Source organism: Loktanella fryxellensis (assembly GCF_900110065.1).
GTDB lineage: Bacteria > Pseudomonadota > Alphaproteobacteria > Rhodobacterales > Rhodobacteraceae > Loktanella > Loktanella fryxellensis.
The window spans coordinates 56,327-111,121 of record NZ_FOCI01000008.1; the positions used below are offsets into that span (position 1 = coordinate 56,327).

Consider the following 54,795-nt stretch of genomic DNA (forward strand, 5'->3'; position numbering starts at 1 on the left):
AAGGCAAGATCAAGGAATTCACCGGCATTTCGGACCCCTACGATGTGCCGGAAAACCCCGAAATGCGGATCGAGACGGAAAACTCCGACGTGGATCACTGCGCCCATCAGGTCATCCTGAAACTCGAATCCCTCGGCCTGATCACCGCCTGAGGTTCCGCGACACGACACAGCCAAAAGGCCGGGCAAGTGCCCGGCCTTCTGCATTAGGTCATCGACCGTCGCGGGAACACCATTGCGTTAACACATTTTCACCAAATTTCAGGACCACATCGGTCTGGTGCGCCGCGTTGCGGCTGTGGCCTGAGAAGGGGAGTGCTGCCATGCGAATCCTTGCCGTCGACGACGATCCGATCATCCTCGACCTGCTGCAATCGCCCATGTGGCTGGGTACGGCGCACGAACTGACATGCGCCGATTCTGCCGCAGCGGCGCTGGCCGCCATCGCCGCATCCCCCGCCCCCTTCGACGTGTTCCTGCTGGATATCGTGATGCCGGACACCGACGGCATCGCCCTGTGCGCCGCGATCCGCGCGCTGCCGGCCCATGCGGCGACGCCGATCATCATGATCACCGCCAGCCATGCGGCCGACGCCATGGAACTGGCCTTTCAGGCCGGTGCGACGGATTTCGTGCGCAAACCGCTGGAAGGGCTGGAACTGGGTGCACGCATCCACATGGCGTCCATGCTGAATGCCAGCATCGCCCGCGAACGCAGCGCCCGTGCCACAGCCGACAACCTGCGGCGGCGGCGCGTGCTGGGTTACGACGAACTCGCACACGCCCCCGACGACAAGGGACCGATGCCGCTCGTCGTGCTCAAGAACCAGATCCTCGGTCTGCCCGCCGGATGCCATGCCATGTCGCTGTTCGCGATCCGTGTGCAGCCCTTCGCGCTGCCCACCGCCGACCTTTATGACGACGAAACGCTGCTGGGCCTCAGCATGATCGGCAACGCGGTCGTGGGGGCGCTGCAGCATGACGGCAGCCGTCTCGCCTATGGTGCGCGCGGTCATTTCGTCGGCATCACGCTCGGGCGTCGCCGCGAAGCGCTCGACATGGTGACGGTCAAGGCCCGCTCGGGCCTGTCGACGGCGTGGAAGGAGGCAGGGTTCGACGGCCAGCCCCCCACCCTCAAGGGAACGCCTGTCACATCGCTGGGTGTCTGGACCGGGCGGGCGGCGGTGGAGGCGTTGGACAAGGCGATCACCCGTCAACCGGATCACCGGTTCGCCGACCCGGAATCGTTGTTGCAGCGTTTCGCCGGCGTCTGACGCCGGCGGACGTCGTCAGTGCAGCGTTACCAGCTGCATGTGGTGTTCCGCCGCCAGATGACTGGCGATCCCCTCGCTGGCGACCAGGGCGACCTGTTCGCCCATCGTGTTGTGGACCGCAAACAGCGTCGTCAGATCACCGGCCTGCGCCCGCACGTCGTCAGGCAGATCGGCGGTCGCGACGGGCTTGAGATAGACGATGTTGGTCCCGAGGACCGAGAGATCGTTTTTCGTGAACATGGCTTATCCTTTCCGGATCTGGATCGTCTGTATAACGCGGTCGGGCACGTGTCGGTTCAGGTCGATATGCAACAAACCGTTCTCCATCGACGCGGCGCCGACGGTCACACCCTCGGCCAGCACGAAGGACCGCTGGAACTGGCGCGCCGCGATGCCGCGATGCAGATAGACGCGAGGTTCCGCATCCTCGCCCTGACGGCCCCGCACGACGAGCGTGGAGTCTTCGATCGTGATCGACAGGTCCGCATCGGCGAACCCGGCGACGGCCAGCGTGATGCGATAGGACGCATCGCTGGTCTGTTCGATGTTGTAGGGCGGATAGCCGTCGTTGCCGGTCTTGGCGGTGCGTTCCACCAACCGCTCCAGCTGCTCGAACCCCAGCAGGAACGGATGGGTCCCCAAAGCCAGCTTCGTCATGCGTTCCGTCCTTCTTGCGTAAGCGACATCGGCAACGCGGCCCCGTCATGGCTGCCGCTCTCCTCAATATGGGCAGGCCTGACGCATCCTGCAAGGCGTCCCGCGGTGAGCCGGAAAAGGCCTAGGCGACGGCCCCGACAGGCACTAGGGTCGGTCCGGGAACGGTGTGCCGCGTGGCGCGCCCCGGATCGGATGCCTGCATGACCTCCTCGAACCGCATGAACGAAACCGAGGTGCTGACCGTCGAACTCGCCGTGCTGCGCGGGGAACACCGGGATCTGGACCTTGCCATTTCCGTCCTGCAGGAACGTCATCCGGGCGACGTGCTGACGCTGCGCCGCCTGAAAAAGAAGAAGCTGGCGTTGAAGGACCAGGTCGCACGGATCGAGGATCGCCTGAATCCCGACATCATCGCCTGACATCCGCGGCCAGCGGTGCTTGCCGCCCCATCGCGGCCCGATATAAGGCAATGGCAACGCGGTTGACGCAAGCGTGACCGATACAGCAGCAGGGGATGCGCCATGGCGGACGTGCAGATCGGCATCATCATGGGCAGCCAGTCCGACTGGCCCACGATGAAGGAAGCCGCCGACATCCTCGACGCGCTTGCCCTGCCTTACGAATCGCGCATCGTCTCGGCGCACCGGACGCCCGACCGGCTGTGGGACTATGGCAAGGGGGCCGTGGATCGCGGCCTGCAGGTCATCATCGCAGGCGCTGGCGGTGCGGCGCACCTGCCCGGCATGATGGCGTCCAAAACCCGCCTGCCGGTGATCGGCGTGCCGATCCGCACGCAGGCCCTGTCCGGCGTCGACAGCCTCTATTCCATCGTGCAGATGCCGCGCGGCTATCCGGTCGCCACCATGGCGATCGGGGCCGCAGGCGCCGCCAACGCCGCCCTGATGGCCGCAGCGATCCTTGCGTTGCACGACCCCGCACTGGCACAGCGTCTGGACCAGTGGCGCGCCGACCTGTCCGCCTCGATCCCGCAGGAGCCTGTGAATGACTGACGCAACGCCCCTTGCCCCCGGATCGACCATCGGCATCCTCGGCGGCGGCCAGTTGGGCCGGATGCTGTCGGTCGCGGCCGCCCGCCTCGGCTTCAAGACCTGCATCTTTGAACCCAGCGGCGACTGCCCGGCGTCGCACGTGGCGAACTTCCACCTGCAGGCGGGCTATGACGACACCGCCGCGTTGGAACGGTTCGCCCGGTCCTGCGACGTGCTGACGTTCGAGTTCGAGAACATCCCCACCACAGCCCTCGACACGCTGCAGGCGATCAGGCCGATTCACCCGGGCCGCATGGCCCTTGCGACAGCACAGGACCGTCTGGCGGAAAAGACCTTCCTTCAGGGCCTCGGCCTGACCACGGCCCCGTTTGCCGACGTGACCGACGCAGGCACCCTAGACGCGGCGATTGCGACCATCGGCACCCCCGCGATCCTGAAAACGCGGCGCATGGGCTATGACGGCAAGGGGCAGATCCGCATCACCGACCCCGCACAGGCCGCAGCCGCATGGGATGCGATGGCAGGTCAACCCGCGATCCTCGAAGGCTTCGTCGATTTCACGCACGAGGTGTCGGTCATTGCCGCGCGCGGACTGGACGGCGCAGTCGCCTGCTTCGATCCCGGCCAGAACGTGCACCGCGACGGCATCCTGCACACCACGACCGTGCCTGCCACGCTGACCCCGACGCAGCGCACGGACGCCATCCTCATCGCCGCGCGCATCCTCAACGCCCTCGACTACGTCGGCGTGCTGGGGGTCGAGCTGTTCGTCACCCCGAACGCGCTGATCGTGAACGAGATCGCGCCCCGCGTGCACAACTCGGGCCACTGGACGCAAGCGGGTTGCGCCATCGACCAGTTCGAACAGCATATCCGCGCCATCGCGGGCTGGCCCTTGGGCGACGGCAGCCGCCACAGCAACGTGACGATGGAAAACCTGATCGGCGCCGACATGGACCGCGTGCCGCAGATCGCCGCCACCAACGCCAGCCTCCACCTCTATGGCAAGCCAGAGGCGCGCCCCGGTCGCAAGACGGGCCACGTCAACCGCGTGACCGGCCCTGCCGCCTGACGCGCGGTCGCCTGTCCATCTGGCCGGATAAACTCCCGCGCGGCGCGCTCCGGTGTCCTCTTCGGACACCGGACCCCTCACTCCCTGCCGAACATCACGCCGGTCAGGCTCAGCCCCCGGTCGAACCGGCCGTTCTGTAAGAACGCCAGCACCTGCGCCATGACCAGCGGATTGTTCATCATGAACGTATGCGTCACGGGCAGGACGATGTGATCCTCCATGCCCTCCAGACGGGTGCTGGCGACGCTGACCTTGCCGTCGTCGACGCCGTCGATGACCGTGGAATAGACCGGATTGAAACTGCGCGACCCGGCGATGATCCCCAGCTCATAGCCTTCGGCCCCCGGCAACGTGTTCGGAAAACTGCCCGGTGCTGTGCCCAACTGCATCCCGGCGGGACCGTTGATCCACTGGAACGGCTCCCACCCGCCGAAGACATCGACCAGATCGGATCCTTCGTTCGGCGGGGCCAGCATCACGACCCGGCCCAGATTGTCGGGATCGTGCTGCGCCAGGTAGGCGCGGATCAGGATACCGCCCATGGAATGCGTCACGACGTTCACCCGCCGCCCGGCGCAGGCCGCGATATCCTGTCCCACATGGTCGGCCACCAGTGTCTGGATCGAATCCTGCGTCGAGGGATAGCCGCGGTTGATGACCACATAATCCCTGCTTTCAAGGAAACGTTGCAGGGGCGACAGACTGATCTCTCCGCGGGCCAGCCCGTGCAGCAGCACCACGCATTCCGCGGACGGGGCCGGCGCAGGACCGGTCCGCGCACAGGCAGGCAGCAAAAGCAGCAACAGGATCAACGCACGCGACATACCGACCGGACCTAGCGCCCCCCGCACGGATCGCCAAGCGCGACGCTGCATCACTTGCGCCGTCCCCCGGCCCGGGGCAGGTTGCGCGCATGTCACGCCCGCCCCGCCTTGCCGTCCGCGCCGTCATCGTCCACGACGACCGCCTGCTGCTGGTCAACGCCTATGCGGGCCGCACGGATTTGTGGTGCGCCCCCGGCGGCGGGGTCGAGGCGCATGCCAGCCTGACCGACAACCTGCGGCGCGAGATGTACGAAGAGACGGGCCTGCAGGTCCGCATCGGTCCCGTCTGTCTGGTGAACGAGTTTCACGACCCGGACCGCGACATGCATCAGGTCGATATCTATTTCCGCTGCACGGTGGACGATCCGGCCATCGCCGGCGGTTGGGCCGATCCCGAAGGCATCGTGTCGCACCATTGCTGGGTCACCCGGGCGGACCTGTCGGGCATGGTGGTGAAACCCGACAGCCTCGCCGGCGTGGCGTGGGACGACGGTGGGGCGATGACCTACGACCCGCTGGAACCCATCCTGCGATAGCGCACGGGCACGACCGCCACCGCGATCCCGCCCAGCACCAGCGCCATCGCCGCGGCCATGCGCGGCGTCAGCGGCTCGCCCAACAGCGCGACACCGGCGATCACCGCGATCACCGGCACCGCCAGTTGCGCGACCGCTGCGGTCGTGACCGCCAGTTCGGGCAGGACGCGGTACCACAGGGCATAGCCCAGCCCCGACGTGACCGCCCCCGCCACTAGCGCCAAAGCCAGCCCGCCGGGCGGCAACGGCCCCACGCCGCCGGACAACGGCAACGCCAGCAGCATGATCGGCACGCACAGCGCGAACTGCGCCGCCGTCGCCGCCGTGGCATCGGCGGCCCCGCGTCCGAGTAGCGTGTAGACGGCCCAGCCCAGTCCCGCGGCCATCATCGCAAGCGCACCCGCGGGATCGACGGCGACACCGCCCACCGGCACCAGCAGCACCGCAAGACCCGCCAGCGCCACCGCCATCCCAACCCATTGCAGCGCGCCGACGCCCTGTCCCCGCCCCACCGCGACGGCGAACATCGCCAGTTGCACCGTGCCGAACAGGATCAGCGCCCCCAGCCCTGCCCCAAGGCTCAGGTAGGCTATGGAAAACCCCGCCATGTAGATCGCCAGTGCCACGGCCCCGGCACCGTATGCCCACCGCCAGCCAAGGATCCGGCCGCGCAGCAGCACCAGCAGCGCCACCGCACCCGCCGCGACCCGCAAGGCGGCAAAGGTCATGGGCTGCATCCCGTAGCCCGCCACGCCGATCCGGGTCAGCACGGAATTGGCCGCGAACGCGATCAGCACCACGACGACAAGCAGCAGCAACCGCATCAGCCGAACGCCGCCGGATAGCGCAGTGCTACCTGCGGCACCGCACCGCCCACGCCCACCAGCAGCGTCTGCGCCACCGGATAGGGAGACGTCAGCCGCGCCGCGGCTGCACTCGAAAATCCTGCCTTGCCATAGAACGCAGGCGCGCCCAGCACCACGACCGGGGTCGCCGTCTGGTCCGCCCACGCGGCCAGCTGCGCCACCATCCGCCGCCCGTGCCCCCGCCCCTGCCAGTCGGGTGCCACGGCCACGGGCGCCAGGCACAGCCATCCCACCGGGGCCACCATCGCCGACAGGGCATAGGTGCCGATGATGCCATCCCCCAGCGGGATCACCTGTTCGCCGCGCATTGCACCCGCCTTGCGCAGGGCATGGATCAGCGCCACTTCGGCCCCGCCGCCGAACGCATCGCGCAGCAGCGCGTCGATCGCGGGCAGGTCTGCGGCGCTGGCGGGGCGGATGAAACCGGGAAACTGCATGGGGCGGTGATGGGCCCATCGGTCGGCGGGCGCAAAGGAAAAATGTCGCATCCCGGCCCCGCTGCAATGCAGCCCCGCATTCATATCTAGGGGCCACGCACCAAAGCAGAGCAAGAGGACACCATGAGACACGATCAGGACTTCATCGCCAGCACGGCATCGGTTGCCGCGCAGACCACGCAGGCCGGGGTCGCAACGCCTGAGAGCCACGACGACGATGCCTTGACCGTGCACCACACCCCGCGCGACAAGCGCGACCGGATCGCGTTGCGTGTGGTCAAATTCATGCGCGTCTTCGCGGACCGCTTCTTCAGCAACCGCTACGGCCACCGCGCCGTGGTGCTCGAAACCGTCGCCGCCGTGCCGGGCATGGTCGGCGGTCTGTTGCAGCACTTGCGCGCGCTGCGCCACATCCGCGACGATCAGGGCTGGATCAGGGAACTGATCGAAGAGGCCGACAACGAGCGCATGCACCTGATGACCTTCATCGAGATCGCCCAGCCGTCGCGGTTCGAGCGGTTCCTGATCGCGACCACGCAACTGGTGTTCTACAACGCGTACTTCTTCCTGTACCTGCTGGCCCCGCGCATCGCGCACCGCGTCGTGGGCTATCTGGAGGAGGAGGCCGTCATCAGCTATACCCAGTATCTGGCCCAGATCGACGCGGGCAAGGTCGAGAACGTGCCCGCCCCCCAGATCGCCAAGGATTACTGGAATCTGCCCGACGACGCCCGCCTGCGCGAGGTCGTGATCGTGATCCGCGCAGACGAGGCGCGCCACCGCGACGTCAACCACGACTTCGCCAACAAGATCGTGACGCGCCAGCACGTCTGACGCGGCACACGGGGCCGGTCGCACCGGCCCCCTCGCGCCGGCCTTCCTCTCGCACCGCCCCCCCTTGCGCCGGCCCGCCCCCTTTCGCCGGGCCCCTTAGCACCGGCGCTTCACGCCACATCGAACCCTAGCTGTCGGGGAACCCCAGCATGGGTTCGATCCGTTCCCATGTGCGGTTCATCGGCCAGGCCTCGCTCAGCCACGGGATGCCGATGTGGCCATAGCGGATCGACAGCTGCCACTCCGCCGCTTCCTCCTCCGCAGATCGCGGCGGCAAGGCCGGTGCGGTCGGCCCCGGCCCGGCAGTGGATCAGCAGCGGCTTCGGCGCATCCCGCATCACGGCGGTCAGGCGCGCGACCTCATCGTCGGTCAGATCGCGCGCCTCCGACAGCTCGAAATCGATATGCTGGATGCTCAGCCGGTCGGTCAGCGCCAGTTCCGTCTCGTACCAGTCGGCCCCCGGTCTGGCGCCGCGCAGGTTCAACACGCTGGCTATCCCCACCTCGCGCCGCCATCGCGCCAGATCCTGACCATCCATCTGACCGGACCGATAGACGACGCCCGGACTGACCGCGTGGAAATTTCCGCTCACCTGCAGCCACGTCAGAAAGCAGGTCAGGCCCAGCACGGCCACACCACCAGTCGACAGACCGAACTTTGCCCAGCGCCACAGCCGCCGCATCATGTCATCCCCTGCCAGCGCCCGTGTGAGGACCTGTCACAGGCAAATCACGACTGCATTTCGCCACCCCGATCCCGCCAAGATGACGCACCATGCGAAAGGGCGGCCCCGGATGGGACCGCCCTCGTGTCTTCTTGAACGGATCAGCCCCGACGGGCCGGACCGGGAACATCGGCGCGACTTTGGGATGCAGTGGGGGCGCTTGGTATTTGCAAGCAAACCCCTGCCACCCCCACAAGGATCGTTTGGCCCTGACGGGCCAAGCCGATCCTTACATCATGCCGCCCATGCCGCCCATGCCGCCCATATCGCCCATGCCGCCGCCGTTGCCGCTGTCCTTGGCGGGACGATCGGCAACCATGGCTTCGGTGGTGATCAGCAGACCGGCAACGGATGCCGCGTCCTGCAGCGCGGTGCGCACGACTTTCGCGGGGTCGATCACGCCGAACTTGAACATGTCGCCATATTCTTCGGTTTGCGCGTTGAAGCCGAAGGTCGGATCGGTCGATTCGCGGACCTTGCCGGCCACGACGGACCCGTCGACGCCAGAGTTCTCTGCGATCTGACGCAGCGGTGCTTCCAGCGCCTTGCGGATGATCGAGATGCCCACGTCCTGATCAGAGTTCGCACCCTTCAGGCCGTCGAGCGACTTTGCCGCCTGCACAAGTGCGACGCCACCACCGACGACGACACCCTCCTGCACGGCTGCACGGGTTGCGTTCAGGGCGTCATCGACGCGGTCCTTGCGCTCTTTCACTTCGACTTCGGACATGCCGCCGACACGGATCACGGCCACACCGCCAGCCAGCTTGGCCACGCGTTCCTGCAGCTTTTCCTTGTCGTAGTCAGAGGTCGTCTCTTCGATCTGGCCGCGGATCTGGTTGACCCGTGCCTCGATCTCGGCCTTTTCGCCAGCACCGTCGATGATGGTGGTAGTGTCCTTCGTGATCGTGACGCGCTTGGCGGAACCCAGCATGTCGATGGTCACGTTCTCCAGCTTCATGCCGAGGTCTTCCGAGATCACCTGACCGCCGGTCAGGATCGCGATGTCCTGCAGCATGGCCTTGCGACGGTCACCGAAACCCGGTGCCTTCACGGCAGCGATCTTCAGGCCGCCACGCAGCTTGTTGACCACAAGGGTCGCCAGCGCCTCGCCTTCGACGTCTTCCGAGATGATCAGCAGCGGCTTCTGGCTCTGGATCACGGACTCCAGCAGCGGCACCATCGGCTGCAGCGACGACAGCTTCTTCTCGTGCAGCAGGATGATGACGTCGTCGAGCTCGGCGGTCATCTTCTCGGTGTTGGTGGTGAAGTAGGGCGACAGGTAGCCACGGTCGAACTGCATGCCTTCGACCACATCGGTCTCGGTCTCGAGGCCCTTGTTCTCTTCGACGGTGATGACACCTTCGTTGCCGACCTTCTGCATCGCGTCGGCGATCTGACGACCGATTTCCGCTTCGCCGTTGGCCGAGATGGTGCCGACCTGGGCGACTTCGTCGCTGTCGTTCACGGGACGCGATGCGGCCTTGATCGCTTCGACGACCTTGGCGGTGGCCAGATCGATGCCGCGCTTCAGGTCCATCGGGTTCATGCCGGCGGCGACGGACTTCATGCCTTCCTTGACGATGGCCTGCGCCAGAACCGTCGCGGTGGTCGTGCCGTCACCGGCTTCGTCGTTGGTGCGAGAAGCGACTTCCTTCACCATCTGCGCGCCCATGTTCTCGAACTTGTCTTCCAGTTCGATTTCCTTGGCGACGCTGACACCGTCCTTCGTGATGCGCGGCGCGCCGAAGGACTTGTCGAGGACAACGTTACGACCCTTGGGGCCCAGCGTCACTTTCACGGCGTCTGCAAGGATGTTGACACCCTTCAGCATGCGGTTGCGGGCGTCGGTGCCGAATTTGACGTCTTTAGATGCCATTTTCATGTGCTCCTATGGAATTTCAGGTGGAATGGAGAAGCGGTGGACCTGACGGCCCCCTGCGGTGTCACATGACGCCGAGGATGTCGCTTTCCTTCATGATCAGCAGGTCTTCGCCATCGAGCTTGACCTCGGTGCCGGACCACTTGCCGAACAGGATGCGGTCGCCGGCCTTCACGGCCATCTCGATCAGCTCGCCGTTGTCCTTGCGGGCGCCGGTGCCGACGCTGACGATCTCGCCTTCGGCGGGCTTTTCCTTGGCGGAATCAGGAATGATCAGACCGCCCTTGGTCTTGTCTTCGCCTTCGATGCGACGGACCAGCACGCGGTCGTGCAGAGGTTTGAATGCCATCTTGTGAACCTTCCTTGAAGCGTTTCATATGCCGTTAGCACTCACCTTGGTCGAGTGCCAGCAGCGGCTAGTTAGGCAATCCGGTGGCGTGTGTCAACGGCCTCGCACGGCCCGCCGCCGCCGCACGGCGACGGATCGCCGGGGCATCCGGCGGGCGCGGACGCTTGGCATGGCGGCCCGCCGCCGCCTGCGCTAGGCTGGCTCTCGCCCTGCCCGACCTTGCCCCGCCCCGCCCCCCCGCCCCGCCCCGCCCGAAAGGTTCCCCGATGCGCGCCCTGCTGACCACCCTTCTGATGCTGCTCGCCCTGCCCGCCCATGCGCTGTGCGGCGGCCCCGGCATCATGGACCGGCTGGACGCCACCGACCGCGCCGCCGTGGCGCAGGCCGTCGCGGATACCCCCTATCCCAGCGGCACCCTGTTCAGCGCCACCCGCGACGGACGAGAGATCACGCTGGTCGGCACCCTGCACATTCACGACCCCCGCCTGTTGCCGCTGGCGAACCGCGTGGCTTCGCGCGTCGCGGCAGCCGACCTGCTGCTGGTCGAGGCGGGGCCGGAGGAGGAAGCGGCCCTGACCCGCGCCATGGCGACCGACCCCACGCTGCTGTTCCTGTCCGATGGCTCCACCCTGCCAGAACAACTGGACGAACCCACGTGGCAGGCGCTGATCGCCGCCGCCTCCTCACGCGGCGTGCCCGCCATGCTGGCCGCCAAGATGCAGCCCTGGTATCTGTCGCTGTTGCTGTCGATCCCGCCCTGCGCCATGGGCGATCTGAACGCGGGCGCCACCGGCCTCGATGCGATGATCGTGGCACAGGCCGAAACCGGCGGTGTTCCCGTGCAGGCGCTGGAACCGTGGCAGACCCTGTTCGACGTGATGCGCGCACCGCCCCTGTCGGAACAGGTGGACCAGCTGCGCTTTGCCCTCGTGCCCGCCGACCTGCATGACGCCATGTTCGCCTCCATGCTCGACAGCTACTTCGCCGGCGACATCGCAGAGCTGTGGGAGGTGAGCCGCGCCGCCATGCGCCTTGTGCCGGGCATCGACCCCGCCACCGCCGCCGACCTGTTCGACGCCGCCGAACAGGACCTGCTGACAAACCGCAACCGCGACTGGATGCCCCGCATTGCAACGGCGGCGGCCACCCACGACCGGATCGTGATCGCCGTGGGCGCAGCCCACCTGCCGGGCACGGACGGCGTGCTGAACCTGCTGGCCGCAGACGGCTGGACCATCACGCGTCTGGACTGACACCCGCCGCCGCACCGCCGTCGTCGTCGTTCGAATCCGCGTCGTTCCAGTCCGCCAGCCCCTGCCGCCCCGCGGGCGTCAGGTCATAGACACCGCGGCTGACGCGCTTGAACCAGCCATAGTGGTTGTCGGCCATGATCGTCGTGGCGTTCGGCACCTCGGCCCAGGCCTTGATCCGCGCGCCGGTGGACGCCCCGTGCACCGCGATGAACCGCGCACAGGCCAGCGCGTCCTGCCGGTATCCCGTCACCAGACCGTGCCGCGTGGCCCCGCCCGCGTTGGGATCGCCCCGCAGCCGGGCAAAGGCCGCCTTCATGCGCGCGGCCTTCACCTTCGACTTGCGCGGGGTGAACGGGCCGGGATCGGCCAGCACCTCCACCAGCCCGTCGCGGGGTCGGACGGTCATCACGCCCAACCCCAGCCTGCGCGCCAGACCGACGTTCGCCAGCAGCGCCTTGCGCGCGCCCCCGGCGGGCACCGCCAGATAGACTGCGTCGGTGATCGCCTGCCGCGCGATCCCCTGATGGAACAGCGTCAGCGAAAACGCCGTCTTCATCTCGACCACCAGCACCGCATCGCCCTTGACCGCCACCACGTCGGCGGCCCCCACCTCGCCCTTCACCGCATACCCCAGCGCCACAAGATGCGCCTTGATCGCCGGGTACAGGTCAGCCTCCCGCAACCGCTCCACCCTTTTTACCACCGCTCCCGCCCCCGCGTGACACCACCGGGCCCAGCCCCTATAAGGCGGCCAACATCCACCAGCATGGACACCCTGACAATGACCACACTGATCTTCGGCCACAAATCCCCCGACACCGATTCCACTGGATCGCCCCTCATCTGGGAATGGTTCCTCAAGGATGCGGGCCTCGACGCCCGCGCCGTCCTGCTGGGCCAGCCCAACACCGAAGCGGCCTTCGTGCTGAAACGCTGGGGATTCGAGCAGCCCGAGATCATGCGCGACGTGACCGACGGTCAGGCCTGCGTCATCGTCGACACCAACAACCCCGCCGAGTTGCCAGAGAACATCCACAACGCCGCCGTGCAGGCGATCATCGACCACCACATGCTGGTCGGCGGGATCAGCACTAGGACGCCGATCGACGTGACGATCCGTCCGCTGGCCTGCACCGCCACCATCATGCACCAGCTGATGGGCGACACCGCCGCCACCATGCCCGACGGCATTAAGGGCCTGATGCTGTCCTGCATCCTGTCCGACACCCTCGCCTTCCGCTCGCCCACCACCACCCCGGTGGACCGCGCACTGGCCTCCTCCCTTGCCGCCGATCTGGGCGTCGACATCGATGCGCTGGCGGACGAGATGTTCGCCGCCAAATCCGACGTCGGCGCCTTCACCGATGCGGAACTGCTGCGCATGGACAGCAAGGAGTTCGAGATCGACGGCACCACCTTCCGCGTCTCGGTGCTGGAAACGACCTCGCCCAGCGTCGTGCTCGCGCGCAAGGACGCCCTCGTGGCCGCCATGCCCGCCGTCGCCGCAGAGGATGGCGTGGATCAGGTCCTGCTCTTCGTCGTGGACATCATCCGCGAAGAGGCCACGATGCTGCTGCCAAACGACCTGACCAAGCAGATCGCGGCGGCCTCGTTCGGCGCAGACACCAGCGGCGATACCGTCGTTCTGCCCGGCGTGATGAGCCGCAAGAAGCAGATCATCCCCGTGCTCAAGAAATAAGCCTTGCGCAGAAGGCCCCCTTCCCCTCGCTTTTCGCCAAATACTCCCGCCGGAGGCTCCGACGACAGCCTCCGGCACCGCCGCCACCCTTCATCTGACCCGACACACTCCCGCCGGAGGCATCCACACCGGCACACTCCCAAAGGATCGCCCATGACCCGCATCATTCACAGCTTCCTCGACGCCGCAGGCGACTACGACGCGGCCTTCGTCGATCTGTGGGGCTGCATGCACAACGGCGTCACGGCGTTCCCTGATGCGGTGCAGGCCATGCAGGACTACCGCCGCGCCGGGGGCCGCGTGATCCTCGTGACCAACGCGCCGCGCCCGTGGCCGTCCGTGCAGACCCAGATCCGCCGCATGGGCATTCCCGACGACACCTACGACGCCATCGCCACCTCCGGCGACAGTGCGCGCGCCGCGATGTTCGAAGGGGCCGTCGGCCCCGACGTCTGGTTCATGGGCGAGGATCACGACCAGAGCTTCTTCGCCCCGATGGAATTGCTCGACGACCCCGTGACCATCCGTCAGGTGCCGCTCGATCAGGCCACCGGCATCGTCTGCTGCGGCCCCGCCGACCCCCACGCCGATCCGTCCGTCTATCGCCCGCAATTCCTCACCGCGATACAGCGCGGGCTGAAACTGCTCTGCGCCAATCCCGACATCGTCGTGGATCGCGGCCATTCCCGCGAATGGTGCGCCGGTGCGCTGGCGCAACTCTACACAGAGATGGGCGGCGAGAGCCTCTATTTCGGCAAACCGCATCCGCCGATCTACGACCTCGCCCGCCGCCGTCTGGCGGCGCTGGACGACGGCGCGGACCTGACCCGCATCATCTGCATCGGCGACGGCATCCACACCGACATCCTCGGCGCGGCGCAACAGGATCTCGACAGCCTGTTCATCACCGGCGGCCTCGCGGCTGCGGAAACCGCGACTCTGGACCAGCACCCCGCCGAGGCGGACCTGACCACCTATCTGGGCCAGATGCAGATCAGCCCCACCTATGCCATCGGGTTCCTGCGCTGACGCCACGGCCCTTGACTCGCAGCCTTTGCGGCGCAATTAAGTTACAATAAAACCGCCTTGAGCGATGGATTGTAGCGTGAGGGACCCTGACATGCTGGACAACGCGCCGCGCGGCACGATCGTGGTCGAGGATCTGGCGATCGGCATGACCCGGTCCCTGCGCAAGGTCGTGACGGATGCGGACATCGAGATGTTTGCGCAGGTCAGCACCGACCGCAATCCGGTGCATCTGGACGACGATTACGCCCGCGACACGATCTTCGAAGGCCGCATCGCCCACGGCATGCTGACGGCGGGGTTGATCTCTGCGGTGATCGGCGAACAGCTGCCCGGCCACGGCACGGTCTATCTGGGGCAATCGCTGCGCTTCCTCGCCCCCGTGCGCCCCGGCGACATGGTGCTGGCCGAGGTCGAGGTGACAGCCATCGACTATGCCAAGCGCAAGGTCACGATGGACACCCGCTGTCTTGTGGACGGCAAGAAGGTCCTGACCGGCGAGGCGGTGGTCCTCGCGCCCTCGGTCAAGTTCGACTGACACGCCAAGCCGGTCCGCACCCGCCCCGCTTGGGCCTGCGGCGGGACCGCCGCTTGCGCCCATCCCCGGCCCGCGTTACGCAATCCCATGCGCATCATCCGTGACACCCTGTATCTCGATCCCGCCGACCGGGGCGCCGCCGCCGCCATCGGCAACTTCGACGGCGTGCATCTGGGTCACCGCGCGGTGATCGACGCCGCCCGTGTCGCCGCCAGCGCCACAGGCGCGCCGCTCGGTATCATGACGTTCGAACCGCACCCGCGGCAGATGTTCGCCCCCGCCGCCGCCCCCTTCCGCCTGATGAACGCCGAAGGCCGTGCCAACGAACTGGCCCGCCTCGGGGTCGAGAAACTGTACGAGGTGCCGTTCAACCCCGCCCTCGTGGCGCTGACCCCGGAACAGTTCGCGCAGGTCATCATCCACGACCGCCTCGGGCTCGCGCACGTCGTCGTCGGCACCGACTTCTGCTTCGGCAAGGATCGCGCGGGCCATGCCGCCGACCTGATCCGCTTCGGGCAAGCGATGGGGTTCGGCGTCACCGTGGTGCCGATGGTGCAGCACACCGCGGGCCGCGTCAGTTCAACCGCGATCCGCACCGCCCTGACCGACGGTCGCCCCCGCGACGCGAGCGCCATGCTGGGCCACCCCCACCGCATCGTGGGCGAGGTGATCCGTGGCGACCAGCGGGGTCGCGATCTGGGCTATCCCACCGCGAACATGTCCATCGACGGCCTGCACCCGCCCCGCTTCGGCGTCTATGCCGTCAACATCGACATCGCGGACGGCCCCCATGCCGGGCGCTATCAGGGTGCCGCCAGCATCGGCGTGCGCCCGATGTTCGGCGTGAACGTTCCGAATTGCGAAACCTTCATCTTCGACTTCAAGGGCGATCTGTATGGCCAGCACATCAGCGTCTCGCTGGTCGACTACCTGCGGCCCGAGATGACCTTCGACGGCGTGCCCGCGCTGATCGTCCAGATGGACGCCGACTGTGCCCGTGCGCGGGATATCCTGACCGATGCCTGATCCCATCGACCGCAGCGGCCTGCGCCCCCGGTTCTGGCAGACGGTCCCCATGGGCCGCCTGTCCAAGCCCGAGTGGGAGGCGCTGTGCGACGGCTGCGGCAAATGCTGCCTGAACAAGCTGGAGGACGAGGACACAAGCGAGGTCGCCCTGACCCGCGTCGCCTGCCGCCTGCTCGACAACGAGACGTGCCTGTGCGCCCAATACCCGGTGCGCCACCGCTTCGTGCCCGAATGCATCGTGCTGACGCCCAAGACGATCAAGGACAACATGTACTGGCTGCCGCAGACCTGCGCCTATCGCCTCGTGGCCGAGGGGCGCGACCTGTATCCGTGGCACCCCCTGCTGACCGGCGATGCGAACAGCCCGCACGACGCGGGCGTCACGATGCGCGGCCAGACCCTGTCCGAGGTGTCGGTCGGCGACGACGAATGGGAAGACCACATCATCGAGGAGCCGACCTGATGTTCTTTGCCTCCGACAATGCAGGCCCGGCCCACCCATCGGTGATGCAGGCGCTGATGGACGCCAACACGGGCTATGCCAGCGGTTACGGCGCGGACCCACAGATGACCCGCGTGCGCGATATGATCCGCAACGCGTTCGAGGCGCCAGAGGCCGCGGTGCATCTGGTCGCCACCGGCACGGCGGCCAACGCGCTGGTGCTGGCCACGCTGTCGAACCCGTGGGAGACCATCTTCTGCAGCCCCATGGCCCACATCCACGAGGATGAATGCAATGCGCCGGAGTTCTTTACCGGCGGAGCAAAGCTCACGCTGGTGGACGCGATGGATGCCCTGATGACGCCGCAGGGCCTGCAGGATGCAATCCTCGCCGAAGAGACGCGCGGCGTCCACGGCCCGCAGCGCGGCCCGGTGTCGATTACGCAGGCGACGGAAAAAGGCACGGTCTACAACACCGCCGACCTGATCGCGCTGACCGACGTGGCGAAATCGTTCGGCCTCAAGACCCATATGGACGGCGCGCGGTTCACCAACGCACTGGTCAGTCTGGGCTGCACCCCCGCCGAGATGACGTGGAAGGCCGGGATCGACGCGGTCAGCTTCGGCGGCACCAAGAACGGCCTGATCGGGGTCGAGGCGTGCATCTTCTTCGACCCTGCCGTGTCACGCCAGTTCGAGTTCAGGCGCAAGCGCGGGGCGCATCTGTTCTCCAAGCACCGTTACCTGTCGGCGCAAATGCTGGCCTATCTGACGGATGACCTGTGGCTGACCATGGCGCGGCAGGCGAACGCCGCCTGTGCCCATCTGGTGCACGGGTTGCAGCATGTGCCCGACGTGACCCTGCTGTTCCCGCCGCAATCGAACCTGCTGTTCTTCGACGCGCCCCGCGCCCTGCACCGCCGCGCACTGGCGGCGGGGGCGGTCTATTACGTCACCCGCGGCGATGTGGATGACGGCCCCGACGACGAGCTGTTGACCGGTCGCCTCGTGTGCGACTGGTCGACGGATCACGGCATGATCGACCGCTTCATCGCGCATCTGACGCGATGATTGCCGCCACCTGCGGCACATGGGTCAGCGCCACCATGTGACCGGCCCCCGGCACCACGTGGTCGCGGGCCTGTGGCAGGGCGGCACAGATCGCCGCTTGGATCGCCGGGATGATCGGCAGGGCACCCTCTCCACGGATCAGGGTCACCGGCACGTGGATCTGTCCCAGTCGCGCCGCCACACCGTGCACGTCGTCCTGGATCGACGGCACCCCCGCCATGACCAGGGGCATCCGCTGCACGATGGCGTCGCGGGTGCGTTCCGGGATGCGGTCCCAGCCGCCGCCGCCCCAGTCAGCCTGGAACAGCCGCGCCGCCGTCACCGCATCGCCTGCGTCATAGGCCGCATGGATCGGCGCGAACCGGGCGACATGATCCGCCTGCGCGGCGGGATCGGTGGCGAGTGCAAAATACACCGGCTCGATCAGCGTCAGGCGCGACACCGTGCCGGGGAAATCCAGCGCCATGCGCAGCGCCACCGTCGCCCCGAACGAATGACCGATCACATGCAGCGGACCTTCGCACAGGTCGGCCGCCGCACTGGCGTTCGCCGTCTGGTAATCGCCAAGGCCTGCGTCCCAGTCCTGCGATGCCCCGTGGCCCAGCAGGTCCATCAGCACCGCATCGCCGGGCAGCGCCCGTGCCAGCGGCAGCAACGTCTCCAGCCGTGCCAGCGTGCAATGCAGCATCAGGGCGGTCAGGTCCGGTCCCGTGCGCAGGACGTTCACGTGCAGCCCCGCGCGACGCTCCACGCTCACGACAGTTTGCCACCCAGATAAGCGTCCAGATCGTCCAGACGATCCTCGCCCCAGAACCGCTGGTCCGTGTCGGTCACGAAGAACGGCACGCCGAATACGCCCGTCCGCACCGCTTCTTCCGTGTTGCGGTGATACGCCTCCGCCCCCGCCAGCAACCCCTTGTCCGCCAGCCGCGGGTCGCAGCCCGCCGCCGTCAGACAGTCGCGGATTACGTCGTCGTCCGATACGTCGCGCCCCTGCGCCCAGCAGGCGGCGGTGATCGCGGCCAGAAACGCCCCCGCGTCGCCGCCCGCATCCTGCACCGCGATCAGCGCATAGGACGCAGGCGCGGGGTTCGTGGGAAAAAACGCGGGCTTTGGCACAAGCGGCATCTCCAGCCGCGCCGCGCGCCGCACCAGATCCTGCAGACGATACGCCTGACGGCTCGGGTGCCGGTCCGGCAGCGCGACCCCACCCGTGCGCGTCATCACCGCCGCCGCATCGACAGGGCGATAGGTGATGGTCGCCCCGTGACGAGCCGCGATCTGCGCGGGCCGGTCGCCGCACAGATACACGTAAGGACTGATCGCGGCACAGAAGTAGTCGATATGGGCCATTTCGGGCAGCCTTTCGGGGGATGATGTTTTCGGGACCGTAGCCGTGTGTTAGGCGGTGTCAACGCGCGCGATTCTGCGGCAGCCCACAAGGATTTCCCCATGGCCACTGTGCACGAACCCAAGCTGATTTCCGGCAATGCGAACCGTCCGTTGGCCGAGGCGGTCGCGTCCCGGATGTCGATGCATCGCGGCATGGACGTCAGCCTTGTCGATGCGCGGGTCGAACGGTTCAACGACGGCGAAATCTTCGTCGAGGTGTTCGAGAACGTACGCGGCGAGGACATGTACATCATCCAGCCCACGTCGAACCCCACCAACGACAACCTGATGGAACTGCTCATCATCGCCGACGCGCTGCGCCGGTCGTCGGCGGCGCGGATCACCGCCGTGATGCCCTACTTCGGCTATGCCCGTCAGGACCGCCGCAGCAAGGCCCGCACGCCGATCACGGCGAAACTCGTCGCCAACATCCTCGTTGAGGCGGGGATCGAACGCATCCTGACCCTCGATCTGCACGCGACACAGATTCAGGGCTTCTTCGATATCCCCGTCGACAACCTCTACGCAAGCCCGCTCTGGGCGCTCGATGTGATGCACAACTTCAAGGACCGCATGGAAGAGGTCATGGTCGTGTCGCCCGACGTGGGCGGCGTGGCGCGTGCCCGCGATCTGGCGCAGCGGATCGGCGCGCCTCTGTCCATCGTGGACAAACGGCGCGGCAAACCCGGCGAAGTTGCCGAGATGACCGTGATCGGCGACGTGAAGGACCGCGTCTGCCTGATCGTTGACGACCTCGTAGATACCGCCGGCACCCTGTGCAAGGCCGCCGAGGTGCTGATGGAGAATGGCGCCAAGGAGGTGCATTCCTATATCACCCACGGCGTGCTGTCCGGCCCCGCCGTGGACCGTGTCAGCAAGTCGGTGATGAAGAACCTCGTGATTACGGACACGATCCTGCCCAAGGCTGAGGCCATCGCCTGCCCCAACATCCGCATCGTCAAGACCGCGCCGATGTTCGCGCAGGCCATCCTGAACACGTGGAACGGCACCTCTGTGTCGTCCCTGTTCAACCACAAGACCCTTCAGCCGATCTATGAAGGCGTCTATTCGCGGTAAATCCCGGTCCCGCTAAAGGGTCCAGCCGTCGTCGCCCTCGACCGGGCCGATGCTGAGCCAGGCGACGCGCACCCGTGCCACGCGGGTGTCGGACCACGTGCGGAACACGATGTCGAAGCCGTCGCGGGTCACACGCTCTGCCGTGACATCGGCCCGCGCGTTCGATCCGTTCGACATGTCCCACATCGACAGGCTGACCTGCACGACGGGCGCCATGGCGTAGCTGTCGGCAAAGCGGACGCTGCGCCTGATCAGGCGCGGCCCTTCGCCGGTCCACATCTCGCCGTCATCCTCGAAATCGGAAAACAGTACGATGTCGCCCTGATCGACGCCGATCGTGTGGCTTCCGAACGTGCGCATCCAGACAGGTCCTCCACTCTCGTTCCGATTGCACGGTTAACGTCCGCCAAATCCCTGCCGATGAAAAGAAGAAAGGCCCCGCGCTGCGGGGCCTTTTTCCAACTTTAAGAAACTTCTAATGTTCAACCGAAATTGGACTGCTTGGGGTCCAGACCGATATGCGTGCCGACGGCGACCATGTCGGCCAGCAAACGGGCCGCGTCGTCGACGGGGCCGGGTTCGTTGTCGACGGTGGACTTTGCGGTTTTCACCTGCGCATGGGCATCTGCCAGCATGGCGTTATAGACATCTTGCGTCATCTCGGCGCGCGGCAAGGCATTTTCCGCCAGAACCGATACAGAGGTCGCCGTAATCTCGGCGAAACCGCCCAGCACAACGAACTCTTGCGTACCGGCCGGCCCTATGACCTTCAGCACACCCGGGCGCAGGGTGGTGATGGTGGGCACGTGGCCCGCCATCGCCGTCATGTCACCCTCGGTCGCCGGGATCTGCACCTCGGTGGCCGTGACCGAGGCCAGACGGCGCTCGGGCGAGACGAGATCGAATTGCATCGTGTCTGCCATGACCGCTCCTTATGCCGCGTCTGCGGCCATGCGTTCGGCCTTGGCGACCGCGTCCGCGATGCCACCGACCATCAGGAAGGCGCTTTCGGGCAGGTGATCGTACTCACCGGCGACGACGGCCTTGAACGACGCGATCGTATCCTCCAGCGGCACCTGCACACCCGGCGAGCCGGTGAACACCTGCGCCACGTCGAAGGGCTGCGACAGGAAACGTTCGATCTTGCGGGCGCGCGCCACGGTCACCTTGTCGTCCTCTGACAGCTCGTCCATGCCAAGGATGGCGATGATGTCCTGCAGCGACTTGTAGCGTTGCAGAATCTGCTGCACGTCCATGGCGACCGCATAGTGCTCTTCGCCCACGATGCCCGGATCGAGCAGGCGCGAGGTGGAGTCCAGAGGGTCCACAGCCGGGTAGATGCCCTTTTCCGAGATCGCGCGGTTGAGCACGGTCGTCGCATCGAGGTGCGCAAAGGACGTGGCGGGTGCCGGGTCGGTCAAGTCGTCGGCGGGCACGTAGATGGCCTGCACGGACGTGATCGAGCCGTTCTTGGTCGAGGTGATGCGTTCCTGCATCTGGCCCATGTCCGTCGCCAGCGTCGGCTGATAGCCCACGGCGGACGGGATACGACCCAGCAGAGCGGACACTTCCGACCCGGCCTGCGTAAAGCGGAAGATGTTGTCCACGAAGAACAGCACGTCGGTGCCGGACTGGTCGCGGAACTGCTCTGCCATGGTCAGACCCGACAGGGCGACGCGCATGCGGGCACCCGGCGGCTCGTTCATCTGACCGTACACGAGGGCCACTTTCGACTTCGTCAGGTCCTCGGCATTGATGACGCCCGACTCGATGAATTCATAATACAGGTCGTTGCCCTCACGGGTCCGCTCGCCCACGCCGGCGAACACGGAATAACCCGAGTGCACCTTGGCGATGTTGTTGATCAGTTCCTGGATCAGAACCGTCTTGCCCACGCCGGCGCCGCCGAACAGGCCGATCTTGCCGCCCTTGGCATAGGGCGCCAGCAGGTCGATGACCTTGATGCCGGTGACCAGCACCTCGGATGCGGTCGACTGTGCGTCGAACGACGGTGCCACGTTGTGGATCGAACGGCGCTCGGTCTCGTTGATCGGGCCCTTTTCATCCACGGGCTCGCCCACGACATTCATGATCCGGCCCAGTGTCGCGTCGCCGACGGGCACGGTGATCGTGTCGTCCATGTCGGTCACTTCCTGACCGCGGACCAGACCTTCGGTCGCGTCCATGGCGATGCAGCGGACGGTGTTCTCGCCCAGGTGCTGCGCCACTTCCAGCGTCAGGGTCTTGCCGTTGTTGTCGGTGGTCAGCGCGTTCAGGATCTGGGGCAGATGGTCCCCGAACTGGACGTCCACGACGGCACCGATCACCTGGGTGATCTTGCCTTTTGCGTTTGCCATAAGTGTTTCTCCAGTCTTAGAGCGCTTCCGCGCCCGAAATGATTTCGATCAGCTCGTTGGTGATCCGGGCCTGACGCGAGCGGTTGAACTCGATGGTCAGGTCGTCGATCATGTCGCCGGCGTTGCGGGTGGCGTTGTCCATGGCGGACATCCGCGCCCCCTGCTCTGACGCGGCGTTTTCCAGCAGAGCCGCAAAGATCTGCGTGGCAACCCCGCGCGGCAGCAGATCCGCAAGGATCTCCTCTTCGCCGGGCTCGTAGTCATAGAGGTTGCTTGCCGTCGTGGCATCCGGGGTCGCATCGAACTGCGCGGGAATGATCTGCTGCGCGGTCGGGTGCTGTGTGACGACGTTCTCGAAGCGCGCAAAAAAGATCGTCGCCACGTCGAATTCGCCCGCATCGAAGCGGTTCAGCACGTCGCGGGCGATCTTTTGCGCGTCGGTATAGGACAGGCGCTTCACTTCGGACATGTCGATATGCCCGATGAAATGCTCGGCCAGGTCGCGACGCAGGCTGTCGCGGCCCTTCTTGCCGACGGTCAGGATCTTGACCGTCTTGCCGGCCGCCACCAGCGCGCGGGCGCGCTGACGTGCCAGCTTGGCGATGTTGGCGTTGAAACCGCCGCACAGGCCCCGCTCTGCGGTCATGACGACCAGCAGCTGGACCTGATCCGATCCAGTGCCCGCCATCAGCCGGGGTGCAGAGGGCGACCCCTCCACCCCCTGGCTCAGACCGGCCATGACCGCGGTGAACCGCTCCGTGTAGGGGCGGGCGGCCTCGGCTGCGTCCTGGGCCCGCCGCAGTTTCGCGGCGGCCACCATCTGCATGGCCTTGGTGATCTTGCGGGTCGATTTGACCGACGCGATCCGGTTCTTCAGATCCTTGAGACTAGGCAAGACCTAAACTCCTCTCTCGGGCAAAGGTTACGCGAAATCCTTGGCGAAGGCGTCGATGGCGGCCTTCAGCTTGGCTTCCGCATCGCCCTTGATCTTGGGATCCTCGGTGGTGATCATGTCCAGCACCGCGCGGCCTTCGCTGCGCATGTGCTTCAACAGACCGGCCTCGAAACGGCCCACGTCCTTGACCGCGACCTTGTCCAGATAGCCCTTGGTGCCCGCATAAATGACGGTCACGATTTCCGCGTTGGTCAGCGGCGCATACTGCGGCTGCTTCATCAACTCGGTCAGGCGCGCGCCACGGTTCAGCAGACGCTGGGTGGCCGCATCCAGATCGGAACCGAACTGCGCAAACGCCGCCATCTCGCGGTATTGCGCCAGCTCCAGCTTCACCGGGCCTGCGACGGACTTCATCGCGTTGGTCTGTGCGGCCGAACCCACGCGGGACACCGACAGACCGGTGTTCACGGCGGGGCGGATACCCTGAAAGAACAGCTCGGTTTCAAGGAAGATCTGACCGTCGGTGATCGAGATCACGTTCGTCGGCACGAAGGCGGACAGGTCGCCGCCCTGCGTCTCGATGATCGGCAGCGCGGTCAGCGAACCGGAACCGTTGTCCTCGTTCAGCTTTGCCGAACGCTCCAGCAGGCGGGAGTGGAGGTAGAACACGTCGCCGGGATAGGCCTCGCGGCCCGGCGGGCGACGCAGCAGCAGCGACATCTGGCGGTACGAAACGGCCTGCTTGGACAGGTCATCATAGATGATCAGCGCGTGCTTGCCGTTGTCGCGGAAATATTCGGCCATCGCGGTGGCGGAATAGGGGGCCAGATACTGCATCGGCGCAGGGTCGGATGCGGTGGCTGCCACGATGGTCGTGTAGGCGATGGCGCCGGTCTCTTCCAGCTTCTTCACCAGCTGCGCCACGGTCGACCGCTTCTGGCCGATCGCGACGTAGATGCAGTAGAGCTTCTGGCTCTCGTCCGTAGCCGCGTCGTTGTAGGACTTCTGGTTCAGGATCGTGTCCAGCGCCACGGCGGTCTTGCCGGTCTGACGGTCGCCGATGATCAGTTCGCGCTGGCCGCGGCCGATCGGGATCATGGCGTCGATGGACTTCAGACCCGTCGGCATCGGCTCGTGCACCGATTTGCGCGGGATGATGCCCGGTGCCTTCACGTCGGCGACGCGGCGCTCGGTCGTGTTGATCGGACCCTTGCCGTCCAGCGGGTTGCCCAGACCGTCGACCACCCGGCCCAGCAGGGCGGGGCCCACGGGCACGTCCACGATGGACTTGGTGCGCTTGACGGTGTCGCCTTCCTTGATGTCGCGGTCGGAACCGAAGATCACCACGCCGACGTTGTCGGTCTCGAGGTTCAGCGCCATGCCGCGGATGCCACCGGGAAACTCGACCATCTCGCCGGCCTGCACGGCGTCGAGGCCATAGACGCGGGCGATCCCGTCACCGACGCTCAGCACGCGGCCGACTTCGGCGACTTCGGCGTCATGACCGAAGTTCTTGATCTGGTCCTTCAGGATCGCAGAGATTTCAGACGCTTGGATCGCCATTTATCCGACCTCTTTCATGTTGTTCTGGAGTGCGTTGAGCTTGGACGCGATCGAGGTGTCGATCATGCGCGATCCCACCTTGACGATCAGCCCGCCAAGAATGGAGGCGTCCACGGTTTCCTTGATGCCGACCGTCTTGCCGGTCTGCGCGGACAGGGTCGCCGCAAGGCTGCTGCGCTGGCTGTCGGACAAGGGCGTGGCAGTCGTGACATCGGCGGTTATCTCGCCGCGGTCGGCGGCCAGCATGTCGCGCAGGGTCGTGACGATGGCGGGCAGCACGAACAGGCGCCGCTTGTCGGCCAGCAGACCCAGCAGATTCGCCATCGTCGGCGACAGGTCCATCTTGCCCGAAAGGGCCTTGACGGCGGCGGCCTGATCGTCGCGGCCATACAGCGGCGAAGAGATCAGATCGCGGAAATCCGCGCTGTCGGTCAGGATCGTGTCGAGCGTGTCAACGTCCCGTTCCATCGCCCTGAGATCGTTGCCATCCTTGGCGATGTCGAACACCGCGGACGCATAACGCCCGGCAATGCCCTGTGTGATCGAAGCTGGTTCGGACACGTCCACCCTTCCGATATAAGGCCCCCGTGACCCCGCAAGGGTCCGGAGGCGTTCACGTCTCCTCGAGTATGACCGAGGCATTGAAATCAGGGTCGCTCTAGCAGACGCCATTGCGCCCCGCAACACGTTAAGGCGATCTTGCGCGGGCGGCGGCGCGGGTTTCCGTTCGCCTTTCGGACGCCTGTCGGTCGGGCACGCGCGATGCACGTCAGGCCGGTACGGCGTCAGGCACGGGGGACAGCACGGGGTCGCGCCGGCGGGCGCGCAAACCGGGACCGCTCGTCGCCGGCGACTGCTTGCAGGCCTCGACCATCAGCACACCGCCGCCCGCCAGCGTCGGGATCATGTGCCCTGCCCGTTCCAGCAGGCTTGCGGTGCGCCGCCAGACCGGATGATGCGACGGCGGCTGATACAGCGTGGCGCGCACGGTTCCGATGTCGAAATCATGGGCGCGCAACTGCACCTCGAGCTGTCCGGGTGAATAGGGCCGCCCGAACCCGAACGGCGTGCTGTCGGACCGCGACCACAGCCCGGCCCTGTTCGGCACGATGAAGATCGCGCGCCCGCCCGGACCCAGCACCCGGTGACATTCGTTCAGCACCGCCGTCGGATGGTCCGTCGTTTCCAGCCCGTGCATCACGACCAGCTTGTCCACCATGCCCGTGGGTATGGGCCACAGCGTATCCTCGCACAGGACGGACACGTTGGGCTGCCCTGCCGGCCACGGCATGACGCCCTGCGGTCCGGGCATCAGGCCGATCACCCGGCGCGCTTGCCCCAGATAGGGCCGCAGCAGCGGCACCGCAAAACCAAAGCCCGCGACGGTCTGGCCCTTTGCCTCTGGCCACATCCGCACCAGTTCATCGCGTACGACCTTTTGCGCCGCACGCCCGAGCGCGCTGCGATAGTAGAAGTTCCGCAAGTGTAGCACGTCCAGATGCATCGCGGCGCGGGGTCCAGTGACTGCCTTTCGGTCACACTACCAAGGAATAGAGGTTTTGCCATGCCCATCGCACTGATCACCGTCCCCTGCCTGTCGGACAACTACGCGTTCCTGATCCACGATGACGACACCGGTCGGACCGCCCTGATCGACGTGCCGGAGGCGGCGCCGATCAGGGCGGTCCTGCGGGACCGTGGCTGGACCCTGACCGACATCCTGCTGACACATCACCACGACGACCATGTGCAGGGGCTGGCCGAGTTGCGCGGCACCGCGCGGGTCATCGGGGCCGCCGCCGATGCGCACCGGCTGCCGCCGCTGGATCTGGCCGTGGCGGACGGCGATCGCATCACCGTCTACGGGCACGACGTGGACGTGATCGATGTGCCGGGCCACACCGTCGGACACGTGGCCTTCCACATGGCATTCGAAAAACTGCTGTTCACCGCCGACAGCCTGATGGCGATGGGCTGCGGGAGGTTGTTCGAAGGCACGCCCGCCCAGATGTGGGACAGCCTGCAGCGCCTGCGTGCGCTGCCGGGCGACACCACCGTGTGTTCCGGTCACGAATACACGACGACGAACATGCGCTTTGCGTTGTCCCTTGAACCGGACAATCCCGCGCTTATCTCTCGCTCAGCGGCGATACGGACGGCGCGTGAAAACGGCCATGCCACTGTCCCTTCGCCCCTTGCGCTGGAATGTCGGACCAACCCGTTCCTGCGCGCCGACGACCCTGATCTGGCACGGGCCCTGGCGATGCCCGCTGCACATCCTGCCGAAATTTTCACCGAAATCCGCGCCCGCCGGGATCGGTTCTGAAACGGGTGTGACCGGATGCCGCCGCATCGCACCCATTGACCGCCGCGTTCACGTCACGTCAGTCTTTTTGTGAACACGCTGACCAAGAAAAACCTTGAAGGTTGGGCGGAAAAGCCAAACCTTGGAACATAAGGCCACGGTCCGTTTCGGGTCCCCTCGCCCGCCGGCCCCCCGTACAGCAAGGAGCACGAAGTGCCATCATTCTCCACGACGCTCGAGCAGTCCATTCACGGTGCGCTGGCCCTGGCCAACGCCCGCCGCCACGAACTTGCCACGCTGGAGCATCTGCTGCTGGCGCTGATCGACGAACCGGACGCGGCGCGTGTGATGCGGGCCTGTTCCGTCGATCTGGATGACCTGCGCAAGGATCTGGAGGATTTCATCACCGACGACCTGTCCACGCTGGAAACGGACGTGGACGGGTCGGAGGCCGTGCCGACCGCGGCATTTCAGCGCGTGATCCAGCGCGCGGCGATCCACGTCCAGTCCTCCGGCCGGACAGAGGTGACCGGGGCCAACGTGCTGGTCGCCATCTTTGCCGAACGCGAAAGCAATGCGGCGTTCTTCCTGCAAGAGCAGGACATGACCCGCTACGACGCCGTCAATTTCATCGCGCATGGTGTGGCAAAGGATCCGGCCTTCGGCGAAAGCCGTCCGGTCAAGGGCGCGCCTCAACAAGACGAGGACGAAAGCGTGACCGAGGGGGACAAGAAGGAATCCGCACTGGCGAAATACTGCGTCGATCTGAACGAAAAGGCGGGCAAGGGCGACCTCGATCCGCTGATCGGCCGCGCGCACGAAGTCGAGCGCTGCATCCAGGTGCTGTGCCGCCGCCGCAAGAACAACCCGCTGCTGGTGGGTGACCCTGGCGTGGGCAAGACCGCCATCGCCGAAGGTCTGGCCTACAAGATCGTGATGAAGGAAGTGCCCGAGGTTCTGTCGAAGGCCACGATCTACAGCCTCGACATGGGCGCGCTGCTGGCCGGGACCCGCTATCGGGGCGACTTCGAAGAGCGGCTGAAGGCCGTGATGACCGAGATGGAGAACCACAAGGATGCGGTCCTCTTCATCGACGAGATCCACACGATCATCGGCGCCGGCGCCACCTCCGGCGGAGCCATGGACGCGTCCAACCTGCTGAAGCCTGCTCTGCAGGGCGGCAAGCTGCGCTGCATGGGATCGACCACCTACAAGGAGTTCCGCCAGCACTTCGAGAAGGACCGCGCCCTGTCGCGCCGGTTCCAGAAGATCGACGTGAACGAGCCGTCGGTCGAGGATGCGGTCAAGATCCTCAAGGGCATCAAGCCCTATTTCGAGGAGCATCACGGCGTGAAATACACCGCCGAGGCGATCCGCGCTGCGGTGGAACTGTCGGCCCGCTACATCAACGATCGCAAGCTGCCGGACAAGGCCATCGACGTCATCGACGAAGCGGGCGCATCTCAGCAGCTGCTGGCCGACTCGCGCCGCCGTAAGACCCTCGGTGTCAAGGAGATCGAGGCCGTCGTGGCCAAGATCGCCCGCATCCCGCCCAAGAATGTCAGCAAGGACGACGCCACGGTGCTGCGTGATCTGGAAACCTCGCTCAAGCGCGTGGTCTTTGGTCAGGACAAGGCGATTGAGGCACTGTCGTCCGCGATCAAGCTGGCCCGTGCGGGCCTGCGCGAGCCGGAGAAGCCCATCGGCAATTACCTGTTCGCGGGCCCGACTGGCGTGGGCAAGACCGAGGTGGCGAAACAGCTGGCGGATACGCTGGGTGTGGAACTGCTGCGTTTTGATATGTCCGAATACATGGAGAAGCACGCGGTCAGCCGTCTGATCGGTGCCCCTCCGGGCTATGTCGGCTTCGATCAGGGCGGCATGCTGACCGATGGCGTCGACCAGAACCCCCACTGCGTCCTGCTGCTGGACGAGATGGAAAAGGCGCACCCGGATGTCTACAACATCCTGCTGCAGGTCATGGACCACGGCAAACTGACGGACCACAACGGGCGGACCACCGATTTCCGCAACGTGATCCTGATCATGACCAGCAACGCCGGTGCGTCGGAAATGGGCAAGAACGCCATGGGCTTCGGCCGCGAATCGCGCGAGGGCGAGGATACGGCGGCCATCGAGCGGATCTTCACGCCCGAATTCCGCAACCGTCTGGACGCGATCATCAGCTTTGGCGCGCTGCCGAAGGAAGTGATCATGAAGGTGGTCGAAAAGTTCGTCCTGCAACTTGAGGCGCAATTGATCGACCGCAACGTGCACATCGAGCTGACCCCCGCCGCCGCCGCGTGGCTGGGCGACAAGGGCTACGACGTCAAGATGGGCGCGCGCCCGCTGGGCCGCGTGATTCAGGAGCACATCAAGAAGCCACTGGCCGAAGAACTGCTGTTCGGCAAGCTGGTGAAGGGCGGTCTGGTCAAGGTCGGCGTCAAGGACAAGGCACTCGACCTGTCCTTCGAGGCGCCCGAACAGGCCAAGATCACAGGCAAGAAGCCCCCGCTGCTGACCGCCGAGTGATCCGCACCACGCTGATCGCGACCCTGTCCCTCGCAGCCACATCGGCTGCGGGGGATATCTCTTTGGGGCTGCCGCTTGCCTGTGACATGGATAGCGTGTGTTTCATCCAGCAGACCGTGGACCGGGATACCGGACCAGGGGCGCAGGATTTCACCTGCGGCCCCCTCAGCTACGACGAGCATAGCGGAACGGATTTCGCCTTGCCGTCTCTGGCCATGCAGGCGGCGGGCGTCGATGTCCTCGCCGCCGCCCCCGGCACGATACAGGGCGTACGCAACGATATGCCCGACGTGCTGCAGACCGATCCCGCCGCACCCGACGTGACCGACCGCGAATGCGGCAACGGGCTGGTCATCCGCCACGCCGACGGCTGGGAAACCCAGTATTGCCATATGGCCCAAGGCTCGCTCACCATGAAACCGGGCGACAACGTTGCCACCGGCGACGTGCTGGGCCGCGTCGGCCTGTCCGGCGAGACGGAGTTTCCACACCTGCACCTGAGCGTGCGCCGCGATGGCGCCGTCGTCGATCCCTTCGCCCCGTCCACGGCGACCAGCTGCGGCCCTGCGGGCGACAGTCTGTGGTCCGACGCCCTCACCCTTGCGCCGGGTGGCCTCATCGCCGCCGGGTTCCGCGCGGATGTCCCCGCCTTCGACGCGATCAAGGCGGGCACAGCGGCGATGGGCACCCTGCCCGTGTCGGGTGGTGCGTTGGTGGTTTGGGGCTATGCATTCGGCGGTCAGGCGGGAGACCTGATGGTCCTGCAGATCGCCGGACCAGAAGGCACCGTCTTCGACGACACGCAGACGCTCGACCGCACGCAGGCCCAACTCTTTCGCGCAGGCGGGCGGCGCACGCCGCCAGAAGGGTGGCCGCCCGGCGACTACACCGGCACCATCACCCTGCAGCGCGACGGCATGGTGATCGACACGGCAACCACCACCGTCACCCTGCGCTAACGCTCGGTCAGCTTCAGCTCGATCCTGCGGTTCTGCGCCCGTGCCTCGGCACTGGTGCCGGGGTTCAGCGGCTGGAACTCGGCAAAGCCGTTGGCCGACATGCGGCCCGGCGGAATGCCCAGCGTCTCCATGTACCGCACCACCGACAGCGCACGCGCCTGAGACAGCTCCCAGTTGTCGGCAAACGCACCCAGTCCCGACAGCGGCTGGTCGTCGGTGTGGCCATCCACGCGGATGATCCAGTCGATGCCGTCGGGGATCTGGTCCGCGATCTGGCGCAGGATGCCAGCGACCTGTGCGATGTCGCCCTGCCCCGCCGTCGACAGCTGCGCATCCCCCGCCCCGAACAGCACTTCAGAGGAGAAGACGAAGCGGTCGCCTACGATCTGCACGCCGTCCAGCCCCTCGACCACGCCGCGCAACTGGCCAAAGAAATCAGACCGGAACCGTTCCAGATCCTGCGCTTCGGCCTGCAGGCGCGCGGTCTCCGCCTCCAGCCGGATGCGCTCGGCTTCCTCCAGCTCGGCGCGGCGCGTCTCTTCGGCGGCGACGCGGGCCAGCGCGGTGTTCAACTGTGACCCCAGCGCCTCGATCTGCACGTCGGCAGCCGCACCGTCGCTCTCCGCGATATTCAGCAGCGACTGCAGGCTGCCCACCTGTTCGCGCAGCGCCGCGACCTGTTCGTTCAGCAACGCCGTCTGGCGCTGCGCGTCCGTGGATTGCGCCTCCTGCGCCGCCAAGGCCTGCTCGGCCACTGCCAGCAGCGCCGCCTGACGCTCCCCCTCGGTCGCGGTCGCTGCCTGCGCAGCCAGATCGGCGGCCAACCCGTCGCGCGCCGCCTCGGCGGCCGCCAGCAGGGTCAGCGTGTCCTCCGCCGCGCGGCGCTGCTCCTCCAGCGACAGGGTCATGGCGGTCAATTCCGCATCCGCATCCGTCAGCCGCGCGCGCAGCGCCTCTGCCGCCGCCGCATCGACCAGCCGCGCCGCCTCCAGCTCCGATATCTGGGCGGTCTGCGCCGCATCGCTGTCGCGCAGATCGGCTATCAGCGCCTCCAGCGCCTCGCGCCGGGCGGCGGCCAGACGTGCCGCCTCGCTCTGCGCGTCGATCTCGCGCCGCGCGGTGGCCAGCGCCAGATCCAGCTGTTGTTGCGCCGTCAGCAGATCGGCGTTGTCCTGCTCCAACCCCGCGACCTGCCCGGTCAGGTCGGCGCGCTCGGCCAGCAGTCCGGCCACCTGCGCCTCGAACCCCGTGATCTGCGCATCCGCCTCCGCCAGATCGGCGGTTGCTGCATCACGCGCGCTTTCCGCCAGACCCAGCGCGCCCGTCAGCGCCGCGACCTGCCCCGCCAGATCATCCAGCTGCATCTCCTGCCCGCTGATCGTCTCGCGCAGGGCGAACTGCAGCACGGTGAAGATCGTCAGCACGAACATGAGCACCAGCAGCAGACCCGTCATCGCATCGACGAATCCGGGCCACATGTTGGTGTTCATCCGGGTGCTGCGCCGCGACAGGGCCATGGATCAGGCGTCCCGCCGCGTCTGCTTGATCGCGCGGGTCAGCGCGGCCAGATCGGTGCGCAGATCGGCCAGCGTTTCCTGACGCCCTGCTGCGATCTCCTCCAGCAGGCGCAGCATCTGGGTGTCGATGGACCGCAGCCGCATCCGGCTTTCCGCGTCCAGACCATCCGCCCCGCCGTCCTGCAGTTGCGCGATCAGGCGGTCCTGCCCGTCGGCGATGCGCGTCAGCAGAGCCGCATCGGTGCCGCTGGCGCGCTGGCTGTCCACCAACCGCTCGATCGTCCGCGACAGCTGGATCAGGTGGTCGTCCGCAGCGCTGCGCGTCTGCTCGGTCTGCGCCAGCAACCCCTGCATCGTCTCCAGCTGCGCGCCCATGTGATCGGCAAAGGCCGCCATCATGGCGCTGTCTGCTCCCGAACCCGCCTCGTCGCTGCCGGCAAAGCCGAGGCGCGTGATGCCCGACAGCCACTCTTCAAGCTCGCGGAAGAAGCGGTTCTGCGCCTGACCGGCGAAGAGTTCCAGCAGTCCCACGATCAGCGAGCCCGCAAGCCCCAGCAGCGACGACGAGAACGCCGTGCCCATACCGCCCAACTGCGTCTCCAGCCCCGCCTGCAGGCGCGCGAACACGTCGACACCACTCTCGCCCTCGACCGGGTTCAGCGACCGGATCGTCTGGACCAGCCCCGGGACGGTCGTGGCAAGGCCATAGAACGTGCCCAGGAGTCCGAGGAAGATCAGCAGGCTGCCCAGATACCGGGTGAATTCCCGATTCTCGTCGATGCGCTGCGCGACGCTGTCCTGAATGGACGTGGCCGCGGTCGAAGAGATCTGCATCCGCGCGCCCTGCGACCGCAACAACGTCGCAAGCGGCACGAGGAGCGATGGGGCGATCGTGATCTGATGCCCCGACCGACGCGCGGCGAACCCCTCGATCCACTCCACCGATTTCATCAGCTGCCAGACCTGTGCAAAGGTCGATCCGATGCCCAGCGCCGCGACGCCCAGGATCAGCCCGTTCAACCCCACGTTCAGCGCAAAGGCCGACTTGATCTGCGCAAAGAAAATGTAGCTGACGGCGGCCACGACGGCGAGCGCGATCAGCATGAAGGTGATCTGCCGCACGGGCTGCGAGAACTGCAGCCGCGTCTCGATCCTGCTCGTATCCGTCACGGTCGGCCATGTCCTGTTGTTTTGCCAAAGCTTAGGAGCGTTGGCGCGGAAACGGAAACGCTAAATCCGATCAAACGGTGCCGAGGATCGCGCGGACACGGCCCGTCAGCCAGACCATGTCAGGGTCGACGATTCCCATCTGCGCCAGATGGTCGGCGGTGCGGAACAGGTATTCGGAATTGGGACCGCGCCCACCGGTGCTGCGGGCGATCATCCGCGCCTGCGTCTCGAGGTCGAGTTGCACGTATTGTGCATGATCGGGGTCGATGACATAGGCCAGTGCGCCTTTCGGGCCGTCGTCGGTGTGGAGCACGACGGGACGTTCCAGATAGGCGGATGAGACGAGCTCGCGTTCGCGCAGCGCTGACAGCACGTGCGCCGTCTCTGTCTCCGCCACCTGAAAAGCCATGCCCGTGCATTGTCCCCCAGGCACCGCGTCGAGAGCCAGCACGAGTCCCGGCGCATCCGGCGTCCCGCGGTGATGGACCGACAGCATGCAGAAGCTGCGGTGGTAGTCGTGCAGCACCGCGCGATGTGCTGCAACGGGCACGAAACCGGGGTTCCACAGCAGCGAGCCATAGCCGAAGATCCACAGGTTCATGCGACTGGTCCTTTGTCGGGCATCCCTATAAACGCACGACGACCGATTGGCGAGGGGTGGCCCATGAAGCTGTTGACGATCATCGTGCTGGCGCTGGCCGGACTCTATTCGGCATATTGGTTCATTGCCGCGCGGACCCTCGATGGGCAGTTGCAGTCGGGCCTTGCCGCCGCCGTCGCACAAGGCTGGCAAATCGAAAGCGAGAGCCTGACCACCGGTGGCTACCCCTCGCGCTTCGACGTGACGGCCCGCGACCTTACGGTGACGACACCGGGCGGCGACGTGACATGGCGCGCGCCCGTGGTCGAAACGGCGGCCCTGTCCTATGCCCCGAACCGCGTGATCCTCGCACTGCCGCCGTCGCAGACCGTCGCGGTGCAGGGCCAGACCGTGACGATCGGGTCTGACGGGTTGCGGGCAAGCCTCGGCGTTGCGGCGAATACGTCGCTGGCACTCGATACGCTGACGGCAGAGGCGCGGGCGCTCGACCTCGTCTCCGATCGCGGATGGTCGTGGAAGACCGGGGCCGCCTTGCTGGCGCTGCGACCGGATGGCACGACACCCGGCAGCTATGACGCATATCTTGGCCTTGCGAACGTGACCCCCGGGGTTGCCCTGTCCGCCGCACCCGATGGACCCGCGCAGGTGACGGTGGACGCCACGGTGCAGCTGGACCGCCCGCTGGACCGCACGGGGCTGGCCGGGGCCCCGCCGCAGGTCCAGCAACTGTCGCTGACCACGGCCGAGGTGACATGGGGCGACTTGCGACTGGTGGCGGATGGGGCGATCGACGTCGATGCGACGGGCGTGCCTACCGGCCAGATCCTGCTGGCGTTGACCGGCTGGCAGGACGTGCTGACTTTGATCGCAGAGGCCGGTCTGTTGGACCCGGGCCTGCTGAGCGTCATCCGCAACGGCGCGTCTTTCATGGCCGCCGGGCAGGATACGCTGACCATGCCGCTGACGTTCGCCGACGGCGCGATGGCGCTCGGGCCCATTCCCATCGGCCCGGCACCCCGTCTGATCCTGCGCTAGGCGGCGCGGCGCGCCTCGATCGCCAGCCAGATGCGTTCGGCGATGTTGGTGCCGTCGAACTGCTCGAGTTCCTGGATGCCGGTGGGCGAGGTGACGTTGATCTCGGTCAGCCAGTCGCCGATCACGTCGATGCCCACGAAGATCTGGCCCTTCTCGCGCAGCAGCGGCCCGATGCGATCGCAGATCTCGCGGTCGCGGTCGGTCAGCGCGACCTTCTCGGGCCGCCCGCCCACGTGCATGTTCGACCGCGTCTCACCGGCGGCCGGCACGCGGTTGATCGCGCCCACGGGCGCGCCGTTGACGAGGATGATGCGTTTGTCGCCCTTGGACACCGCCGGCAGGAATTTCTGCATGATCAGCGGTTCGCGGTTGATGCCCGAAAAGAGCTCGTGCAGCGACGCGAGGTTGCCGTCGGCCTGCGCAAGCTTGAACACGCCGGCCCCGCCGTTGCCGTAGAGCGGCTTGAGGATCACGTCGCCGTGGGTCGCGCGAAATGCGCGCAGCGTGTCCAGATCGCGGGCCACCATCGTGGGCGGCGTCAGGTCCTGGAACTGCAGCACCAGCAGCTTCTCGGGATAGTTGCGGACCCAGAACGGGTCGTTCACCACCAGCGTCGTGTCGCGGATCATGTCCAGCAGATGGGTCGTGGTGATGTAGCCCATGTCGAACGGCGGGTCCTGACGCAGCCAGACCACGTCGAACGTCGCCAGATCGACCTCCTGTTCCGTCCCGAGGGTGAAGTGGTTCCCCTTTTCGCGCCGCACCGTCAGCGGCCAGCCCCGCGCCATCACGCGCCCTTCGCGGAATGCCAGCTTGTCGGGCGTATAATAGAACAAGCTGTGCCCCCGCGCCTGCGCCTCTTCTGCGATGCGGAACGTGCTGTCGGCGTCGATGTTGATCGGACCGATCGGGTCCATCTGGATGGCGACGTTCAGGGGCATGATCTGGCCTTTCGGATGTGGGCATACCCGATATGGCGCAGCCGCAGGTCCGGCGCAATGGCGCGCCTACCAGCCCCCGAAGGCGTTCGCGATCACCTGGACCTGGCCCATCTGGTCGACGGTGGCCACATCGAACCGCATCGGCGTCAGCGCACCCCGCGGCTCCGACCCCACGTATTCGGACGCGGCCATGCAGATGCGATCCATCTGACGCCGACTGACCCGCTGGATCGCCTGCGCATGTGTGCGGCTCTTCTTCACTTCGACAAAGACGATGCCGTCGCCGTCGCGCACGATCAGGTCGATCTCGCCACCACGACCGCGCCAGCGGCGGGCGGCCTCGGCGCAACCGCGGGCGGCATAGGTGCGTGCCACGATATCCTCTGCGGCAAGGCCCGCATGATAGTTCATGGCGTTGCGCCGCGCGGTCCCATCCAACACGGGGTCAGGCTGCGTTATCGTCATTTGCATCGTCCGCGTCCTTTCGATCCAATCCCAGTGCCGTCTGATAGACCTGCCGGCGCGGCAGTCCCAAGGCACCTGCGACAGCCGTCGCCGCATCCTTGATCCGCATCGTCGCCATGGCATCGCGCAACGCGGTTTCCACATCCGCATCGGCCACCGTCGCCGCGCCCACCCGACCGATCAGGACGACAACCTCGCCCTTTACGGTCCGTCCGTCGAAGGCCTGCGCAAGCGTTCCCAGCGTGCCGCGCGACACCTCTTCGAATTTTTTCGTCAACTCCCGGCAGACCACCGCCGCCCTCTCCTGCCCCAACACATCGCACGCAGCAGCTAACAAATCATGAACGCGCTTGGGCGATTCGTAGAGCACGAGGGTGAACGGCAGGTCCCGCAACTCGGCCAGTTGCGTCGTCCGCTGGCCTGCCGCCGCCGACAGGAACCCAACGAAAGCGAAACGGTCCGTTGGCAATCCGCCCACCGCAAGCGCCGTCAGCACGGCGGATGCGCCCGGTGCCGCCGTCACCGGCAACCCCGCCGCCTGCATGGCCAGCGCCAGCTCGTACCCCGGGTCGGCGATCAATGGCGTCCCCGCCTCCGACACGCAGGCCACCGATTGCCCGGCGGCCACGGCCGCGACCAGCCGCGCCACCTGGGCCGCATCGCTGTGATCGTGAAAGGCCACCACCTGACGTTTGCCCAGCGGCACGCCGTGGATTTCCATCAGCTTGCGGGCGGTGCGGGTGTCCTCGGCGGCGATCAGATCGCAGCTCGCCAGGATATCCAGCGCCCGCAACGTGATGTCGCGGGCCGATCCGATAGGCGTGGCGACCAGATACAAACCGGCGGCCAGCGGCCTGATCTCGTAATTCATGCCTAGACCCCCGTGCAGCCCGCCCTATGATGCGCGCCATGTCGGACAATGCGGTGGATCGGGGCGAAGGACAACGCCCGGTGCGACCCGCTGTCCCCGAAATTACAAGGACGCCGCCGATGACCGCCCCACACGCCCGCGCCACTCCCCCTGCGACACCCACCGCAGCACCCGCTGCCGCGCGGCGTCTGGTCGCCCGCGCGACTGCCGTGCTCGCACTGGTCTGGACCGCAGCCTGCGTGCCCCTGCCGATGACCGAGGGCACCAACACCGGGGCTGCGATCGACCCGTCCGCCCCCGTGCAGGTCGCGCTGCTGGTGCCGGCCGGGTCCGGCGACGGCAACGACGCCGTGCTGGCCCGCAACCTCGAGAATGCGGCCCGTCTGGCCATCTCCGACCTGAGCGGCGTCGAGATCGACCTGCGCGTCTACAATTCCGGCGCCGATGCGGCAGTGGCCGCACAGACCGCGACACGCGCCGCCGACGAAGGCGCCATGATCATCCTCGGCCCGCTGTACGGCGAGACTGTGAACCCGGTGGGCAATGCCGTGGCCAGCCGCAACATCAACGTGCTGGCCTTGTCCAACAACCCGACCGTCGCCGGTGGCAACGTCTTCATCCTCGGCTCGACCTTCAACAACACCGCCAACCGTCTGGTGGCCTATGCCCGCGGCACCGGGATCGAACGCTTCGGCGTCGTGCACGCCAACGATCTGGGCGGCCAGCTGGGCCGCGATGCGATCACCGCCGCGGTGCAGGCGAACGGCGCCCAGGTCGCGGGCGTCGGCAGCTATCCGCTGTCGCAGCAGGGCATCACCGGCGCCACGACGCAGATCGCCACGACGTTGCGCGCTGCCGGTGCGCAGGCCGTGTTCCTGACCGCAGGCGCCAACGCCGACCTGCCGCTGATCGCCACCGCCCTGCCGGAGGCCGGGATCGACCCGGTGAACACGCGCTACATCGGCCTGACGAACTGGGCCGCCGTGCCGCAGGCGCTGGCCCTGCCGGGCGTGCAGGGTGGCCTCTTCGCCGTGCCCGACCGCGCGATGGCCGCCAACTTCGAAGCACGCTATGCCGCCGCCTACGGTGACCAGCCGCATCCGCTGGCAGGCCTCGCCTATGACGGCATCGCTGCCATCGGCGCACTCGTGGCCACCGGTCGCCCCGATGCGCTGACCAAGCAGTCGCTGACCACGCCCCAGGGCTTTCAGGGCACGAACGGCATCTTCCGCCTGCTGCCCAACGGCTTGAACGAGCGTGGTCTGGCCGTCGCCACCGTGCGCGGCAACGAAGTCGTCATCCTCGAGAATGCACCGCGCAGCTTCGACCGTGCTGGCAGCTGACGACACCGTTGCGGACACCCCGCCGGCCGATCTGATCCTGCCGGCGGACCGCATCTTCGACGACGCCGCCGTCCTTGCCCGTCTGGCCGAGGTGGTGGCGAGCGCGCCGGACGCCCGCACCCTGCGGGCGGCCACCGTCGGCGTGCTGAAACAGGCGCAGAAGGATGGCCGCGCCGCCATCGCCGCGGCGTTTCTGGCGGAACCCTTCCGCGCCAGCCCGACGACCCGCGCCTACAGCTACCTCACCGACCGGATCGTGACGACCGCCCTCGACGTGGCGCGCAACCACCTGCATCCCCTGCCGAACCCCACCGGGTCCGAACGGCTGTCCGTGATCGCCGTCGGCGGCTATGGTCGAGGAGAGATGGCGCCTCATTCCGACGTCGACCTGCTGTTCCTCACGCCCTACAAGATTACCCCCTGGGCCGAGAGCGTGATCGAATTCACGCTCTACATGCTGTGGGACCTCAAGATGAAGGTCGGCCACGCCAGCCGCACCATCAAGGACTGCCTGCGCCTCGCCACCGAGGATTTCACCATCCGCACGTCGCTGGTGGAATACCGCTACCTGACCGGCGATGCCGATCTGGCGGCGGAACTTGGCAAGCGGCTGTGGACCGACCTGTTCAAATCAACCGCGCCCGAGTTCATCGACGCCAAGCTCGAAGAACGCGCCCAGCGCCACCGCAAGCAGGGCGGTCAGCGCTACATGGTCGAGCCCAACGTGAAGGAGGGCAAGGGCGGGCTGCGCGACCTGCAATCCCTCTACTGGATCGGCAAATACATCCACGGCGTCCGCGCCGCCTCGGACCTCGTGCGGTTCAAGGTCTTCACCCAGACCGAATACGAGGCGTTCCGCGCCGCGCACGAGTTCCTCTGGGCGGTGCGCTGCCACCTGCACCTGATCGCGGGCCGCGCGCAGGACCAGTTGACCTTCGACATGCAGGTCGCCGTGTCAGAGGCGATGGGCTACCGCGACGGCGGCGGACGGCGCGGGGTCGAGCATTTCATGCAGGCCTACTTCCGTCAGGCCACGATGGTGGGCGACCTCACGCGCATCTTCCTTGTCGCGCAGGAACGCACCCACACCAAGGCAGCGCCGATGCTGGAACGGCTGTTGAAGCGCAAGCCGAAGACCGCCGCCCCCTATGCGATCAAGCAGAACCGCCTGACCGTGTCGGGGCCCAAGACGTTCCTGTCGGACCCGCTGAACATGCTGCGCATTTTTGATGAATCGATGCGCACTGGCACGCTGATGCACCCGGACGCCATGCGGCTGGTCGCGGCGAACCTGCACCTGATCGACAGGACACTGCAGAACGATCCAGACGCCAACAAACTGTTCCTCGGCCTGATGCTGAAACACGGCAACCCGGAACGCGCCTTGCGCCGCATGAACGAGCTGGGGGTGCTGGGGGCCTTCCTGCCGGAGTTCGCGCCCGTCGTCGCGATGATGCAGTTCAACATGTATCACCACTACACGGTGGATGAACACATCATCCAGTGCATCAGCCACCTGAGCCAGATCGAACGCGGCGAACTGGCGGATGCCCTGCCGCTGGCCACCGGCATCCTTGTGGGCGGCGTGAACCGCAAGGTTCTCTACGTGGCACTCCTGCTGCACGACGTGGGCAAGGGTCGGACCGAGGATCATTCCATCGTCGGCGCCCAGATCGCCCGCCGCGTCTGCCCGCGTCTGGGCCTGTCCAAGAAGGATAGCGACACCGTCGAATGGCTGATCCGCGCGCATCTGCTGATGTCCGACACGGCGCAGAAACGCGACATCTCTGAGCCGCGCACGATCCGTGGCTTTGCAAAGGCGGTGAAGTCGGTTGAACGGCTCAACCTGCTGACCGTGCTGACCGTCTGCGACATCCGCGGCGTCGGCCCCGGCACGTGGAACAACTGGAAGGCCGTGCTGCTGCGCAACCTCTATGCCGCGACCCGCAGCGCTCTCGAAAACGGGCTGGAGGATGTGAACCGCGAAACCCGCGAAAACGTGGCCAAGCGCAGCCTGCGCGATGCGCTGTCGGGCTGGGACGCCGTGGACGTGAAGCGCGAGATGGGCCGCCACTACGGCCCGTACTGGCAGGGATTGCCGCCCGCGACGCATGTGATCTTTGCAGGCCTGCTGCGCGACATCCCCGATGACGCGCCGCGCATCGACCTCATGCCCGACCCCGACCGCGACGCGACGCGGGCGTGCTTTGCCATGGTCGATCATCCGGGCCTCTTCTCGCGCCTTTCGGGCGCGCTGGCGCTGGTGGGTGCCAACATCGTCGATGCGCGCACCTATACGTCCAAGGACGGCTATGCGACGGCGGTGTTCTGGCTGCAGGACGCGGACGGCCACCCGTTCGAGGAATCCCGCCTGACCCGCCTGCGCCAGATGATCCACAAGACGCTGATGGGCGAAATCGTGCCGCGCGACGCCCTCGCGGACCGGGACAAGCTGCCAAAGCGGATGCGCGCCTTCCGCGTGCCGACCACGATCACCTTCGACAACGAAGGGTCCGAGATCTACACCATCATCGAGGTCGATACCCGCGACCGCCCCGGCCTGCTGTTCGACCTGACCCGCACGCTGGCCAACGCCCATGTCTATATCGCCAGCGCGGTCATCGCGACCTACGGCGAACAGGCGGTCGACACGTTCTACGTCAAGGACCTGACCGGGTTGAAGTTCCACAGCGAAAGCAAGCGCCACAGCCTCGAACGGCGCCTGCGCGAGGCCATTGACCGTGGCGTGGAACGGGCGCAGACGTGACGCCGCAATTCTAGGGGCGCGCCTGTCATGAAACCGATCCGCCTGATGGCCGGCTTCTTCACCGTCGGCATCTGGACGCTGCTCAGCCGCGTGATGGGGTTCGCCCGCGACATCATGATCGCGGGCTACCTCGGCACCGGCCCGATCGCCGAGGCGTTTCTCGTCGCCTTCTCGCTGCCCAACCTGTTCCGCCGCTTCTTCGCCGAAGGTGCCTTCAACATGGCCTTCGTGCCGATGTTCTCGAAAAAGGTCGAAAGCGGCGAAGGCCCGGCAGAGTTCGCGCAGGACGCCTTCATCGGCATGGCGGTGATCCTGACGGGCTTCACGATCCTCGGCATCCTCTTCATGCCGCTGCTCGTCACGGCGATGGCGGCGGGTTTCCGCGGCGACGAACGCTTCGATCTGGCGGTGGAATACGGGCGGCTCGCATTCCCCTACATCCTCTTCATCTCGCTGACGGCACTCCTGTCCGGCGTCCTGAACGCCACGGGCCGCTTCATGGCCGCCGCCGCAGCACCCGTGCTGCTGAACGTGGTGTTCATCGTGGCGATCCTGGTCTCGGCCGCCTTCGGCCGCCCGATGAGCGACAGCCTCGGCCTCAGCATCGACGAGGCGCTGGGGCTGCGGGTTGGCGATTCGCTGGCGCTGTCGGTGCCGCTGGCGGGTATCGCGCAGATGGCCGTGGTCTGGTGGGCTGCCGCACGGGCGGGCTACCGGATGCGCCTGCGCCGCCCGCGCATGACGCCGGAGCTGAAGCGGCTGGCGATCATCGCCGCCCCCGCAGCCCTTGCGGGGGGCGTGGTGCAGATCAACCTGCTGGTGGGCCGTCAGGTCGCCAGCTTCTACGACGGCGCGGTGGCGTGGCTGAACTATGCCGACCGCCTGTACCAGCTGCCCCTCGGTGTGGTCGGCATCGCCATCGGCGTGGTGCTGCTGCCGGACCTGTCGCGCCGCCTGCGCGGCGGCGACGTGACGGGCGGACGCGATGCGTTCAACCGCGCCGCCGAACTCAGCCTTGCGCTGACGGTCCCCGCCGCCGTGGCACTGATGGTCATTCCCTATTCGCTCGTCGCGGTGCTGTTCGAACGCGGTGCCTTCACCGCCACCGACACGGCGGCCACGGCGCTGGCCGTCGCGGTCTATGGCCTCGGCCTGCCGGCCTTCGTGCTGCAAAAGGCGCTGCAACCGCTGTTCTTCGCGCGCGAGGATACGCGGCGGCCCTTCAACTACGCCCTCGTGGCGCTGGTGCTGAACCTGGCACTGGCGCTGGGTCTGACGCCGTTCATCGGCTTCGTCGCCGCTGCCCTGGGGACGACGCTGACCGGTTGGGCGATGGTCCTTCTGCTGTGGAACGGCTCGCGCAGCATGGGGGTCGCGGCCACGCTCGATGACCGGTTCAAGGCCCGGATTTGGCGCATCGCGGTCGCATCGGCGGGCATGGGGGCCGTGCTGTGGGGGGCACAGGCGCTCCTCGGGCCCACACTCGGCATGGCGGGCCTGCGCTACCTTGCGCTGACCGCCCTCGTCGGCATCGGCGTCGTCAGCTATTTCGCCATCGGGCAGGCGGTCGGTGCGTTCCGCCTGCAGGACTTCCGCCGCGCCCTGCGCCGCTGACCCCCATCGTCTTGCCCGAAGTACGCCCCCGCGGGAGGCGTCCCGCCCTTACCGCTGGCGCAGACGCACCAGAAGCGCGCTCCACCCGCCTGGCGCCAGCACGGTGGACGCCGCGAACCCCACGGCGAACCCCGCCAGTTCCGCGATCCACACGGCACCCGACCCGAACAACAGACCGAACGCCAGTTGCAGCGCCAGCAACAGGCCGATCAACTTGAACGCCGCCAACTGGTTCTCGCCCGCCTGCCCCAGCCGCAGCCACAGGATATAGGTGAACGCCCCGATCAGCCCGTAGACCGCGGGCCAGACGCCGAACAGCGGCGTAGTGCCGCCCACCAGCAACCCGAACGCCACAGCCCCCGCCAGCGTGCCCAGCACGAACACCGCCAGCGTCGCTGGCGCGGAGAACACGTCGCCCACGAACTTGCCCAGCGCCAGCAGCAGCGCCGCCCCGAACAGCGCATCGGTGAAACTGCCGTGCACGAAGGCATAGGTGACGAAGCGCATCAGTAGACTGGGCTCCATCGCGCCGCGCCCCACGACATAGTCGAAGACGGCGGGCGAAAAGGCATAGTCGTTCAGCGCCGACAACCGCCAGCCCACAGCCCCCGGCCCGCCGATCAGACCGCTGGTGCCTGCGCTGATCACCAGCTCTACCCCCGCCACGATGGCGACGAGCGCGAGGATGACCGTCGGGATCGCGTTGAACGGACGCTCGACTCGGGGCGCGAAGGGGGATTGGGGGTCGTGCATCGGCGGACCTCTGGGGTTGTTGATGTTGCCGGGCGGCTCTGGCATGGGTAGGTCCACCCGCCCCCTTTGACCACCCCGGATGATACCATGACCGATGCCACCTTCACCCCCCGCGTGTTTTCCGGGATCAAGCCGTCGGGCGGCCTGACGCTGGGCAACTATCTGGGGGCCATCAAGCGCTTCGTCGGCATGCAGGGCCAAATGGAGACGCTCTATTGCGTCGTCGATCTGCACGCGATCACCGTGTGGCAGGACCCGGTCGAGCTGCGCCACGCGACCCGCGAAGTCGCGGCAGGCTACCTCGCCGCCGGCCTCGACCCTGCGCAGTCGATCCTGTTCAATCAGGCGCGCGTCAGCCAGCATGCAGAACTTGGCTGGATCTTCAACTGCGTGGCCCGCGTTGGCTGGATGAACCGCATGACCCAGTTCAAGGACAAGGCCGGGGCGAACGCCGAACAGGTCAGCCTCGGCCTCTATGCCTATCCGTCGCTGATGGCGGCGGACATCCTGCTCTATCACGCGACCCACGTCCCGGTGGGCGAGGATCAGAAACAGCATGTGGAGCTGACCCGCGACATCGCGGCCAAGTTCAACCACGACTACAAGGTCGACTTCTTTCCCCAGACGATCCCGGTGATCGACGGCCCCGCCACGCGCGTGATGAACCTGCGCGACGGCACCAAGAAGATGTCCAAATCCGGCGAGTCGGACATGGAGCGCATCAACATGCGCGACGACGCGGACACCATTGCCAAGAAGTTCAAGAAGGCCAAGACCGACCCCGCCGCCTTGCCCGACACGCTGGACGAGCTGCGCGACCGCCCCGAGGCGCGCAACCTGATCGACATCTACGCCGCCCTGTCGGACGCCACGCCGGAGGCGGTGATCACAGAGTTCGCCGGCGCCGGCTGGGGCCGGTTCAAGCCAGCGCTGGCCGATCTGGCGGTGGACCGCCTCGCGCCCATCTCGAACGAGATGACGCGTCTGATGGACGACCCCGCCGAGATCGACCGCATCCTGACCGATGGCGCCGACCGCGCCCGCGCCATCGCCGCACCGATCCTGTCGCGCACCGCCGAGATCGTGGGTCTGCTGCGCTAGACCCCTCGATATCGGCCGCGGGCTGTCCGACCAACGGACAGCGCGTGACGCCGTGCCGCCCTCGGGCGGCAGCCTCCGGCGGGAGTATTTCCGAAAAAGCGAGGGCGGGGGCAGCGGTGCGCGCGGGCGCAGGGCGATGGTGTGGAATTGACGGCTTTGGTGCGGGCGGCGGCAGTCCTAAATGTGATGGGACAGGAGCGCCGCCATGACAGACATCGCCACACCAGACCTCGCCCCGCCCGCCACCCGCATCGGCCACGTTCACCTGAAGGTGGCCGATCTGGACCGGGCCATCGCCTTTTACCGCGATGTCCTCGGGTTTGCGGTCACGCAACGCTACGGACGGCAGGCGGCGTTCCTGTCCGCAGGCGGCTATCACCACCACATCGGTCTGAACACGTGGGAGAGTGCTGGCGGCACGCCGCCACCGCAGGGGCACACGGGGCTCTATCATACCGCCTTCCTCTATCCCGATCTCGCGTCCCTCGCTGCCGTCCTGCGGCGGGTGCTGGCGGCCGGTATCCCAGTCGACGGTGCGGCGGATCACGGCGTGTCGTGGGCGATCTATCTGCGCGACCCGGACCAGAACGGGGTGGAGCTGTATGTGGACAGGCCGGAGGCGGACTGGCCGCGCACACCGGATGGCCAGCTGGCCATGTCGAACGCCCGTTTCGATCTGCAGGCCCTGCTGGAAGCCCATCCCCCTGCGGCGTCATGAAACCGTAACGCCGCGCGGGCATCCTCGCCCTGCAGTTCCCCGGCTGCATCCCGACCGCCCGCGCATCCCCGTCCCGGCGCAGGCGGGGCGGCGCGTCCCCCGGACAGGCGGGACGCGCCGCCTTTACGGGGCCAGCCGCACCGCCTAGGGTCCGCCCAATCCTGACGATGAGGCATCACATGGCGACCGGCACCCAGATCCGCACCTATTTCGAGGGCCGCTGGCACGACGGCGACGTGGCCGTGATGCGGGCCGCCGACCACGGATCGTGGCTCGGCACCACCGTCTTCGACGGTGCGCGCTATGCCAACGGCGTGGTGCCCGATCTGGCCGCCCACTGTGCCCGCGTGAACCGGTCCGCCACCGCCCTGATGATCACCCCCACCGTCGACACCGACGCCATGGTGCAGATGGTGCGCGACGGGCTGGCCGCCTATGGCCCCGACACCGCCGTCTACATCCGCCCCATGTACTGGGCGCTGGAAGGCGGCGATCTGGGCATCGTCCCGAAGGAGGGCGCGACAGGCTTTGCCATCAGCCTCGAGGCGATTCCCATGGCCGCCCCCGGCACGGCCACCACGCTGACCACCACGCGCTATCGCCGCCCGGTGATCGAGGACAACGTCGTGAACGCCAAGGCGGGCTGCCTTTATCCCAACAACGCGCGGATGCTGGCCGAGGCGCGCGCCAAGGGGTTCGGCAACGCGCTGGTCGCCGATGCGATGGGCAACGTGGCGGAAACCGCGACGGCGAACGTGTTCCTCGTGCGCGACGGCGTGGTGTTCACGCCGATCCCCAATGGCACGTTCCTGGCGGGCATCACGCGGGCGCGGCACATGGCGAACCTGCGCGCCGACGGGGTCGAGGTGGTGGAAACCGTCCTGACCTTCGACGATTTCCACGCGGCGGACGAGGTGTTCCTGTCGGGCAACATGATGAAGGTGACGCCGGTGCAGGCCTTCGACGACCGCAGCTATGCGGAGGGCGCCATGACGGCGCGGGTCCGCGACCTCTACTGGGACTGGGCCGCGTCGGAAACGCTCTGACGCATCCGTTGCCAGCGCATCCCCGATCCGACAGGATGCACGTTGAGGAGGACACATCATGCGCAAGTTTCTGGTGATACTGGACGACACCCGCGAGTGTCTGAACGCCATGCGCTATGCGGCCATGCGCGCGTCCCGCACGGGCGGCGGCGTCACCGTCCTGTCGGTCATACCGCCGGAGGAGTTCAACCACTGGATCGGCGTCGGCGAAATCTTTCGCGACGAAGCGCGCGAGCGGATCGAGGTGCATTTCGAGGTCTTCGCCAAGTGGATGCGCGACCGTCAGAAGGTCGATCCGAACCTTGTGATCCGCGAGGGCGAACCGATGACCGAGATCCTCGCGCAGATCACCGAGGACCCGCAGATCGGCGTGCTGGTGCTGGGCGCCAGCAGCGACAAGAAGGGCCCCGGCCCCCTGATCGCCGCCCTGTCGCGGCAGGCGGGCACACTGCCCATCCCCATCACCATCGTCCCCGGCGACCTGTCCAAGGAAAAGCTGGAAGCGATCACATGAACCGTGGGTCCGCCATCTTAGAATGGTTCCAAACCTTGACGGACGCGGCCGCAGGGCGCATATCTGTAACCTGACAGAAAGGGACGACTTCCATGTTCATCCAGACCGAATCCACGCCGAACCCCGCGACGCTGAAATTCCTGCCCGGCGAAAGCGTGCTGGACGTGGGCACGGCGGATTTCCCGACGACCGATTCGGCAGGCTCCAGCCCGCTGGCGCACCGCCTGTTCGCCGTGGACGGGGTGGAAGCGGTGTTCTTCGGCATGGATTTCATCACCGTGACCAAGGCCGACATCGCCGACTGGGACCACATGAAACCGGCGCTGCTGGGTGCGATCATGGAGCACTACCAGTCCGGCCAGCCGGTCATGGGTGCCGACCACAAGCCTGTCTCGGGCCATGCGGCACATGACGGCGCGGACAGCGCCATCGTCGATCAGATCAAGGAACTGCTGGACACCCGCGTCCGCCCCGCCGTGGCGCAGGACGGTGGCGACATCACGTTCCACGGGTTCGAGCGTGGCGTGGTCTATCTGCACATGCAGGGTGCCTGCGCCGGGTGCCCGTCCTCGACCCTGACGTTGAAGATGGGGATCGAGAACCTGCTGCGTCACTACATCCCCGAAGTGACCGAAGTGCGCCCCGTCGCCGCCTGACGCCGGAAAGGGACCGTCATGGCCAAGGTCGCCGTTGGCAATCCGAACACACCCGGCAAGACCACGCAGGTCGATGCTGCCAAGTACGAGGACATGCGGGCAGCGATGCTGGCCGTCACTTCCTCTGCGCCGCTGACGGCGGCGCAGATCAAGGCGGGCGTACTGCCGCATCTGTCGCCAGACCTGTTCCCCGCCGGTCAAACCGCCGGATGGTGGCTGAAATGCGTGCAACTCGACCTCGAGGTGAAGCAGATCCTGCAGCGTCATCCGACGACACCGCTGACATGGACCCAAGCATGAGTGACGATCACGTCGTTCTGGCCTTTGACACGTCGGCGGCGCATTGCGCCGCGGCCCTGCTGATCGGCGACCGGATCGTGACCCGCACCGACGACATGGCCCGCGGTCAGGCTGAACACCTGATGCCCATGCTGGAACGGCTGCTGGCCGAACAGGGGCTGGTCTGGGCCGACATCGACACGATCGGCGTGGGCACCGGGCCCGGCAACTTCACGGGCATCCGCATGTCCGTCGCCGCCGCGCGCGGCCTCGCCCTGGGTTTGAGCCGCCCAGCCATCGGTGTCGGCGTGCTGGAGGCGCAGGGTTTCGGCACGCAAGGTCCGGTCCTGTCCACCCTGCGCGCGCCGCGCGACATGGTCTATGCCCAGCGGCTGACCGACGGCTTTCCCGACGCGCCCCCCGTCTTTACCGACCTGACAGGCGCGCTGGCGCTCGCGGGGCGCGACGACGTGGCCGTGCTGGGCGACATGGCGGAAACCCTGCATCTGGCCCACGGGCTGACCGTTGGCACGCCGGTCGTCAGCGTGATCGAAGGGATCGCCCTGCTGGCCGCAGATCCGATCTATGCGCTGGACCATCCGGAACGTCCCGCGCCGCTCTATCTGCGGCCCGCGGATGCGGCACCGGCCCGTGACGCGCCGCCGACCATCACGCCATGACCCCCACGGCGCTCGCCCAGACGCACAGGCGGGCGTTCGATCATGACCGCCCGTGGTCGGCGCTGGAGTTTGCGGACCTTTTGGCGCAGCGCGGCGTCATCCTGTGCGGCAGCGCCGACAGCTTCGTGCTCGGGCGCGTCACTTTCGACGAGGCCGAGGTGATGACACTGGCCACCCTGCCCGAACAGCGCCGCATGGGGCTGGCTCGCGCCGCCCTGACCGATTTCCTCGGGCGGGCGGCACGTGCGGGGGCCGCGTCGGTGTTCCTCGAGGTGGCGGCCGACAACGCGGCTGCCATCGCCCTTTATGCGGCGCAGGACTTTGCGTCGGTGGGCCGCAGACGCGCCTATTATGCGCGGACGTGTGGCGCTGCGGTCGATGCGCTGGTTCTGCGCCGCGCCGTGGCGGACGCCGCCGCCTGACGCGCGCCCGGACGTGCGCCGCCCCGGACGATGCCCCCCGGACCGTCTCCGCCCTAAGTTTGACCGAATGGCAAAAGATGCGGCGATTACCGTAAAGAAACGGTTGACCACCGCCGCGCCCCGTTGCCTTATCAGCCCACCTCAAAACACGGGCGGACCAACCGCCCGGACCCCAACACACTGTCCCGGGAGACACGTTCCATGACCCTGACCCAAACATTCCTCGGCGCGACCGCAGCCCTGGCCCTGAGTGCCGGCGCCGCGATGGCCGATCCCGCGATCATCTTCGACCTTGGCGGCAAGTTCGACAAATCGTTCAACGAATCCGCCTTTAACGGCGCGACCCGTTGGGCCGAGGAAACCGGCGGCACCTTTGCCGAGGTCGAGCTGCAGTCCGACGCCCAGCGCGAGCAGGCACTGCGCCGCTTCGCCGAATCCGGTGCCAACCCGATCGTCATGGCGGGCTTCAGCTTTGCCACCCCGCTGACCGACATCGCCGGCGATTACCCGGACACCAAGTTCGTCATCATCGACGCCGTGGTCGAGGCGCCGAACGTGAAATCCGTCGTCTTCAACGAAGAGCAGGGCTCCTACCTCGTCGGCATGCTGGCCGCGATGGCGTCGCAGACCGGCACCGTCAGCTTTGTCGGCGGCATGGACATCCCGCTGATCCGCAAGTTCGCCTGCGGCTATGCCGAGGGTGCCAAATCCGTGAACCCCGACATCACCGTGATCGCCAACATGACCGGCACCACCCCCGCCGCATGGAACGACCCCGTCAAGGGCACCGAACTGACGCTGGCACAGAAATCTCAGGGCTCCGACGTGGTGTTCCAGGCTGCCGGCGGCACTGGTGTGGGCGTGCTGCAGGCTGCCGCCGACAACGAGATGCTGGGCATCGGCGTGGACGCGAACCAGAACTACATGCACCCCGGTCAGGTCCTGACCTCCATGCTCAAGCGCGTCGATGTGGCCGTCTATGACGCCTTCACCGCCGGTGAAGCTGTCGAGCCGGGTGTCGCAGCCCTTGGCGTGGCCGAGGACGGCGTGGGCGTGGCGATGGACGAGTTCAACGCAGAGCTGATCACGCCGGAAATGACCACCGCGATCGAGACGGCTCAGGCCGGCATCGCGGACGGCAGCATCGCGGTGCACGACTACATGTCCGACGAATCCTGCCCGTCGCTGACGTTCTGAGCCACGGCGACCGACACACGACCGGGGCCGCGCTGAACATTCGGCGCGGCCCCTTGATCATCGGGGGACGGACATGACGACCACCACGACACCATCAGCCGCCCCCGCCATCGAGCTGAAGGGCATTTCCAAATCCTTCGGCCCGGTGCAGGCCAACAAGGACATTTCCATCCGCGTGATGCCCGGCACGATTCACGGCATCATCGGAGAGAACGGCGCCGGCAAGTCCACGCTGATGAGCATCCTCTACGGCTTCTACCGCGCCGACGCGGGAGAGATCTGGGTCGCCGGAAAGAAGGTCGAGATCCCCGACAGTCAGGCCGCGATCGCGGCGGGCATCGGCATGGTGTTCCAGCACTTCAAGCTGGTCGAGACGTTCACGGTGCTGGAAAACATCGTGCTGGGGGCAGAGGACAGCGCAATGCTGCGCCCCTCCCTGGCCCGCGCGCGGCGCGAGCTGAAGGCGCTGGCCGACGAATACGAATTGAATGTCGATCCCGATGCGCTGGTCAGCGACATCGGCGTCGGCATGCAGCAGCGGGTCGAGATCCTAAAGGCGCTGTATCGCCGGGCCGACATCCTGATCCTGGACGAGCCGACCGGCGTGCTGACCCCCGCCGAGGCGGACCATCTGTTCCGCATCCTCGAAAACCTGCGGCGCGAGGGCAAGACGATCATCCTGATCACCCACAAGCTGCGCGAGATCATGGAGATCACCGACACGGTCAGCGTCATGCGCCGCGGCCAGATGACGGCGACCGTCAAGACCGCCGAGACGAGCCCCGCCGCGCTGGCCGAGCTGATGGTCGGGCGCAAGGTGCTGCTGCGGGTGAACAAGACGCCCGCGCAGCCCGGTGCGGTAATCCTCGACGTGGCGGATCTGAACGTGACCGACGACAAGGGCGTGCACCGTCTGAAGGGCGTCAGCCTGCAGGTGCGGGCCGGCGAGGTGCTGGGCATCGCCGGTGTCGCGGGCAACGGGCAAAGCGAGCTGCTGGAGGTGCTGGGTGGCTACGCCCGCGCCACGGGCCGCGTCACGATGAACGGCAGGCCCATCGACCTGACGGGCCGGTCGTCCGACGGGCAAAGCCGCCGCCGCGACGGCATCGCCCACGTGCCGGAGGATCGTCAGGCCGAGGGTCTGATCATGGACTATGCCGCGTGGGAGAACATCGCCTTCGGCTATCAGAACGACGCGCGGTTCCGGCGCGGTCCGTTGATGGACCATGCGGCGATGATGCAGGACACGGTGGACAAGATGGGCCGCTTCGACGTGCGCCCGCTGGACCCGAAGCTGGCCGCCAAGAATTTCTCCGGCGGCAACCAGCAAAAGATCGTGCTGGCGCGCGAGATCGAGCGCAATCCGGACCTGCTGCTGATCGGCCAGCCCACCCGCGGCGTGGACATCGGTGCGATCGAGTTCATTCACCAGCAGATCATCGCGCTGCGCGACCAAGGCAAGGCGATCCTGCTGGTCAGCGTGGAGCTGGAAGAGATCCTCGCACTGTCCGACCGCATCGCCGTGATGTTCGACGGTCACATGATGGGCGAACGCGATCCTGCGACCACGAACGAAAAGGAACTCGGCATGCTGATGGCGGGCATGACCGGCGATCCGGGCAACGTCACCGTGACCGAAATCGAACGCAACCTTGCCCATGCGGGCACCGGAACAAAGGTCTGAGCCATGGATGTCATGCCGAAATGGGCCGATGTCGTCCTGATCCCCGTCATCTCGCTGGTGCTGGCGGCGGCGCTGTCGGCCATCGTGATCCTCGCCATTGGTGAAAGCCCATGGGAGGCGCTGAAGATCATGGTGCAGGGCGCACTGGGATCGACCTATGGCTGGGGCTACACGCTCTATTATGCCACCAACTTCGTCTTTACCGGCCTTGCGGTCGCCATCGCGTTCCACGCCCGCATGTTCAACATCGGCGGCGAGGGGCAAGCCGCACTCGGTGGCCTCGGGGTCGCGCTGGTGTGCCTCTATATCCCGTGGCCGCACTGGTCGCTGGCGCTGCTGGGCGCTACGGCGGGGGCAGCACTCTTTGGCGCGGCATGGGCGATCATTCCGGCGGTGCTGCAGGCCAAGCGGGGCAGCCACATCGTCATCACCACGATCATGTTCAACTTCATCGCCGCGGCCTTCCTCAACTACCTGCTGGTCGGCGCGCTGAAGCCTGCGGGCAGCATGGAACCTGCGACCGGAAAATTCCCCGATGCCACGTTCCTGCCGTCGTTCCAGGATATGTTCTCCACCGCCGACAATCCGCTATTCCGGGGTGCGCCCGCCAACGTGACCTTCTTTGTCGCAATCGCGGCCTGCGTGGTGATCTGGGCGCTGATCTGGCGCACGCGGTTGGGCTACGAACTCCGCGCCTTTGGCCATTCGGAAACGGCGGCGAAATATGCGGGCATCAGCCCGACCAAGATCATCGTCATCTCGATGGCGATCTCGGGCGCGCTGGCGGGCATGATGGCCATCAACAACGTGATGGGAGAGGCTGAGCGTCTGGTCCTGAACGCGGTGGAAGGTGCGGGCTTCATCGGCATCGCCGTGGCCCTGATGGGCCGCAGCCACCCGTTCGGCGTATTTCTGGCCGCGATCCTGTTCGGGTTCCTGTATCAGGGCGGCGCCGAACTGGCGCTGTGGACCAGCATCCCACGCGAGCTGATCGTTGTCATTCAGGCGCTGGTGATCCTGTTCACCGGGGCGCTGGACAACATGGTGCGGATGCCGCTGGAGCGGATCTTCCTCGCGCGTCGCCGCAAGGCCGCGCGCGCGACCACACTGACTGCGGCGGAGTAAGCCCATGGACCTGCTGACCCTGCTGCAACTGCTGGATTCCACCCTGCGTCTGGCCACGCCGCTGCTGCTGGCCTGTCTGGCCGGGCTGTTTTCGGAACGCGCCGGCATCTTCGACATTGGGCTGGAGGGCAAGATGCTGGCCTCCGCCTTTCTGTCCGCCGCCATCGCGTTCACCACGGGCAGCGTGTGGATCGGTCTGCTGGCGGGCGTGGGCGCGTCGCTGCTGCTGTCGGCGATCCACGGCGTCGCGTCGATCACCTTCCGTGGCAATCAGCTGATCTCTGGCGTGGCGATCAATTTCCTTGCCGCAGGTCTGACCGTCGTCATCGCGCAAAGCTGGTTCGCCGAAGGCGGGCGCACGCCGCAACTGGCAGGGGCGGCGCGGTTCAATCCGATCACCCTGCCCTTTGCCAATGAACTGCGCGACGTGCCGGTGCTGGGGCCGATCTATTACGAGCTGATCTCGGGCCACACCGCTCTGGTCTATGTTGCCCTGCTGATCGTTCCGCTGTCGTGGTGGGTGCTCTATTCCACCCGCTTCGGCCTGCGCCTGCGGGCGGTGGGCGAAAACCCCGCAGCCGTCGATACCGCAGGGATCTCGGTGATCGGGCTGCGGTTCACCGCCGTCGCCATCTGCGGCGTGCTGTGCGGGCTGGCGGGGGCCTACCTTGCCACCGCGCTGCAGGCGGGGTTCACCAAGGACATGAGTGCGGGGCGTGGCTACATCGCGCTGGCCGCGCTGATCTTTGCCAAGTGGAAGCCGTGGCCCTGCCTATGGGCGACGCTGCTGTTCGGGTTCCTGCAGGCGCTGGCGCTGCGCCCCGACCTGATCACCAGCACGCTGGGGTTCAGTGTGCAGACGCAACTGCTGGACGCGCTGCCCTATATCCTGACGGTGGTGATCCTTGCGGGCTTTGTCGGCAAGGCGATCCCGCCGCGCGCCGGTGGCGAGCCCTACATAAAGGAACGCTGACGGCGGCCATCTGCCGCAGACCCTGTTTGACACTGCGGGCGATCCACGGTCAGGTGGGCTAACACCCCTGCCCCTGCTGGATCGCCCGTGCAGCTTTACCTGCCCATCGCCGAGATTTCGGTCAACGTGTTCCTGATCCTCGGGCTGGGCGGTCTGGTGGGCGTCCTGTCGGGCATGTTCGGCGTGGGCGGCGGGTTCCTGATCACGCCTCTGCTGTTCTTCGTCGGCATCCCGCCGGCGGTCGCCGTGGCCACGTCCACGAACCAGATCGTCGCATCGTCGTTTTCCGCGCTGCTGGCGCATCTGAAGCGCAAGACCGTCGATCTGCGCATGGGGTCGGTGCTGCTGGCGGGCGGTCTGGTGGGGTCGTCGATCGGGCTAGTGATCTTCAACTATCTGCGCGCGCTCGGTCAGGTCGATCTGCTGGTCAGCCTGTTCTATGTCGTGTTCCTCGGCATCATTGGCGGGCTGATGCTGGTCGAGAGCGTGAACGCGATCCTGAAATCGCGCCGTCCCGGCGCCAAGCGGACGCGCAAGCACCACTACTGGGTCCACAACCTGCCGCTGAAGGTGAAGTTCAGGGGGTCCGGCCTTTATATCTCGGTCATTCCGCCGCTGCTGGTGGGGATGCTGGTGGGCATCCTGTCGGCCATCATGGGGGTCGGCGGCGGGTTCATCATGGTGCCCGCGATGATCTATCTGCTGGGGATGCCGACCAAGGTCG

At 66.7% G+C, this 54,795-nt stretch carries 60 protein-coding genes (2 of these 60 only partly in view); 35 read left to right on the forward strand and 25 right to left on the reverse strand.

Annotated elements, in window-relative coordinates; genetic code table 11:
* Positions 1-152, forward strand: partial view of a bifunctional sulfate adenylyltransferase/adenylylsulfate kinase gene (locus BMX16_RS07935; RefSeq protein ID WP_089901386.1) — the end only. The gene continues 1,552 nt to the left of window position 1, outside the view; 152 of the gene's 1,704 nt are visible here — the last part of the coding sequence; its start codon lies beyond the left edge, outside the window; its stop codon occupies positions 150-152.
* Positions 153-322: 170 nt separating this feature from the next.
* Positions 323-1,273 (forward strand): response regulator, encoded by a 951-nt coding sequence (locus BMX16_RS07940; RefSeq protein WP_089901389.1) that lies wholly within the window; start codon positions 323-325, stop codon positions 1,271-1,273.
* A gap of 15 nt (positions 1,274-1,288) precedes the next feature.
* Here the strand turns inward: BMX16_RS07940 and BMX16_RS07945 are convergent, their stop codons facing one another.
* Positions 1,289-1,513, reverse strand: coding sequence for a DUF1150 family protein (locus tag BMX16_RS07945; protein WP_089901390.1), 225 nt, complete (start codon positions 1,511-1,513; stop codon positions 1,289-1,291).
* A 3-nt stretch (positions 1,514-1,516) separates the two neighbouring features.
* Positions 1,517-1,930, reverse strand: a complete 414-nt coding sequence (locus BMX16_RS07950; protein WP_089901394.1) for an Hsp20 family protein — start codon at positions 1,928-1,930, stop codon at positions 1,517-1,519.
* A gap of 200 nt (positions 1,931-2,130) precedes the next feature.
* On the opposite strand from BMX16_RS07950, the gene BMX16_RS07955 reads away from it, so the two are divergent.
* From BMX16_RS07955 to BMX16_RS07965, 3 genes are all read left to right on the forward strand, one after another.
* Positions 2,131-2,349 carry a YdcH family protein gene (locus BMX16_RS07955; protein WP_089901672.1) on the forward strand — a complete coding sequence of 73 codons (219 nt, stop codon included), beginning with the start codon at positions 2,131-2,133 and terminating at the stop codon, positions 2,347-2,349.
* Between the two features lie 102 nt (positions 2,350-2,451).
* The gene (purE, locus tag BMX16_RS07960; protein ID WP_089901398.1) at positions 2,452-2,940 is read left to right on the forward strand and encodes a 5-(carboxyamino)imidazole ribonucleotide mutase; all 489 of its coding nucleotides are present in this window, start codon (positions 2,452-2,454) and stop codon (positions 2,938-2,940) included.
* Positions 2,933-4,012 carry a 5-(carboxyamino)imidazole ribonucleotide synthase gene (locus BMX16_RS07965; protein WP_089901401.1) on the forward strand — a complete coding sequence of 360 codons (1,080 nt, stop codon included), beginning with the start codon at positions 2,933-2,935 and terminating at the stop codon, positions 4,010-4,012. The genes purE and BMX16_RS07965 overlap by 8 nt, the downstream gene beginning before the upstream one ends.
* Before the next feature lie 77 nt (positions 4,013-4,089).
* Here BMX16_RS07965 and BMX16_RS07970 read toward each other — a convergent pair whose 3' ends face one another.
* A complete protein-coding gene (locus BMX16_RS07970; RefSeq protein ID WP_089901404.1) occupies positions 4,090-4,836 on the reverse strand; it encodes an alpha/beta fold hydrolase in 747 nt (248 codons plus the stop codon).
* Between the two features lie 89 nt (positions 4,837-4,925).
* Here BMX16_RS07970 and BMX16_RS07975 point away from each other — a divergent pair, with 89 nt between their 5' ends.
* Positions 4,926-5,372, forward strand: a complete 447-nt coding sequence (locus BMX16_RS07975) for an NUDIX domain-containing protein (protein ID WP_089901408.1) — start codon at positions 4,926-4,928, stop codon at positions 5,370-5,372.
* Here BMX16_RS07975 and BMX16_RS07980 read toward each other — a convergent pair.
* Together BMX16_RS07980 and BMX16_RS07985 are read right to left on the reverse strand one after the other, a co-directional pair.
* The gene (locus tag BMX16_RS07980) at positions 5,342-6,196 is read right to left on the reverse strand and encodes a DMT family transporter (protein ID WP_089901411.1); all 855 of its coding nucleotides are present in this window, start codon (positions 6,194-6,196) and stop codon (positions 5,342-5,344) included. The two genes, BMX16_RS07975 and BMX16_RS07980, sit on opposite strands and share 31 nt — an antisense overlap.
* A complete protein-coding gene (locus BMX16_RS07985) occupies positions 6,196-6,675 on the reverse strand; it encodes a GNAT family N-acetyltransferase (RefSeq protein ID WP_089901415.1) in 480 nt (159 codons plus the stop codon). Before BMX16_RS07985 ends, BMX16_RS07980 begins: the two co-directional genes overlap by 1 nt.
* 123 nt (positions 6,676-6,798) lie before the next feature.
* Here BMX16_RS07985 and BMX16_RS07990 point away from each other — a divergent pair, with 123 nt between their 5' ends.
* Positions 6,799-7,509 carry an alternative oxidase gene (locus BMX16_RS07990; protein ID WP_089901418.1) on the forward strand — a complete coding sequence of 237 codons (711 nt, stop codon included), beginning with the start codon at positions 6,799-6,801 and terminating at the stop codon, positions 7,507-7,509.
* Between the two features lie 110 nt (positions 7,510-7,619).
* Here BMX16_RS07990 and BMX16_RS07995 read toward each other — a convergent pair whose 3' ends face one another.
* The 3 genes from BMX16_RS07995 to groES form a co-directional block, all read right to left on the reverse strand.
* The gene (locus BMX16_RS07995; RefSeq protein ID WP_245731421.1) at positions 7,620-8,195 is read right to left on the reverse strand and encodes a tyrosine-protein phosphatase; all 576 of its coding nucleotides are present in this window, start codon (positions 8,193-8,195) and stop codon (positions 7,620-7,622) included.
* Positions 8,196-8,463: 268 nt separating this feature from the next.
* Positions 8,464-10,113, reverse strand: coding sequence for a chaperonin GroEL (gene groL, locus BMX16_RS08000; RefSeq protein ID WP_089901421.1), 1,650 nt, complete (start codon positions 10,111-10,113; stop codon positions 8,464-8,466).
* 67 nt (positions 10,114-10,180) lie between these two features.
* Positions 10,181-10,465 carry a co-chaperone GroES gene (groES, locus tag BMX16_RS08005; protein ID WP_089901424.1) on the reverse strand — a complete coding sequence of 95 codons (285 nt, stop codon included), beginning with the start codon at positions 10,463-10,465 and terminating at the stop codon, positions 10,181-10,183.
* Positions 10,466-10,731: 266 nt separating this feature from the next.
* On the opposite strand from groES, the gene BMX16_RS08010 reads away from it, so the two are divergent.
* Positions 10,732-11,718: a TraB/GumN family protein gene (locus tag BMX16_RS08010; protein WP_089901427.1), complete on the forward strand. Its 987-nt coding sequence runs from the start codon at positions 10,732-10,734 to the stop codon at positions 11,716-11,718.
* Here BMX16_RS08010 and BMX16_RS08015 read toward each other — a convergent pair.
* Entirely contained in the window at positions 11,702-12,400 is a 699-nt protein-coding gene (locus BMX16_RS08015) for a DUF2161 domain-containing phosphodiesterase (protein WP_089901430.1), read from the reverse strand. The two genes, BMX16_RS08010 and BMX16_RS08015, sit on opposite strands and share 17 nt — an antisense overlap.
* A gap of 99 nt (positions 12,401-12,499) precedes the next feature.
* On the opposite strand from BMX16_RS08015, the gene BMX16_RS08020 reads away from it, so the two are divergent.
* The 6 genes from BMX16_RS08020 (at position 12,500) to BMX16_RS08045 (ending at position 17,519) form a co-directional block, all read left to right on the forward strand.
* Positions 12,500-13,417 carry a manganese-dependent inorganic pyrophosphatase gene (locus BMX16_RS08020; RefSeq protein WP_177174607.1) on the forward strand — a complete coding sequence of 306 codons (918 nt, stop codon included), beginning with the start codon at positions 12,500-12,502 and terminating at the stop codon, positions 13,415-13,417.
* Between the two features lie 153 nt (positions 13,418-13,570).
* Complete coding sequence (locus tag BMX16_RS08025) at positions 13,571-14,446, forward strand: TIGR01459 family HAD-type hydrolase (protein WP_089901436.1); 876 nt, start codon at positions 13,571-13,573, stop codon at positions 14,444-14,446.
* 91 nt (positions 14,447-14,537) lie between these two features.
* Positions 14,538-14,981 carry a MaoC family dehydratase gene (locus BMX16_RS08030; protein ID WP_089901438.1) on the forward strand — a complete coding sequence of 148 codons (444 nt, stop codon included), beginning with the start codon at positions 14,538-14,540 and terminating at the stop codon, positions 14,979-14,981.
* An 87-nt stretch (positions 14,982-15,068) separates the two neighbouring features.
* Complete coding sequence (locus BMX16_RS08035; RefSeq protein ID WP_089901441.1) at positions 15,069-16,007, forward strand: bifunctional riboflavin kinase/FAD synthetase; 939 nt, start codon at positions 15,069-15,071, stop codon at positions 16,005-16,007.
* Complete coding sequence (locus BMX16_RS08040) at positions 16,000-16,470, forward strand: YcgN family cysteine cluster protein (protein ID WP_089901444.1); 471 nt, start codon at positions 16,000-16,002, stop codon at positions 16,468-16,470. The genes BMX16_RS08035 and BMX16_RS08040 overlap by 8 nt, the downstream gene beginning before the upstream one ends.
* Positions 16,470-17,519 (forward strand): threonine aldolase family protein, encoded by a 1,050-nt coding sequence (locus BMX16_RS08045; protein ID WP_089901447.1) that lies wholly within the window; start codon positions 16,470-16,472, stop codon positions 17,517-17,519. The genes BMX16_RS08040 and BMX16_RS08045 overlap by 1 nt, the downstream gene beginning before the upstream one ends.
* Here BMX16_RS08045 and BMX16_RS08050 read toward each other — a convergent pair.
* Entirely contained in the window at positions 17,497-18,276 is a 780-nt protein-coding gene (locus tag BMX16_RS08050) for an alpha/beta fold hydrolase (protein WP_245731423.1), read from the reverse strand. The two genes, BMX16_RS08045 and BMX16_RS08050, sit on opposite strands and share 23 nt — an antisense overlap.
* Positions 18,273-18,872 carry a 2-hydroxychromene-2-carboxylate isomerase gene (locus BMX16_RS08055; protein WP_089901450.1) on the reverse strand — a complete coding sequence of 200 codons (600 nt, stop codon included), beginning with the start codon at positions 18,870-18,872 and terminating at the stop codon, positions 18,273-18,275. The genes BMX16_RS08050 and BMX16_RS08055 overlap by 4 nt, the downstream gene beginning before the upstream one ends.
* A 99-nt stretch (positions 18,873-18,971) precedes the next feature.
* On the opposite strand from BMX16_RS08055, the gene BMX16_RS08060 reads away from it, so the two are divergent.
* Positions 18,972-19,988: a ribose-phosphate pyrophosphokinase gene (locus BMX16_RS08060; protein WP_089901453.1), complete on the forward strand. Its 1,017-nt coding sequence runs from the start codon at positions 18,972-18,974 to the stop codon at positions 19,986-19,988.
* 12 nt (positions 19,989-20,000) lie between these two features.
* Here the strand turns inward: BMX16_RS08060 and BMX16_RS08065 are convergent, their stop codons facing one another.
* The 7 genes from BMX16_RS08065 to BMX16_RS08095 all read right to left on the reverse strand — a co-directional run bounded on the left by BMX16_RS08065 (position 20,001) and on the right by BMX16_RS08095 (position 26,307).
* Positions 20,001-20,348: an H-type lectin domain-containing protein gene (locus tag BMX16_RS08065; protein ID WP_089901456.1), complete on the reverse strand. Its 348-nt coding sequence runs from the start codon at positions 20,346-20,348 to the stop codon at positions 20,001-20,003.
* A 122-nt stretch (positions 20,349-20,470) separates the two neighbouring features.
* Positions 20,471-20,911, reverse strand: coding sequence for a F0F1 ATP synthase subunit epsilon (locus tag BMX16_RS08070; protein WP_089901459.1), 441 nt, complete (start codon positions 20,909-20,911; stop codon positions 20,471-20,473).
* A gap of 9 nt (positions 20,912-20,920) precedes the next feature.
* Entirely contained in the window at positions 20,921-22,345 is a 1,425-nt protein-coding gene (gene atpD, locus BMX16_RS08075) for a F0F1 ATP synthase subunit beta (protein WP_089901462.1), read from the reverse strand.
* A 16-nt stretch (positions 22,346-22,361) separates the two neighbouring features.
* The gene (locus BMX16_RS08080) at positions 22,362-23,240 is read right to left on the reverse strand and encodes a F0F1 ATP synthase subunit gamma (protein ID WP_089901465.1); all 879 of its coding nucleotides are present in this window, start codon (positions 23,238-23,240) and stop codon (positions 22,362-22,364) included.
* 27 nt (positions 23,241-23,267) lie between these two features.
* On the reverse strand, positions 23,268-24,803 hold the full coding sequence (gene atpA, locus BMX16_RS08085) for a F0F1 ATP synthase subunit alpha (RefSeq protein ID WP_089901468.1): 1,536 nt from the start codon (positions 24,801-24,803) through the stop codon (positions 23,268-23,270).
* Positions 24,804-25,364 (reverse strand): F0F1 ATP synthase subunit delta, encoded by a 561-nt coding sequence (locus tag BMX16_RS08090; RefSeq protein WP_177174608.1) that lies wholly within the window; start codon positions 25,362-25,364, stop codon positions 24,804-24,806.
* A 208-nt stretch (positions 25,365-25,572) separates the two neighbouring features.
* Positions 25,573-26,307 carry a class I SAM-dependent methyltransferase gene (locus tag BMX16_RS08095; RefSeq protein ID WP_089901474.1) on the reverse strand — a complete coding sequence of 245 codons (735 nt, stop codon included), beginning with the start codon at positions 26,305-26,307 and terminating at the stop codon, positions 25,573-25,575.
* Positions 26,308-26,367: 60 nt separating this feature from the next.
* Here BMX16_RS08095 and gloB point away from each other — a divergent pair, with 60 nt between their 5' ends.
* The 3 genes from gloB to BMX16_RS08110 all read left to right on the forward strand — a co-directional run bounded on the left by gloB (position 26,368) and on the right by BMX16_RS08110 (position 30,599).
* The gene (gene gloB / locus BMX16_RS08100; protein WP_089901477.1) at positions 26,368-27,129 is read left to right on the forward strand and encodes a hydroxyacylglutathione hydrolase; all 762 of its coding nucleotides are present in this window, start codon (positions 26,368-26,370) and stop codon (positions 27,127-27,129) included.
* 192 nt (positions 27,130-27,321) lie between these two features.
* The gene (gene clpA / locus BMX16_RS08105) at positions 27,322-29,640 is read left to right on the forward strand and encodes an ATP-dependent Clp protease ATP-binding subunit ClpA (protein ID WP_089901480.1); all 2,319 of its coding nucleotides are present in this window, start codon (positions 27,322-27,324) and stop codon (positions 29,638-29,640) included.
* Complete coding sequence (locus BMX16_RS08110) at positions 29,637-30,599, forward strand: M23 family metallopeptidase (protein WP_245731425.1); 963 nt, start codon at positions 29,637-29,639, stop codon at positions 30,597-30,599. The genes clpA and BMX16_RS08110 overlap by 4 nt, the downstream gene beginning before the upstream one ends.
* Here the strand turns inward: BMX16_RS08110 and BMX16_RS08115 are convergent.
* The 3 genes from BMX16_RS08115 to BMX16_RS08125 all read right to left on the reverse strand — a co-directional run bounded on the left by BMX16_RS08115 (position 30,596) and on the right by BMX16_RS08125 (position 33,887).
* Positions 30,596-32,116: a peptidoglycan -binding protein gene (locus tag BMX16_RS08115; protein WP_089901483.1), complete on the reverse strand. Its 1,521-nt coding sequence runs from the start codon at positions 32,114-32,116 to the stop codon at positions 30,596-30,598. The genes BMX16_RS08110 and BMX16_RS08115 overlap by 4 nt on opposite strands.
* A 3-nt stretch (positions 32,117-32,119) precedes the next feature.
* Positions 32,120-33,220, reverse strand: coding sequence for a biopolymer transporter ExbB (locus BMX16_RS08120; protein ID WP_089901680.1), 1,101 nt, complete (start codon positions 33,218-33,220; stop codon positions 32,120-32,122).
* A gap of 136 nt (positions 33,221-33,356) precedes the next feature.
* Complete coding sequence (locus BMX16_RS08125) at positions 33,357-33,887, reverse strand: gamma-glutamylcyclotransferase (RefSeq protein ID WP_089901683.1); 531 nt, start codon at positions 33,885-33,887, stop codon at positions 33,357-33,359.
* Between the two features lie 63 nt (positions 33,888-33,950).
* On the opposite strand from BMX16_RS08125, the gene BMX16_RS08130 reads away from it, so the two are divergent.
* Positions 33,951-34,922 carry a DUF2125 domain-containing protein gene (locus BMX16_RS08130; RefSeq protein ID WP_177174609.1) on the forward strand — a complete coding sequence of 324 codons (972 nt, stop codon included), beginning with the start codon at positions 33,951-33,953 and terminating at the stop codon, positions 34,920-34,922.
* Here BMX16_RS08130 and gshB read toward each other — a convergent pair.
* The 3 genes from gshB to rsmI all read right to left on the reverse strand — a co-directional run bounded on the left by gshB (position 34,919) and on the right by rsmI (position 37,199).
* Entirely contained in the window at positions 34,919-35,863 is a 945-nt protein-coding gene (gshB, locus tag BMX16_RS08135) for a glutathione synthase (RefSeq protein ID WP_089901488.1), read from the reverse strand. The two genes, BMX16_RS08130 and gshB, sit on opposite strands and share 4 nt — an antisense overlap.
* A 66-nt stretch (positions 35,864-35,929) precedes the next feature.
* The gene (locus BMX16_RS08140) at positions 35,930-36,328 is read right to left on the reverse strand and encodes a YraN family protein (RefSeq protein ID WP_245731431.1); all 399 of its coding nucleotides are present in this window, start codon (positions 36,326-36,328) and stop codon (positions 35,930-35,932) included.
* Positions 36,309-37,199: a 16S rRNA (cytidine(1402)-2'-O)-methyltransferase gene (rsmI, locus tag BMX16_RS08145; RefSeq protein WP_089901492.1), complete on the reverse strand. Its 891-nt coding sequence runs from the start codon at positions 37,197-37,199 to the stop codon at positions 36,309-36,311. Before rsmI ends, BMX16_RS08140 begins: the two co-directional genes overlap by 20 nt.
* Before the next feature lie 119 nt (positions 37,200-37,318).
* Between rsmI and BMX16_RS08150 the strand changes: the two genes are divergently transcribed.
* From BMX16_RS08150 to murJ, 3 genes are read left to right on the forward strand one after another with little or no spacing between them, the layout of a single operon-like run.
* Positions 37,319-38,542 (forward strand): penicillin-binding protein activator, encoded by a 1,224-nt coding sequence (locus BMX16_RS08150; RefSeq protein ID WP_089901494.1) that lies wholly within the window; start codon positions 37,319-37,321, stop codon positions 38,540-38,542.
* Positions 38,508-41,309, forward strand: coding sequence for a [protein-PII] uridylyltransferase (locus BMX16_RS08155; protein WP_089901497.1), 2,802 nt, complete (start codon positions 38,508-38,510; stop codon positions 41,307-41,309). Before BMX16_RS08150 ends, BMX16_RS08155 begins: the two co-directional genes overlap by 35 nt.
* A gap of 27 nt (positions 41,310-41,336) precedes the next feature.
* Positions 41,337-42,923, forward strand: coding sequence for a murein biosynthesis integral membrane protein MurJ (murJ, locus tag BMX16_RS08160; protein WP_089901500.1), 1,587 nt, complete (start codon positions 41,337-41,339; stop codon positions 42,921-42,923).
* A gap of 48 nt (positions 42,924-42,971) precedes the next feature.
* On the opposite strand, the gene BMX16_RS08165 is transcribed toward murJ, so the two are convergent.
* The gene (locus tag BMX16_RS08165) at positions 42,972-43,721 is read right to left on the reverse strand and encodes a rhomboid family intramembrane serine protease (RefSeq protein ID WP_245731427.1); all 750 of its coding nucleotides are present in this window, start codon (positions 43,719-43,721) and stop codon (positions 42,972-42,974) included.
* A gap of 42 nt (positions 43,722-43,763) precedes the next feature.
* On the opposite strand from BMX16_RS08165, the gene trpS reads away from it, so the two are divergent.
* The 13 genes from trpS to BMX16_RS08230 form a co-directional block, all read left to right on the forward strand.
* Complete coding sequence (gene trpS / locus BMX16_RS08170; RefSeq protein ID WP_089901503.1) at positions 43,764-44,777, forward strand: tryptophan--tRNA ligase; 1,014 nt, start codon at positions 43,764-43,766, stop codon at positions 44,775-44,777.
* A 205-nt stretch (positions 44,778-44,982) separates the two neighbouring features.
* Complete coding sequence (locus tag BMX16_RS08175; protein WP_089901507.1) at positions 44,983-45,495, forward strand: VOC family protein; 513 nt, start codon at positions 44,983-44,985, stop codon at positions 45,493-45,495.
* 179 nt (positions 45,496-45,674) lie between these two features.
* Positions 45,675-46,541 carry a branched-chain amino acid aminotransferase gene (locus BMX16_RS08180; RefSeq protein ID WP_089901510.1) on the forward strand — a complete coding sequence of 289 codons (867 nt, stop codon included), beginning with the start codon at positions 45,675-45,677 and terminating at the stop codon, positions 46,539-46,541.
* A gap of 58 nt (positions 46,542-46,599) precedes the next feature.
* Entirely contained in the window at positions 46,600-47,055 is a 456-nt protein-coding gene (locus tag BMX16_RS08185) for a universal stress protein (protein WP_089901513.1), read from the forward strand.
* Positions 47,056-47,147: 92 nt separating this feature from the next.
* Entirely contained in the window at positions 47,148-47,711 is a 564-nt protein-coding gene (locus tag BMX16_RS08190) for a NifU family protein (RefSeq protein ID WP_089901516.1), read from the forward strand.
* Between the two features lie 18 nt (positions 47,712-47,729).
* Positions 47,730-48,011: a DUF6958 family protein gene (locus tag BMX16_RS08195; protein WP_089901519.1), complete on the forward strand. Its 282-nt coding sequence runs from the start codon at positions 47,730-47,732 to the stop codon at positions 48,009-48,011.
* Complete coding sequence (gene tsaB, locus BMX16_RS08200; protein ID WP_089901522.1) at positions 48,008-48,670, forward strand: tRNA (adenosine(37)-N6)-threonylcarbamoyltransferase complex dimerization subunit type 1 TsaB; 663 nt, start codon at positions 48,008-48,010, stop codon at positions 48,668-48,670. Before BMX16_RS08195 ends, tsaB begins: the two co-directional genes overlap by 4 nt.
* Positions 48,667-49,092: a GNAT family N-acetyltransferase gene (locus BMX16_RS08205; RefSeq protein ID WP_089901525.1), complete on the forward strand. Its 426-nt coding sequence runs from the start codon at positions 48,667-48,669 to the stop codon at positions 49,090-49,092. Before tsaB ends, BMX16_RS08205 begins: the two co-directional genes overlap by 4 nt.
* A gap of 201 nt (positions 49,093-49,293) precedes the next feature.
* Entirely contained in the window at positions 49,294-50,289 is a 996-nt protein-coding gene (locus BMX16_RS08210; RefSeq protein WP_089901527.1) for a BMP family lipoprotein, read from the forward strand.
* A 73-nt stretch (positions 50,290-50,362) separates the two neighbouring features.
* Positions 50,363-51,973 carry an ABC transporter ATP-binding protein gene (locus BMX16_RS08215; RefSeq protein ID WP_089901530.1) on the forward strand — a complete coding sequence of 537 codons (1,611 nt, stop codon included), beginning with the start codon at positions 50,363-50,365 and terminating at the stop codon, positions 51,971-51,973.
* Positions 51,974-51,976: 3 nt separating this feature from the next.
* Complete coding sequence (locus BMX16_RS08220; RefSeq protein ID WP_089901533.1) at positions 51,977-53,098, forward strand: ABC transporter permease; 1,122 nt, start codon at positions 51,977-51,979, stop codon at positions 53,096-53,098.
* A 4-nt stretch (positions 53,099-53,102) separates the two neighbouring features.
* Positions 53,103-54,071 carry an ABC transporter permease gene (locus BMX16_RS08225; RefSeq protein WP_089901536.1) on the forward strand — a complete coding sequence of 323 codons (969 nt, stop codon included), beginning with the start codon at positions 53,103-53,105 and terminating at the stop codon, positions 54,069-54,071.
* Positions 54,072-54,158: 87 nt separating this feature from the next.
* On the forward strand, positions 54,159-54,795 hold the 5' portion of the coding sequence (locus BMX16_RS08230; RefSeq protein ID WP_089901539.1) for a sulfite exporter TauE/SafE family protein. 278 nt of this gene lie beyond the right edge of the window; the window shows 637 of its 915 coding nt (coding positions 1-637); its start codon is at positions 54,159-54,161; the stop codon falls past the right edge of the window.

What these genes read in the sequence shown, in the direction of transcription:
- BMX16_RS07940 (WP_089901389.1), top strand. Translation starts at nt 323, where the DNA reads ATGCGAATCCTTGCCGTCGACGACGATCCGATCATCCTCGACCTGCTG.
- BMX16_RS07945 (WP_089901390.1), bottom strand. Translation starts at nt 1,513, where the DNA reads ATGTTCACGAAAAACGATCTCTCGGTCCTCGGGACCAACATCGTCTAT.
- BMX16_RS07950 (WP_089901394.1), bottom strand. Translation starts at nt 1,930, where the DNA reads ATGACGAAGCTGGCTTTGGGGACCCATCCGTTCCTGCTGGGGTTCGAG.
- BMX16_RS07955 (WP_089901672.1), top strand. Translation starts at nt 2,131, where the DNA reads ATGACCTCCTCGAACCGCATGAACGAAACCGAGGTGCTGACCGTCGAA.
- purE (WP_089901398.1), top strand. Translation starts at nt 2,452, where the DNA reads ATGGCGGACGTGCAGATCGGCATCATCATGGGCAGCCAGTCCGACTGG.
- BMX16_RS07965 (WP_089901401.1), top strand. Translation starts at nt 2,933, where the DNA reads ATGACTGACGCAACGCCCCTTGCCCCCGGATCGACCATCGGCATCCTC.
- BMX16_RS07970 (WP_089901404.1), bottom strand. Translation starts at nt 4,836, where the DNA reads ATGTCGCGTGCGTTGATCCTGTTGCTGCTTTTGCTGCCTGCCTGTGCG.
- BMX16_RS07975 (WP_089901408.1), top strand. Translation starts at nt 4,926, where the DNA reads ATGTCACGCCCGCCCCGCCTTGCCGTCCGCGCCGTCATCGTCCACGAC.
- BMX16_RS07980 (WP_089901411.1), bottom strand. Translation starts at nt 6,196, where the DNA reads ATGCGGTTGCTGCTGCTTGTCGTCGTGGTGCTGATCGCGTTCGCGGCC.
- BMX16_RS07985 (WP_089901415.1), bottom strand. Translation starts at nt 6,675, where the DNA reads ATGCAGTTTCCCGGTTTCATCCGCCCCGCCAGCGCCGCAGACCTGCCC.
- BMX16_RS07990 (WP_089901418.1), top strand. Translation starts at nt 6,799, where the DNA reads ATGAGACACGATCAGGACTTCATCGCCAGCACGGCATCGGTTGCCGCG.
- BMX16_RS07995 (WP_245731421.1), bottom strand. Translation starts at nt 8,195, where the DNA reads ATGATGCGGCGGCTGTGGCGCTGGGCAAAGTTCGGTCTGTCGACTGGT.
- groL (WP_089901421.1), bottom strand. Translation starts at nt 10,113, where the DNA reads ATGGCATCTAAAGACGTCAAATTCGGCACCGACGCCCGCAACCGCATG.
- groES (WP_089901424.1), bottom strand. Translation starts at nt 10,465, where the DNA reads ATGGCATTCAAACCTCTGCACGACCGCGTGCTGGTCCGTCGCATCGAA.
- BMX16_RS08010 (WP_089901427.1), top strand. Translation starts at nt 10,732, where the DNA reads ATGCGCGCCCTGCTGACCACCCTTCTGATGCTGCTCGCCCTGCCCGCC.
- BMX16_RS08020 (WP_177174607.1), top strand. Translation starts at nt 12,500, where the DNA reads ATGACCACACTGATCTTCGGCCACAAATCCCCCGACACCGATTCCACT.
- BMX16_RS08025 (WP_089901436.1), top strand. Translation starts at nt 13,571, where the DNA reads ATGACCCGCATCATTCACAGCTTCCTCGACGCCGCAGGCGACTACGAC.
- BMX16_RS08030 (WP_089901438.1), top strand. Translation starts at nt 14,538, where the DNA reads ATGCTGGACAACGCGCCGCGCGGCACGATCGTGGTCGAGGATCTGGCG.
- BMX16_RS08035 (WP_089901441.1), top strand. Translation starts at nt 15,069, where the DNA reads ATGCGCATCATCCGTGACACCCTGTATCTCGATCCCGCCGACCGGGGC.
- BMX16_RS08040 (WP_089901444.1), top strand. Translation starts at nt 16,000, where the DNA reads ATGCCTGATCCCATCGACCGCAGCGGCCTGCGCCCCCGGTTCTGGCAG.
- BMX16_RS08045 (WP_089901447.1), top strand. Translation starts at nt 16,470, where the DNA reads ATGTTCTTTGCCTCCGACAATGCAGGCCCGGCCCACCCATCGGTGATG.
- BMX16_RS08055 (WP_089901450.1), bottom strand. Translation starts at nt 18,872, where the DNA reads ATGGCCCATATCGACTACTTCTGTGCCGCGATCAGTCCTTACGTGTAT.
- BMX16_RS08060 (WP_089901453.1), top strand. Translation starts at nt 18,972, where the DNA reads ATGGCCACTGTGCACGAACCCAAGCTGATTTCCGGCAATGCGAACCGT.
- BMX16_RS08065 (WP_089901456.1), bottom strand. Translation starts at nt 20,348, where the DNA reads ATGCGCACGTTCGGAAGCCACACGATCGGCGTCGATCAGGGCGACATC.
- BMX16_RS08070 (WP_089901459.1), bottom strand. Translation starts at nt 20,911, where the DNA reads ATGGCAGACACGATGCAATTCGATCTCGTCTCGCCCGAGCGCCGTCTG.
- atpD (WP_089901462.1), bottom strand. Translation starts at nt 22,345, where the DNA reads ATGGCAAACGCAAAAGGCAAGATCACCCAGGTGATCGGTGCCGTCGTG.
- atpA (WP_089901468.1), bottom strand. Translation starts at nt 24,803, where the DNA reads ATGGCGATCCAAGCGTCTGAAATCTCTGCGATCCTGAAGGACCAGATC.
- BMX16_RS08095 (WP_089901474.1), bottom strand. Translation starts at nt 26,307, where the DNA reads ATGCATCTGGACGTGCTACACTTGCGGAACTTCTACTATCGCAGCGCG.
- gloB (WP_089901477.1), top strand. Translation starts at nt 26,368, where the DNA reads ATGCCCATCGCACTGATCACCGTCCCCTGCCTGTCGGACAACTACGCG.
- BMX16_RS08115 (WP_089901483.1), bottom strand. Translation starts at nt 32,116, where the DNA reads ATGGCCCTGTCGCGGCGCAGCACCCGGATGAACACCAACATGTGGCCC.
- BMX16_RS08120 (WP_089901680.1), bottom strand. Translation starts at nt 33,220, where the DNA reads ATGCTGATCGCGCTCGCCGTCGTGGCCGCCGTCAGCTACATTTTCTTT.
- BMX16_RS08125 (WP_089901683.1), bottom strand. Translation starts at nt 33,887, where the DNA reads ATGAACCTGTGGATCTTCGGCTATGGCTCGCTGCTGTGGAACCCCGGT.
- BMX16_RS08130 (WP_177174609.1), top strand. Translation starts at nt 33,951, where the DNA reads ATGAAGCTGTTGACGATCATCGTGCTGGCGCTGGCCGGACTCTATTCG.
- gshB (WP_089901488.1), bottom strand. Translation starts at nt 35,863, where the DNA reads ATGCCCCTGAACGTCGCCATCCAGATGGACCCGATCGGTCCGATCAAC.
- BMX16_RS08140 (WP_245731431.1), bottom strand. Translation starts at nt 36,328, where the DNA reads ATGACGATAACGCAGCCTGACCCCGTGTTGGATGGGACCGCGCGGCGC.
- rsmI (WP_089901492.1), bottom strand. Translation starts at nt 37,199, where the DNA reads ATGAATTACGAGATCAGGCCGCTGGCCGCCGGTTTGTATCTGGTCGCC.
- BMX16_RS08150 (WP_089901494.1), top strand. Translation starts at nt 37,319, where the DNA reads ATGACCGCCCCACACGCCCGCGCCACTCCCCCTGCGACACCCACCGCA.
- BMX16_RS08155 (WP_089901497.1), top strand. Translation starts at nt 38,508, where the DNA reads ATGCACCGCGCAGCTTCGACCGTGCTGGCAGCTGACGACACCGTTGCG.
- murJ (WP_089901500.1), top strand. Translation starts at nt 41,337, where the DNA reads ATGAAACCGATCCGCCTGATGGCCGGCTTCTTCACCGTCGGCATCTGG.
- BMX16_RS08165 (WP_245731427.1), bottom strand. Translation starts at nt 43,721, where the DNA reads ATGCCAGAGCCGCCCGGCAACATCAACAACCCCAGAGGTCCGCCGATG.
- trpS (WP_089901503.1), top strand. Translation starts at nt 43,764, where the DNA reads ATGACCGATGCCACCTTCACCCCCCGCGTGTTTTCCGGGATCAAGCCG.
- BMX16_RS08175 (WP_089901507.1), top strand. Translation starts at nt 44,983, where the DNA reads ATGACAGACATCGCCACACCAGACCTCGCCCCGCCCGCCACCCGCATC.
- BMX16_RS08180 (WP_089901510.1), top strand. Translation starts at nt 45,675, where the DNA reads ATGGCGACCGGCACCCAGATCCGCACCTATTTCGAGGGCCGCTGGCAC.
- BMX16_RS08185 (WP_089901513.1), top strand. Translation starts at nt 46,600, where the DNA reads ATGCGCAAGTTTCTGGTGATACTGGACGACACCCGCGAGTGTCTGAAC.
- BMX16_RS08190 (WP_089901516.1), top strand. Translation starts at nt 47,148, where the DNA reads ATGTTCATCCAGACCGAATCCACGCCGAACCCCGCGACGCTGAAATTC.
- BMX16_RS08195 (WP_089901519.1), top strand. Translation starts at nt 47,730, where the DNA reads ATGGCCAAGGTCGCCGTTGGCAATCCGAACACACCCGGCAAGACCACG.
- tsaB (WP_089901522.1), top strand. Translation starts at nt 48,008, where the DNA reads ATGAGTGACGATCACGTCGTTCTGGCCTTTGACACGTCGGCGGCGCAT.
- BMX16_RS08205 (WP_089901525.1), top strand. Translation starts at nt 48,667, where the DNA reads ATGACCCCCACGGCGCTCGCCCAGACGCACAGGCGGGCGTTCGATCAT.
- BMX16_RS08210 (WP_089901527.1), top strand. Translation starts at nt 49,294, where the DNA reads ATGACCCTGACCCAAACATTCCTCGGCGCGACCGCAGCCCTGGCCCTG.
- BMX16_RS08215 (WP_089901530.1), top strand. Translation starts at nt 50,363, where the DNA reads ATGACGACCACCACGACACCATCAGCCGCCCCCGCCATCGAGCTGAAG.
- BMX16_RS08220 (WP_089901533.1), top strand. Translation starts at nt 51,977, where the DNA reads ATGGATGTCATGCCGAAATGGGCCGATGTCGTCCTGATCCCCGTCATC.
- BMX16_RS08225 (WP_089901536.1), top strand. Translation starts at nt 53,103, where the DNA reads ATGGACCTGCTGACCCTGCTGCAACTGCTGGATTCCACCCTGCGTCTG.